General features: G+C 45.3%; 56 protein-coding genes and 1 pseudogene (1 of these 57 running past the window's edge). 28 read left to right on the forward strand and 29 right to left on the reverse strand.

Annotation, left to right across the window (positions count from 1 at the left end; translation table 11 throughout):
* Positions 1-110: 110 nt before the first annotated feature.
* Positions 111-833 carry a SapC family protein gene (locus H8B19_RS13660; RefSeq protein ID WP_186507457.1) on the reverse strand — a complete coding sequence of 241 codons (723 nt, stop codon included), beginning with the start codon at positions 831-833 and terminating at the stop codon, positions 111-113.
* A gap of 250 nt (positions 834-1083) precedes the next feature.
* Here H8B19_RS13660 and cobB point away from each other — a divergent pair, with 250 nt between their 5' ends.
* Together cobB and H8B19_RS13670 are read left to right on the forward strand one after the other, a co-directional pair.
* Positions 1084-1830, forward strand: a complete 747-nt coding sequence (cobB, locus tag H8B19_RS13665; protein WP_338401532.1) for a Sir2 family NAD+-dependent deacetylase — start codon at positions 1084-1086, stop codon at positions 1828-1830.
* A gap of 11 nt (positions 1831-1841) precedes the next feature.
* A complete protein-coding gene (locus tag H8B19_RS13670; RefSeq protein WP_186507536.1) occupies positions 1842-2480 on the forward strand; it encodes a LysE family translocator in 639 nt (212 codons plus the stop codon).
* Positions 2481-2533: 53 nt separating this feature from the next.
* Here the strand turns inward: H8B19_RS13670 and H8B19_RS13675 are convergent, their stop codons facing one another.
* Both H8B19_RS13675 and H8B19_RS13680 read right to left on the reverse strand, forming a co-directional pair.
* Positions 2534-3220: a PEP-CTERM sorting domain-containing protein gene (locus tag H8B19_RS13675; RefSeq protein WP_186507459.1), complete on the reverse strand. Its 687-nt coding sequence runs from the start codon at positions 3218-3220 to the stop codon at positions 2534-2536.
* A gap of 216 nt (positions 3221-3436) precedes the next feature.
* Positions 3437-4054 (reverse strand): hypothetical protein, encoded by a 618-nt coding sequence (locus H8B19_RS13680; protein ID WP_186507460.1) that lies wholly within the window; start codon positions 4052-4054, stop codon positions 3437-3439.
* Positions 4055-4341: 287 nt separating this feature from the next.
* Between H8B19_RS13680 and H8B19_RS13685 the strand changes: the two genes are divergently transcribed.
* From H8B19_RS13685 to H8B19_RS13695, 3 genes are read left to right on the forward strand one after another with little or no spacing between them, the layout of a single operon-like run.
* Entirely contained in the window at positions 4342-5097 is a 756-nt protein-coding gene (locus H8B19_RS13685; protein WP_186507461.1) for a DUF2189 domain-containing protein, read from the forward strand.
* Complete coding sequence (locus H8B19_RS13690; RefSeq protein ID WP_186507462.1) at positions 5075-5869, forward strand: glucosaminidase domain-containing protein; 795 nt, start codon at positions 5075-5077, stop codon at positions 5867-5869. Before H8B19_RS13685 ends, H8B19_RS13690 begins: the two co-directional genes overlap by 23 nt.
* The gene (locus H8B19_RS13695; RefSeq protein WP_186507463.1) at positions 5866-6516 is read left to right on the forward strand and encodes a DUF2987 domain-containing protein; all 651 of its coding nucleotides are present in this window, start codon (positions 5866-5868) and stop codon (positions 6514-6516) included. The genes H8B19_RS13690 and H8B19_RS13695 overlap by 4 nt, the downstream gene beginning before the upstream one ends.
* Here the strand turns inward: H8B19_RS13695 and ttcA are convergent.
* The 11 genes from ttcA to ccoN all read right to left on the reverse strand — a co-directional run bounded on the left by ttcA (position 6503) and on the right by ccoN (position 16214).
* Positions 6503-7408 (reverse strand): tRNA 2-thiocytidine(32) synthetase TtcA, encoded by a 906-nt coding sequence (ttcA, locus tag H8B19_RS13700; RefSeq protein WP_186507464.1) that lies wholly within the window; start codon positions 7406-7408, stop codon positions 6503-6505. The two genes, H8B19_RS13695 and ttcA, sit on opposite strands and share 14 nt — an antisense overlap.
* Before the next feature lie 91 nt (positions 7409-7499).
* Positions 7500-8429 carry a universal stress protein UspE gene (gene uspE / locus H8B19_RS13705; RefSeq protein ID WP_186507465.1) on the reverse strand — a complete coding sequence of 310 codons (930 nt, stop codon included), beginning with the start codon at positions 8427-8429 and terminating at the stop codon, positions 7500-7502.
* A 99-nt stretch (positions 8430-8528) separates the two neighbouring features.
* Positions 8529-9212, reverse strand: a complete 684-nt coding sequence (fnr, locus tag H8B19_RS13710) for a fumarate/nitrate reduction transcriptional regulator Fnr (protein WP_186507466.1) — start codon at positions 9210-9212, stop codon at positions 8529-8531.
* 29 nt (positions 9213-9241) lie between these two features.
* Entirely contained in the window at positions 9242-9898 is a 657-nt protein-coding gene (locus H8B19_RS13715; RefSeq protein ID WP_186507467.1) for a sulfite exporter TauE/SafE family protein, read from the reverse strand.
* Positions 9891-10061, reverse strand: a complete 171-nt coding sequence (gene ccoS, locus H8B19_RS13720; RefSeq protein WP_186507468.1) for a cbb3-type cytochrome oxidase assembly protein CcoS — start codon at positions 10059-10061, stop codon at positions 9891-9893. The genes H8B19_RS13715 and ccoS overlap by 8 nt, the downstream gene beginning before the upstream one ends.
* The gene (locus H8B19_RS13725) at positions 10061-12451 is read right to left on the reverse strand and encodes a heavy metal translocating P-type ATPase (protein ID WP_186507469.1); all 2391 of its coding nucleotides are present in this window, start codon (positions 12449-12451) and stop codon (positions 10061-10063) included. Before H8B19_RS13725 ends, ccoS begins: the two co-directional genes overlap by 1 nt.
* Positions 12452-12453: 2 nt before the next feature.
* On the reverse strand, positions 12454-12942 hold the full coding sequence (locus tag H8B19_RS13730; RefSeq protein ID WP_186507470.1) for a FixH family protein: 489 nt from the start codon (positions 12940-12942) through the stop codon (positions 12454-12456).
* 88 nt (positions 12943-13030) lie between these two features.
* On the reverse strand, positions 13031-13984 hold the full coding sequence (gene ccoP, locus H8B19_RS13735; RefSeq protein WP_186507471.1) for a cytochrome-c oxidase, cbb3-type subunit III: 954 nt from the start codon (positions 13982-13984) through the stop codon (positions 13031-13033).
* Positions 13977-14165, reverse strand: a complete 189-nt coding sequence (locus H8B19_RS13740) for a cbb3-type cytochrome oxidase subunit 3 (protein ID WP_186507472.1) — start codon at positions 14163-14165, stop codon at positions 13977-13979. The genes ccoP and H8B19_RS13740 overlap by 8 nt, the downstream gene beginning before the upstream one ends.
* 5 nt (positions 14166-14170) lie before the next feature.
* Entirely contained in the window at positions 14171-14776 is a 606-nt protein-coding gene (ccoO, locus tag H8B19_RS13745; protein WP_186507473.1) for a cytochrome-c oxidase, cbb3-type subunit II, read from the reverse strand.
* 10 nt (positions 14777-14786) lie between these two features.
* Positions 14787-16214, reverse strand: coding sequence for a cytochrome-c oxidase, cbb3-type subunit I (ccoN, locus tag H8B19_RS13750; RefSeq protein ID WP_186507474.1), 1428 nt, complete (start codon positions 16212-16214; stop codon positions 14787-14789).
* Positions 16215-16456: 242 nt separating this feature from the next.
* Here ccoN and H8B19_RS13755 point away from each other — a divergent pair, with 242 nt between their 5' ends.
* Positions 16457-16909 (forward strand): hypothetical protein, encoded by a 453-nt coding sequence (locus H8B19_RS13755; protein WP_186507475.1) that lies wholly within the window; start codon positions 16457-16459, stop codon positions 16907-16909.
* Here H8B19_RS13755 and H8B19_RS13760 read toward each other — a convergent pair.
* Positions 16906-18477, reverse strand: a complete 1572-nt coding sequence (locus H8B19_RS13760) for a cation:proton antiporter domain-containing protein (RefSeq protein WP_186507476.1) — start codon at positions 18475-18477, stop codon at positions 16906-16908. The two genes, H8B19_RS13755 and H8B19_RS13760, sit on opposite strands and share 4 nt — an antisense overlap.
* A 467-nt stretch (positions 18478-18944) precedes the next feature.
* Here H8B19_RS13760 and H8B19_RS13765 point away from each other — a divergent pair, with 467 nt between their 5' ends.
* The 7 genes from H8B19_RS13765 (at position 18945) to H8B19_RS13795 (ending at position 27473) form a co-directional block, all read left to right on the forward strand.
* Complete coding sequence (locus tag H8B19_RS13765; RefSeq protein WP_186507537.1) at positions 18945-19664, forward strand: glycosyltransferase family 2 protein; 720 nt, start codon at positions 18945-18947, stop codon at positions 19662-19664.
* 26 nt (positions 19665-19690) lie between these two features.
* Complete coding sequence (locus H8B19_RS13770) at positions 19691-20392, forward strand: TVP38/TMEM64 family protein (protein WP_186507477.1); 702 nt, start codon at positions 19691-19693, stop codon at positions 20390-20392.
* 21 nt (positions 20393-20413) lie between these two features.
* A complete protein-coding gene (locus H8B19_RS13775) occupies positions 20414-22132 on the forward strand; it encodes an ArnT family glycosyltransferase (protein WP_186507538.1) in 1719 nt (572 codons plus the stop codon).
* Between the two features lie 70 nt (positions 22133-22202).
* Positions 22203-22589 (forward strand): hypothetical protein, encoded by a 387-nt coding sequence (locus H8B19_RS13780; RefSeq protein WP_186507478.1) that lies wholly within the window; start codon positions 22203-22205, stop codon positions 22587-22589.
* A 15-nt stretch (positions 22590-22604) separates the two neighbouring features.
* On the forward strand, positions 22605-23027 hold the full coding sequence (locus H8B19_RS13785) for a DUF3293 domain-containing protein (RefSeq protein ID WP_186507479.1): 423 nt from the start codon (positions 22605-22607) through the stop codon (positions 23025-23027).
* A 120-nt stretch (positions 23028-23147) separates the two neighbouring features.
* A complete protein-coding gene (locus H8B19_RS13790; RefSeq protein WP_186507480.1) occupies positions 23148-26477 on the forward strand; it encodes an MHYT domain-containing protein in 3330 nt (1109 codons plus the stop codon).
* Between the two features lie 6 nt (positions 26478-26483).
* A complete protein-coding gene (locus tag H8B19_RS13795; protein WP_186507481.1) occupies positions 26484-27473 on the forward strand; it encodes a response regulator in 990 nt (329 codons plus the stop codon).
* 7 nt (positions 27474-27480) lie between these two features.
* Here H8B19_RS13795 and H8B19_RS19295 read toward each other — a convergent pair whose 3' ends face one another.
* From H8B19_RS19295 to H8B19_RS13810, 3 genes and pseudogenes are all read right to left on the reverse strand, one after another.
* Positions 27481-27681 carry a GGDEF domain-containing protein gene (locus H8B19_RS19295; RefSeq protein ID WP_186507482.1) on the reverse strand — a complete coding sequence of 67 codons (201 nt, stop codon included), beginning with the start codon at positions 27679-27681 and terminating at the stop codon, positions 27481-27483.
* Positions 27682-27750: 69 nt separating this feature from the next.
* Positions 27751-28272: pseudogene (locus tag H8B19_RS13805) on the reverse strand (Tn3 family transposase); the annotation flags it as partial.
* A 77-nt stretch (positions 28273-28349) separates the two neighbouring features.
* The gene (locus H8B19_RS13810; RefSeq protein ID WP_186507483.1) at positions 28350-31235 is read right to left on the reverse strand and encodes a Tn3 family transposase; all 2886 of its coding nucleotides are present in this window, start codon (positions 31233-31235) and stop codon (positions 28350-28352) included.
* A 181-nt stretch (positions 31236-31416) separates the two neighbouring features.
* On the opposite strand from H8B19_RS13810, the gene H8B19_RS13815 reads away from it, so the two are divergent.
* The 6 genes from H8B19_RS13815 (at position 31417) to H8B19_RS13835 (ending at position 36201) form a co-directional block, all read left to right on the forward strand.
* Positions 31417-32655, forward strand: a complete 1239-nt coding sequence (locus tag H8B19_RS13815) for an ATP-binding protein (RefSeq protein ID WP_186507484.1) — start codon at positions 31417-31419, stop codon at positions 32653-32655.
* A complete protein-coding gene (merR, locus tag H8B19_RS13820; protein WP_015485717.1) occupies positions 32652-33056 on the forward strand; it encodes an Hg(II)-responsive transcriptional regulator in 405 nt (134 codons plus the stop codon). Before H8B19_RS13815 ends, merR begins: the two co-directional genes overlap by 4 nt.
* A 76-nt stretch (positions 33057-33132) precedes the next feature.
* Complete coding sequence (locus tag H8B19_RS13825; RefSeq protein WP_050660088.1) at positions 33133-33492, forward strand: mercuric transporter MerT family protein; 360 nt, start codon at positions 33133-33135, stop codon at positions 33490-33492.
* A gap of 17 nt (positions 33493-33509) precedes the next feature.
* Positions 33510-33797 carry a mercury resistance system periplasmic binding protein MerP gene (merP, locus tag H8B19_RS13830; RefSeq protein ID WP_050660120.1) on the forward strand — a complete coding sequence of 96 codons (288 nt, stop codon included), beginning with the start codon at positions 33510-33512 and terminating at the stop codon, positions 33795-33797.
* Entirely contained in the window at positions 33797-34030 is a 234-nt protein-coding gene (locus H8B19_RS19055; protein WP_015485720.1) for a GDCCVxC domain-containing (seleno)protein, read from the forward strand. Before merP ends, H8B19_RS19055 begins: the two co-directional genes overlap by 1 nt.
* A gap of 230 nt (positions 34031-34260) precedes the next feature.
* Entirely contained in the window at positions 34261-36201 is a 1941-nt protein-coding gene (locus H8B19_RS13835; protein WP_186507485.1) for an FTR1 family protein, read from the forward strand.
* Between the two features lie 25 nt (positions 36202-36226).
* Here the strand turns inward: H8B19_RS13835 and cadR are convergent, their stop codons facing one another.
* A complete protein-coding gene (cadR, locus tag H8B19_RS13840; RefSeq protein ID WP_186507486.1) occupies positions 36227-36634 on the reverse strand; it encodes a Cd(II)/Pb(II)-responsive transcriptional regulator in 408 nt (135 codons plus the stop codon).
* A gap of 77 nt (positions 36635-36711) precedes the next feature.
* Here cadR and H8B19_RS13845 point away from each other — a divergent pair, with 77 nt between their 5' ends.
* From H8B19_RS13845 to lspA, 7 genes are all read left to right on the forward strand, one after another.
* Positions 36712-37611, forward strand: a complete 900-nt coding sequence (locus H8B19_RS13845) for a cation efflux transmembrane domain-containing protein (protein ID WP_186507487.1) — start codon at positions 36712-36714, stop codon at positions 37609-37611.
* Positions 37612-37802: 191 nt separating this feature from the next.
* Positions 37803-38150, forward strand: coding sequence for a hypothetical protein (locus H8B19_RS13850; RefSeq protein ID WP_083445960.1), 348 nt, complete (start codon positions 37803-37805; stop codon positions 38148-38150).
* Between the two features lie 83 nt (positions 38151-38233).
* On the forward strand, positions 38234-39574 hold the full coding sequence (locus tag H8B19_RS13855; RefSeq protein WP_186507488.1) for a TolC family protein: 1341 nt from the start codon (positions 38234-38236) through the stop codon (positions 39572-39574).
* Entirely contained in the window at positions 39571-40512 is a 942-nt protein-coding gene (locus H8B19_RS13860; protein ID WP_140907666.1) for an efflux RND transporter periplasmic adaptor subunit, read from the forward strand. Before H8B19_RS13855 ends, H8B19_RS13860 begins: the two co-directional genes overlap by 4 nt.
* Positions 40513-40586: 74 nt before the next feature.
* Positions 40587-43727, forward strand: coding sequence for an efflux RND transporter permease subunit (locus tag H8B19_RS13865; protein WP_186507489.1), 3141 nt, complete (start codon positions 40587-40589; stop codon positions 43725-43727).
* 77 nt (positions 43728-43804) lie between these two features.
* Entirely contained in the window at positions 43805-44125 is a 321-nt protein-coding gene (locus H8B19_RS13870) for a P-II family nitrogen regulator (RefSeq protein WP_105934546.1), read from the forward strand.
* Between the two features lie 4 nt (positions 44126-44129).
* Positions 44130-44666 (forward strand): signal peptidase II, encoded by a 537-nt coding sequence (gene lspA / locus H8B19_RS13875; protein ID WP_140907663.1) that lies wholly within the window; start codon positions 44130-44132, stop codon positions 44664-44666.
* Positions 44667-44732: 66 nt separating this feature from the next.
* Here the strand turns inward: lspA and H8B19_RS13880 are convergent, their stop codons facing one another.
* The 3 genes from H8B19_RS13880 to H8B19_RS13890 all read right to left on the reverse strand — a co-directional run bounded on the left by H8B19_RS13880 (position 44733) and on the right by H8B19_RS13890 (position 47463).
* On the reverse strand, positions 44733-45593 hold the full coding sequence (locus H8B19_RS13880; protein ID WP_186507490.1) for a sterol desaturase family protein: 861 nt from the start codon (positions 45591-45593) through the stop codon (positions 44733-44735).
* Between the two features lie 74 nt (positions 45594-45667).
* On the reverse strand, positions 45668-46423 hold the full coding sequence (locus tag H8B19_RS13885) for a helix-turn-helix transcriptional regulator (protein WP_186507491.1): 756 nt from the start codon (positions 46421-46423) through the stop codon (positions 45668-45670).
* Between the two features lie 26 nt (positions 46424-46449).
* Positions 46450-47463, reverse strand: coding sequence for a tyrosine-type recombinase/integrase (locus H8B19_RS13890; protein WP_037431571.1), 1014 nt, complete (start codon positions 47461-47463; stop codon positions 46450-46452).
* 204 nt (positions 47464-47667) lie between these two features.
* Here H8B19_RS13890 and H8B19_RS13895 point away from each other — a divergent pair, with 204 nt between their 5' ends.
* Both H8B19_RS13895 and H8B19_RS13900 read left to right on the forward strand, forming a co-directional pair.
* Entirely contained in the window at positions 47668-48717 is a 1050-nt protein-coding gene (locus tag H8B19_RS13895; protein ID WP_011711649.1) for a DNA-binding protein, read from the forward strand.
* 119 nt (positions 48718-48836) lie between these two features.
* On the forward strand, positions 48837-49169 hold the full coding sequence (locus H8B19_RS13900) for a YnfA family protein (protein WP_040133149.1): 333 nt from the start codon (positions 48837-48839) through the stop codon (positions 49167-49169).
* 78 nt (positions 49170-49247) lie between these two features.
* Here the strand turns inward: H8B19_RS13900 and H8B19_RS13905 are convergent, their stop codons facing one another.
* From H8B19_RS13905 to hsdR, 7 genes are all read right to left on the reverse strand, one after another.
* The gene (locus H8B19_RS13905; RefSeq protein WP_186507492.1) at positions 49248-49985 is read right to left on the reverse strand and encodes a sensor domain-containing diguanylate cyclase; all 738 of its coding nucleotides are present in this window, start codon (positions 49983-49985) and stop codon (positions 49248-49250) included.
* 557 nt (positions 49986-50542) lie between these two features.
* Entirely contained in the window at positions 50543-51403 is an 861-nt protein-coding gene (locus tag H8B19_RS13910) for a DUF3037 domain-containing protein (RefSeq protein ID WP_186507493.1), read from the reverse strand.
* Positions 51400-52131, reverse strand: coding sequence for a HipA family kinase (locus H8B19_RS13915; RefSeq protein WP_186507494.1), 732 nt, complete (start codon positions 52129-52131; stop codon positions 51400-51402). The genes H8B19_RS13910 and H8B19_RS13915 overlap by 4 nt, the downstream gene beginning before the upstream one ends.
* Positions 52132-52166: 35 nt before the next feature.
* Complete coding sequence (locus H8B19_RS13920; RefSeq protein WP_186507495.1) at positions 52167-53054, reverse strand: hypothetical protein; 888 nt, start codon at positions 53052-53054, stop codon at positions 52167-52169.
* Between the two features lie 42 nt (positions 53055-53096).
* Positions 53097-54866, reverse strand: coding sequence for a restriction endonuclease subunit S (locus H8B19_RS13925; protein WP_186507496.1), 1770 nt, complete (start codon positions 54864-54866; stop codon positions 53097-53099).
* Entirely contained in the window at positions 54866-56335 is a 1470-nt protein-coding gene (locus tag H8B19_RS13930; RefSeq protein ID WP_186507497.1) for an N-6 DNA methylase, read from the reverse strand. Before H8B19_RS13930 ends, H8B19_RS13925 begins: the two co-directional genes overlap by 1 nt.
* Positions 56336-56377: 42 nt before the next feature.
* Positions 56378-57671 carry the 3' portion of an EcoAI/FtnUII family type I restriction enzme subunit R gene (gene hsdR, locus H8B19_RS13935; RefSeq protein ID WP_338401531.1) on the reverse strand. Its footprint extends 1127 nt past the window's final position, so the window shows 1294 of its 2421 coding nt (coding positions 1128-2421); its start codon lies beyond the right edge, outside the window; its stop codon occupies positions 56378-56380.

Raw genomic sequence — 57671 nt, forward strand, 5'->3', positions numbered from 1 at the left:
AAAAATCCGATGACCTTACGATCATCGGATTTTGATCCTCTTATGCCGAATGTCAACTTCTTAACTGATCGGCATTAGCCATCAGGCTCCTTTTTTATTCTAACTTTAAATTAGTTAGCGGCTTTTAAAGACAACATTTTCTTACGTGCAACACGTTGAATTTGTTGTAAAGAGTTCAAGTGAGCATAGATAGCTGGAAGTACACCTTGTTTGCGAATTTCTTCAAACTCTTCTGCAGTCATTTTCGCCAGTTTTTCTTCATCGATACGGAAGATACCGTTAATATTGAAGTTCTGACCTGATTCCAGTTTGACAGATAAGTCATTGGATACTAATAAATCTTTATCTTGCAAAAATTTAACGAAGTTAGCAGTAATTTGCATGTTTTCGATAAAGCGACCGGTTTGCTCGGTACGGTTTTTGAGGAATTCTGTTTGTTCACCTTTTTCATCAAATAAAGCTTCACCTTCATCACCCACTAATTCAGAGGCTTCGTCGATACAAACCAGAAGCTCTTTACCTTCTTCATCCGCTTTAGCAATAGAAAAGGGGTAGTTACGTAAAGCCAGAGGTACATAAGGCTCATCCCAGTTACCTTCACCAACATACAGGTTCTCACCTGGTGTTAGTCCCATCAGAGTACAAGATACAAAACGCTCTGAATCCTGAGTTTCACGCACAAAGATAATTGGCAATTGAGCTGAAACAGGTACGTATTCATGGATCACTACTGGAACCAGATGCTGTCCAGCGACATGTGAAAAAGTAGAGGATTGTTTTACTTTGGTTTGAGCGTGCTTTTCTTTATTCAGCGGTGCGATTTGTTCAGACATGTGAGCATGTTCCCTAATTCGTTATTGTGGCGCTATCCACGTTTAAAATTTACGGCCGCTATGAATAACAGAACTGAGCCATAAAAAAAAGGCTAATTTGGCGATAACCCCAATTAATTAGGCTTAGGCGTAAAAAAGCGCAGGTTTTGTGCAAAAAATGATGTTTTTATATTCAGGACGAATTGTTAAAGATGCTTGTAAGTTAATAGTTGATTAGGATACAAGTTAGTTAAACAAAGAGTTCTACGGTATTAAAATTATGTCTTTTGCGCTCAAACAATCACAAAACATAGTTGTGCTAACCGGCGCAGGGATCTCTGCTGAATCGGGTATCGCCACATTTCGTGCTGCTGATGGATTATGGGAAAATAATCGTATAGAGGATGTTGCTTCTCCGGATGCTTTTAAGCGTAATCCAACTGTGGTTTATCAGTTTTACAACCTGCGTCGCCAGCAACTTTTATCGCAGGAGATTATGCCTAATATGGCGCATATTGCGCTTGCAAACTATCAGCGGCAAACTAAAAATAAACTGACAATAATTACGCAAAATATTGATAATCTTCATGAAAGAGCTGGAAGTGAAAATGTTTTGCATATGCATGGCGAGTTATTAAAATCGCGTTGTGTGTATAGCGATAAGATTTATCAATGTAATGCTGACCTCACCCTGGAGGACAGGTGTTCGTGTTGTCAGCCTCAGGCAGCTTTACGTCCCCACGTCGTATGGTTTGGCGAACAACCTTTATATTTACCTGAGATAGAATTGGCGCTGCAACAAGCTGATGTGTTTATAGCCATTGGCACCTCTGGCAATGTTTATCCTGCAGCTGGGTTTGTCAATTTAGCTAAACAAATGGGCATAACCACAGTCGAGGTCAATATTGAACCAGGTGATAATGCAGATTTGTTTGATGTCAGTTTAATAGGGAAGGCAAGTGAAGTTGTGCCACTACTTTTTCAACGGGACACAGTATCCCAACAATCAAGGAATTAAACGTGCTTGAGATGTTACAAGCCTATCAGGTTGAGTTTTTTACAATCGCATTAATCCATCTGCTGGCTGTTGCCAGTCCCGGCCCCGATTTTGCCATTGTGCTTCGTCACAGTGTGTTGTTTGGCCGCAGAGCCGCTTTAATTACCAGTGTGGGAATAGGCTTAGCCATATTGTTACATGTGGCATACTCATTGTTAGGAATTGGGTTATTGATTCAAACGACACCCTGGATCTTTCACACCTTAACTATAATGGCAGCGGGCTATCTCGCGTTTATAGGTTTTTCTGCGTTAAAAAGCAGTGCCTCAAAGCAAAGCGTACACCAATCGTCACAGCATCAGCATATAAGTGATAAAAAGGCGTTTCTGCGTGGATTTTTAACTAATGGTCTTAATCCAAAAGCGACCTTGTTTTTTCTTTCCTTATTTGCGGTAGTAATTTCAAAACAAACACCGCTGGAAGTTAAATTGTTCTATGGAGGGTACTTAGCAACGGCAACAGGCGTGTGGTTTTGTCTGTTATCCTGCTTTTTGAGTTACAGTAAAGTACGTAATTTTATCAGCGCAAAAGGTTATTGGTTTGATCGAATTATGGGTGTTTTGCTAGTTACCTTAGCGGCCAAACTGGTGTTTGATAGTCTGGTTAAGTAAATTAACCAGACTACTATTTTTAGTGGGATTACTCGTAAATTATACTTGAATATTTATGAACAATATTTGGTTCTTTTATTAAATGAGAATATCAACATGCCTAATAACATTAGCATCCAAACCGAAGGTTCAGGAACGGTGGCTATTGAACGGTAAAGTAAAAAACCAATATCTCTGGAACCTGAGCCTGAATGGGTGGTATCAATATCCAGTACATCTTTCCATTCCCTATTTATTCCATATGGTAAAACTGAATTTGTTGGGGTAGAAGGACTGCCACCATTGGCATATAACAAAGCAACTGAGTCGGTGTTTAATGGATCTATCACAACAGTGTATGTCCAATTGTTAGCGTTGTTAGCATTACCAAACAATGCTAAATTTTGTGCAATGGTTATTCCGGCAGTGTTACTGCATGTAACATTATTTAATTGAGGCAAACACGTGTTCACACTCGGGTAAAAGAGTGCGTTAAGTAACAGCCCAATGTCACCGATACCGGCTAGAGTAAAGCCTTCATAGGCACCACCTGCGGAGATTGCAGTGACTGTTTCGGCATAGGTAAGCGATGCCAATACATCCCATCTTAACCACTCTCTATTGTTTAATGTATCAACGATTATTTGTGTAGAACCGTCATCATTACTCGATAATGCTCCGATCGAAATAAGCGTTGCTTGCGTGTTTAGTGACACGGTTAATAACAAACATAATGAAAGAGCTAATTTTATTTTTTTCATTTTTCTTCCCTGCTAAAAATGGGCGGTCAAAAATTGAGCAGAAAAATAGTAGCAATTTCAGACGACATTTCAATGTTTTATTATTTTTAGCTTGACTGGGGTAAATAATAGTGGACGAATGCTTGTTGGCGTGTGACTACATCGATTTGTTATAAAAGTATTGATAAAAAAAGCTCCCCAAAAGGGGAGCAACCAGGGGAATACCTGCAGCATTCTTTACTGCTGGGTTACACTTACTTCTCCAACGCCAACTTCGGCCTCTATTGAGTACTTGCCTTCGCCATGCCAGTTAATCTCTTCTGATACAAATGAACGCGATGACTGCTGGCCTTTAAAACCACTTAAACGGGCTTCACCAACACCGGATTCGAGGTTGATTTTTCGGTAATCTGAATTAGCAGTTTCAATGTGCAGTTCACCTACACCTAACTCGGCTTCAACATCAGCTTCAACCCCTGTCAAATGCGCTTCACCAACGCCCATATCCAGTTCAATATTTGCATCGCGAGGCACACTAATGTGCCAGGTTTGCTTTATATCGTCGCCATCCACTTCAAGATGCAAAGTATTATTGATTAATTTTTGTTGCACTTTAATGTCATCCCAGTCGACGTGCCCAAACCATTTACTGTCTGCTTCTTCAACATTAATAGTGTAATTTACAAACTGGCCATCGTGAGTGCTTAGCTCAAACTCACCAACTCCTACTTCCAGTTTGATGGTGCTATTAGTATCAACGGTAATTTGCTCCTGAAATTGTTTATTTTCTTTGGCTAATGCGCCGCCTGTTACTAACATAATGCTTGCGGTTGCAACTAAGGTTAATGTTTTCATTTTGTGTTTTCCTTGTATCACCCGAATATTGTTTTAGCGGTGTTCAGTTTGTTTATGTTTCAATAATCTGCAAAGCCAATGCCAGCTTATAAAGTTAAATAAATACAATAGGTTACTTTATTTTCAATAGGGGATGACTTAGTTGTAATAAGTAAAAATGACTAACTTTTAGTTATTTAAACCATACACACCCGTTTAGCTGTAACCAATTGAAACGTAATTATCACTCTAATCTGCTAACGCATTTGATATACTAGTCGCGTGAAAAATTAAGATGGTTTAAAACGTTGTTAGAAAAATATCAGATTCACATTGGCGGCAGTGTAGAAAAGGCGCTCAAAGGTCAGTATGACCTGGATATAAAAAAGGTATTAACTGAAGCATGGCAGCATAACAAACAGGATAAGGGTATTTTGCTGTTAGGTATTTTCCTTACTGTAGCCATTAGTCTGGCGGCTATTTCGTTGTCGACTCCCTTTTCCAGCTTAGAACAGTTAATGTTGGCTCAGCGTCAGATGGACCCATTTTTAGCTTTATTAGTGACCCTGTTTATTACCCCAATCATGGCGGGGTTAAATATGATTGGAGTACGTAAAAGTTTGGGGGCACCTGTTCAGGTAAACGATTTATTTAAATACGTGCCATCAATTTTACTATTGGGGGTAACCGAACTGGCCGTTGGATTACTAGTTAATCTGGGGCTGAGTTTGTTGATTATTCCCGGTATCTATTTACTTATTACCACCGTATTTGCCATCCCTTTAGTCAGTGAAAAACGCGCAACACCTTTAAAAGCGATTTGGATATCGATAAGGGCTGTGAATCATAAATTACCTCAGTTTATTTTGCTGTTCCTTATTGTGATTGGTCTTATGTTGCTTTGTATATTGACGATGGGCATTGCCTATATTTGGGTAGGCCCCTTTTACTTTAATGTAAAAGGTGTGATTTATCGCAACCTGTTTGGTGCGGTGATTCGCTTTAATCAAAACAATGATAATAATAAGGGGCAGGGCAATAATGAATCCGTCTTTGAAGCCTAATTCGATGCGTAAACATGCTTTTTCGTTAGTCTCGATTTTAGTTGTGGTGGTCGCTGCAATTTATCCTTTTCTGCAGCCCGCCCCAGAACCTAAGGTTAAGCCTTCGCCACAAGCTCAGAATATTCCTGACTTTGCCAAGTTCAAAAATATCAAAAATAAGAAAAAAGCATTTTTTAACTACTTGCGCCCAGAGTTGGAACATCAAAATCAGGTTATTAAACAAGATCGTGAGTTTGTTTTAACAATGTATCAAAAGTGGCTAAGTGAGACTCCATTGGATGATGAGCAGCAAAGCCGTCTGGATGAAATCGCTGATACTTATCAACTGGAAAACTCTCCTCAGGAGGCATCGGAATGGAATATTCTGATGCGCCGTGTTGATACGATACCGGTCGAACTTACCTTGGTACAAGCCGCAAATGAATCCGCCTGGGGTACCTCACGTTTTGCCCAGAAAGGGTATAACTTTTTTGGGTTATGGTGTTATCGCAAGGGGTGTGGTTTTGTGCCGCGTCGTCGTGATGATGACGCAGAACACGAAGTGGCAAAATTTAGGGATTTAGAACACGCGGTTGGCGCTTATCTGCGAAATTTAAATACCTACTATGCCTACACTGAATTGAGGATTATTCGTGCGGAATTGCGTCGTTTAAAACAGCCAATCACTGCAGAGGCTATTGCGCAGGGGTTAATTAACTATTCTACGCGACGTGAAGAGTATGTAGATGAGTTAGTGGCAATGATCCGCCATAACCGGAAGTACATGAAATGAAGTTGTCTTTAGTTGGATTAATGTCACTGTTATTACCCTTTTTCGCCACTGCTGAAACTCTTAAACTGGAATATGCCACGTTTTATTCTCATCTTCGCAAAATAGACGATGAAGCACTGAATAAACTGCAGTTTGCCTTCGGATTTAAGCATGTGGGAGAAAATCGCTTATGCCAGATTGGTAAAGCACTTATTCATACTCAGAAGGTGGATTTGCCGGTTGACGTTTCATCTTCTCAGCGTTTTACCTTACCCACTGAGAAGGCTTTAAAACTGGCGCGAGCAGAAGTTCAACTGGATATAGTTGAGCCCGTTAACCAGTGTGATATGTCGGTTAAAATTGAAGCCAAAACGGGACTGCTAAAAGATTCACTGTCTAAAAGTGAAATAGTGATGTTAATGGCGCAGTTTGATGAATTTTATAGTGATATGGGCAGTTTTTTGTCGTTTTTAATGCCTAAACCTGATGGTTTGTTGTTCGAATTCAGTCAAAAGCAAGCCGTAACAGTTTATGGTTTAAGCCAACCGGAATTGAAGTGGAAAGGAGAGCAGTTATTTGTAGCCCGGGAAGCCATTGAAAAAATGAAAGGCAAGTTAAGTTTTAACCTGCCTCCACAAAGTATTACCGCACATATTAACCAAGATTAATGATTTGAACTGAATTATCCTTAGTTGTTTGCGACTGAGGAAATTCAGGCTGGTCAAAAGCCGTGTCACCGCCTTCAAAAGGGGTATCCTGCGTTTTAAGCGACTTAAAATCGAACAAATTGGCGTCGGCCAGATGTGATGGCGCAACATTTTGCAGACTCCTGGCCATGCTTTCTATGCGTCCCGGGAAACGTTTGTCCCAGTCCTGTAACATTAATTTAATTGCTTTACGTTGCAGGTTTTCCTGCGAGCCACATAAGTTACAAGGAATGATCGGGAATTCCACTAATTGAGAATATTGTTCGATATCTTTTTCGGTGCAGTATGCCAGTGGACGAATTACCATTTGCTTGCCGTCATCACTCACCAGTTTCGGTGGCATAGATTTCAATTTCCCACCATGAAACATATTTAAAAACAGGGTTTCCAGCATATCATCGCGGTGATGACCCAGAGCAATTTTGGTGGCGCCTAACTCAGTGGCGGTGCGATATAAAATGCCACGACGTAACCGGGAGCACAATGAGCAGGTGGTTTTACCTTCAGGAATTTTATCTTTAACAATAGAGTAGGTGTCTTCTTCGACGATTTTATATTCCACACCGAGTGTATTGAGATACTCCGGCAAAATATGCTCGGGAAAACCAGGTTGTTTTTGATCCAGATTTACCGCGACGATATCAAAGTGAATGGGTGCCAGCTTTTTTAAAAATAACAAAATATCCAGCAGGGTGTAACTGTCTTTTCCTCCGGACAGGCACACCATAACTTTGTCGCCATCTTCAATCATATTAAAGTCAGCAATCGCTTTTCCGACGCCACGACGCAATCGTTTCTGCAATTTATTGAAACTGTACTTTTGTTTTGCTAATAATTCGTCGATTTTGCTCATAGCTACCCCTAAATTTGCGGGGCGCATTATACCTGAACTGCCTGAAAAGGAAATGCGCAGCCACAGGTATGACAGCGCATGAACTATGCCGTTATTTTAGAGGGGACTCAAATCCTTCTGGTTTTACAGTAAGTACATCACAATCCAGAGAATCAATGACGTGTTCTGCTGTATTACCAATGAGAGCGGCTGAGATACCTGTTCTGCCCACGGTACCAATAATAACCAGCTCTGCATTAATGTCTTTGGCTACCATAGGGATAACGCTCTCTGGTAAGCCTTCATTTACATGATTGTTACTCAGATCAAACTGATGCTTTTCGGCAAATTCACGTAATGATTGTTTGTGATAATCACGCACCGTTTCATTGTAGTTTTGTGGATCAAACTCAGGAATTTCTATTGCAATATTTACCGGCGTGCCGGGATAAGCATTAACCAGATGAACATTTGCATTAAGTGTACTGGCGACACTTTTACTTATGCTGGCCAGTTTGTCATTTAATGCTCTGTGTTCGTCATCTTCGGTTCCGGCGCTAATTGCACACAAAATATTGCCTTTCTCTGGCCAATCCTGTTCTTTTACCAATAATACCGGACAGGGGCATTTTCGAATCAAATGCCAGTCTGTTGGGGTAAATACCACTGCCTTTAATACACTGTGTTCATGTGTACCCTTGACGACCAGATCATATGTGCCCTGAATAACTTCATGAATGATGCTTTCAAAGGGCCGATTGTGCCATACCACCTTAATATCGATGCTTAATGACGGATCGGGTTGGTAACTGGCGATGACAGACTCCAGCCACTGGGTTCTGTCTTCGACCACCGATTGACGCATTGCTTCGCGTTCGGTAACGGACAACATGGTTGTCATTTCATAAGAAAAGTCATAAATGGTGAGCAGTGCAGTAATGCTTGCGCCGGATTTTCCAGCAATGTGTAATGCACGTTTCAGCGATTTTTGCTGCTCTGTGGCGGGGTCTATTACTGCGAGTAGCTTTTGATATTTCATCATAGTAAAGCTCCTGATTGCATGAATTAATCTTGCTTTATCATCAGTCTAAGCTTTCGAAGGTGGATAATCCACCCCGAAACTATGATGTATATCAATAATTTAGTCAGCCAGAGTTGGAACCAGTAAATTAATCAGTTTGCCTTCAACTGAGATTTTGCCGTCTTTTTGTAGCTGGGTCAGAATACGGCTGACAGTTTCAATAGATAAACCAAGGTAGTTGCCAATTTCACTACGCGTCATACTTAATCGAAATGAAGTGGGTGAAAAGCCACGATCGCCAAAACGATGGCCTAAACTCGCTAGAAAGTGGCTCAGACGTTCATTGGCTGTATATTTATTTAGCACCATCAAAGCTTCCTGATTCTGGCAAAGCATACCACTCATGGTGCGACTTAACTGTTGACGTAATTTGGGAAACATTTCGCCTAGTTCATCCAACGAGCTGTAGGGTAACTCACACACCATTGAGGTTTCTAAAGCTTCGGCAAAACTTGGATGGGTTTTATTATGGATAGCGTCAAAACCAATGACATCACCAGGCAAATGAAATGCGGTAATCTGCTCTTGTCCGTCTTCTGACAGAATAAAGGACTTAAAAGAGCCTGAGCGAACAGCATATAGTGAATGTAAGGGCTGTCCTGCTTCAAACAAACGCTGACGTCTGTGATATGGATTTTTACGCACGATAATGTCATCGAGCTTTTCAATTTCTTTTAACTCAAAGGAATAGGGCAGACATAGCTGACTAAAATGGCATTGTTGGCAACAAAGTTGGTTTTGCATCCTGAATTCCTTTGGGTTTACCACACTGGTTAGTGGGATTTTAATACAACTCCCAGTGCAAATAAAACCAATAATCCAGCCATTGCCTGTTTAAACAATGGTTTATTTAATAAAGATTTAATTTGATTGCCAAGTGAGCCTAGTGTAATTAGTGCGGGCAGGGTGCCTAAACCAAAAAATAACATGTTTAAAGCACCATTAATTATAGAGCCTGATGCCAAGCTCCACACCAGAGTTGAGTATACCAGACCACAGGGCAACCAGCCCCAGATAAATCCATAGGGTAGTGCGTATATTGGATGTTTAAACGGGATTAATCTTTTACTTACAGGCGCAATATATTTCCATAACCGGCCGCCCAGTTGTTCGAATTTTTTTAACCAGTTCAACCAACCTCCGACATAACAGGCCATCAGTATTAAAAATAACGCGCTTAACCACTGTAGTATCTGAATGCCATGGCTGGCTTTATTTGCAAAAATGCTTCCGGCATAACCCGTTACTGCACCAGCAATAGTGTAGCTGATGATTCTTCCTAGGTTATAGCCGAGTAAATAGGGTAACACTGGCTTTTGTTCAGGTATGGCAAAACTCAACGCGCTCACCACGCCACCACACATTGCAACACAATGTACGCTGCCAGCAATACCAATTAGAAAAGCTGACAGCAGCGAAAACTCACTCATCCTTTTTCGACTCAGATGCTTCTATATCATCATCAAATAAAATACTGTGACCATGACGCTCCAGATCTTCAAACTGGTCAGATTTTACCGCCCAGAAAAAAGCGCCCAGTGCAACACAAACCAATAATATAGCCAGTGGTATTAGAATATACAGAATACTCATTAAGCTGCTCCAAAATGTTGTTTTAGCAATCTGGCTGAATTTCCCACGACAATTAACGAGCTTGCAGACATGCCAATTACAGCAATCCAGGGGGTCAATAATCCACATACCGCTAAGGGGAGAACGATCAGATTATATGCCAGAGCCCAGGCAATATTTTGTCTTATTTTAGATTTGCTTAATCTCGCTATTTTTATCAAATAAGGCAACAATGCCAATTGAGTATTGAGTAAAATAACATCGGCTGAGGATTTTGCTAAATCAGTACCGCTACCTACTGCTACGGAAACATCAGCCACTGCCATAACTGGTGAATCATTAATGCCATCGCCGACCATCAAAATGTGGTGACCTTGCTGCTGCTGACTTTTTATCGTGTCTAATTTTTGTTTAGGTGAACACTCTGCAATCCATGAATCGATATTAAGTTGTTTAGCAATCTGGCTTACATGGTCTTGTCTATCACCGCTTAGCAGCACACTTTCAATCGGTTTTAGCTGGTTAATACTGGTTTTTGCATCAACTCTAAGTTGATCTTCTATTTCGAAAGCCGCTATTAAGACATTGTCACATGTTAGAAATACCCGAGCCTTGTTTGCCTTTGCAGGTACGTTAATTTCACAAAATGCAGCAGAGCCCAGTCTATACAACTGTTGATCAATCATACCGCTTACACCCAGTCCGGAAAGAGTTTTAAACTGGTTAACCGTAAAATATTCATCACTCTCAAACGCACTGGCTATTGGATGCTCGGAATGTTGTTCCAGACTTGCAGCAATTTTTGTTACCTGATTTTCTGTGTAATTTGGACTAAAACAATAAACGGCCTGTATTGAAAAGCGGCCCTCAGTTAATGTTCCGGTTTTATCCCAGGCAATGGTGTCAATCTGGTTGAGTTTTTCCAGCACATCAGCGCGTTTAATTAACACACCTGCGCGATTAAGTGTCGCCATTGCTGATGTAAGGGCTGTGGGGGTTGCCAAACCAAGGGCACAAGGGCAGGTCGCAACTAACACTGCAATTGCAATAAATAACGCATGTTCCGCGTCATACTGCTGCCAGTACCAATAAGTTAATCCGGCAACAACCAATACAGCACTAACAAAATAACGGGATAAGCGGTCTGCCATTTGTGAAATTTGTGGTTTATCGGCTAAAGCTGACTCCTGCATCATCACAATCTGATTAATTAACGAAGTATTGAGTGTATTGGTTACCACGACGGTTAATACACCCTGATGATTGGTGCTACCGCCATAAACATTGTCATTTATTGTTTTAGTAACTGGCTCAAATTCACCGGTTAACATCGATTCGTCTATCTGGGTTGTGCCATCAATGATGACACCGTCAACCGGGATCATCTCGCCGGCTTTAATCAGGATACGATCACCATTATTTAACTTTTTGGCCAGTACTGTTGTGAACTGGCCTTGCTCATTTAACAAGGTTGCAGAGCTTGGCATATGCTTCATGATGCTTGCTGAAACCAGCGACGCTTTGTGTCTGGAACGGTGTTCCAGATAACGACTAATCAGCAATAAAAAGATAAACATGGATACCGATTCGAAATACACCTGATCTCGATTGACTATGGTGGCGTAACTGCTGGCAATAAAAGCCGCCCACACCGCAATGCTAATCGGTACATCCATATTGACTGTGCCTAAACGTAAGGCATTAAAAGCACTTTTATAAAAGCCGCTACCGGCATAGAGCACCACAGGAATACATAACAACATGCTAATTGCATGAAAATAAGATTTGATTTGCGGGTCGATATCACCAAACAAGCTGAAATACAAACCAAGCGCCAGCATCATAATTTGCATGGTCATCAAACCTGCCAGCCCCAGTTTTTTTAAATAGGTTTTATTTTCTTTTTGATAGGAGGCTTCATGTTGATCCGCCTGAAAAGGTTGAGCGTGATAGCCAATTTTTTCGAAGGTCGCTAATAGCTGGCTTAATTTAAGTTGATCTGCCTGCCAGTTAATTGTTGCACGTCTGGCGGCAACATTGACACCAACTTTATTAACACCGTTTAATCGACTCAGTTGTCGTTCAATTAACCACCCACACGCTGCACAGCTAATACCTTCAATCGTTAGCTGGATTTGATTTTCATTGCCTGAATGATGAATAAACTCCTGCTGAAAATCGCTGTCATCAAAAATATCGAGTTGCGACAGGGCATCTTCTAACTGCTCTGGCGCCGTTAGCGCAGCTTCCGTGCGAAAACGATAATAGTCTTGCATGCCACCATCAACGATTGCTCTGGCAACAGACTGACAACCGGGACAACACATACTGCGCTCTTCATTTAAAATGAATGCGCTGTAACGCATACCCTCATCATGAGATTGTTCACAGTGATAACAGATATCGCTCATTATTAAGGTATAAAATCTATCTGACTGTTACGTGGAAAACGGGTGACCTGGGTTAGTTTCCATTGCTGATTAAACGGGCGGATAGTCAGATGCCATTTACCACTGATGTCACCTGTGTGCTCGGTAACATATTCACCGGAAGGATTCATCACCAGCTTTAAATGGAAGTCTTTTTCACTTAAGGTGGCATGATGGAAATCCAGCGTAATCGCGCTGCCATCCAGAGGTTCAAACGAATCCAGTTTTATACGATAAAACCCATCTTTAATTGTAAGGTGTGCTTTTATACCAAGTTCGCGCGCCTTGCGTATCTCGTCCAGCTGTTCGTTTATTGCTTTACCTTTTTTGTAATAGTCACCTACTACCAGACTGTCTTCAGTATCCACCGCAATAATGACCAGATTAATACTAACGATAACCGTAATTACCGGAATTATGATCAATACCCATGGCCAGAATTGTTTGTACCAGGGAACAGCAGGATTAGTCATGATACTCCTTTGTGGACAATAAAAAGCCCCGTAAAAATACGAGGCTATTATATTGATTCACTTGCAAAATTGTTATTGAAATTTCAATTTATTCAGTATGTGACAGGCTATATACGTAAGCACTGATAACATGGATTTTTTCTTCACCCAGAATGTCTTTCCAAACTGGCATAACACCATGGCGACCATTCATTACTGTTTCAGTGACTGCACGCTCAGTGCCACCGTATAACCAGATGTTATCAGTTAGGTTAGGGGCACCCATCGCAATATTACCTTTACCGTCCTGACCATGACAGGCTGCACAGATTGCAAAACGCGCCTGACCTTTGTCGGCTAATGATTGGTCAACCTGACGGCCACTTAAGCTAAGTGCATAGGCAACCACTTCCTTAACGCCTTGCTCACCCAGAGTCGCGCCCCAGGCAGGCATTGTACCCTGACGACCTTCCATAATGGTTTTCTTAATGTCAGCAGGTGTGCCGCCATGTAACCAATCGTTATCGGTCAGGTTAGGGAAGCCTTTACCACCACGCGCATCAGAACCGTGGCACTGAGAACAGTTTTGAAGGAACAAACGTTGACCTACTTTATTTGCTTCAGGATCTTTTGCCAACGTTTCAATATCTTGTTGTGCGTATTTCGCGAAAATCGGACCATAGGTTTCCTTGGCGTGCTCCATTTCGCGATCGTATTGTACAACCAGACCTTGTTCCTTAGCTTCTGCTGTCGCTTTTTTACCTTCTTCGATGGTCAGAATGCCCTGATTAGAACTTTTCCAGCCCCATAGACCCTGCCAGCTACCCAGGCCAGGGTAGAGGATGAAATAAACCACACCCCACACCATGGTTAGAATAAACAGATAGGTCCACCATTGAGGTAACGGGTTGTTAATTTCAACGATGCCATCAAATTCATGGCTCATTTCTTTACCTTCTTCTACCCCTGTTTTGTTGCTTAAACACCAACGCAACAGAAGGTAGCAGCCCAGAATTGATCCCAGTGAAATCACTGAAATCCAGATAGTCCAGAAACTACTCATTTGTAGATGACTCCCGATTTTTTTGATCCGTTTTTGTTTGTTCTGACTCGTCAGCAAATACCAGATTGGCTGCTTCGTCGAATCCTTTTTTGGATTTCTTACTGTATGCCCAGAACACAATGCCGATAAAGATGACAAAGACGAGCACGGTATAAATACTGTTTAAAAGTGCTTTATCCATGGGACTTACTTCAATGCTGTGCCCAACGATTGCAAATATGCAACCAGAGCATCCATTTCGGTTTTACCTTTAACAGCGGCCTGTGCGCCTGCAATGTCTTCATCGGTATATGGCACACCAAACCCACGGAAAACTTCCATTTTCTTAGCTGTTAATTCGCCATCTAAGGTATTTTCATCTAACCAAGGGAAACCCGGCATATTTGACTCTGGCACTACTGCGCGTGGATTGTGTAAATGAACACGATGCCACTGATCACTGTAACGGCCACCAACACGAGCTAAGTCAGGCCCGGTACGTTTAGAGCCCCACAGAAACGGATGTTCCCACACGGTTTCACCTGCTACAGAGTAATGACCGTAACGTTCTGTTTCTGCACGGAAGGGGCGAATCATCTGAGAGTGACAACCCACACAACCTTCACGGATATATATATCGCGACCTTCCAGTTGAAGAGCAGTGTAAGGCTTAAGTCCTTCAACCGGTTCAGTGGTTTCTTTTTGGTACATCAGCGGCAGAATTTCCACTAATGCACCAAAGCTGATAACGATCATGATTAAGATGGCCAGAAGCCCGGCATTCTTTTCTACTTTTTCATGCATATTCTTCATGGTTTATTTCCTATGCCGCTTTAGGTTCAAGCTGAACGTTTTCTTCAGTGGAACGAATGGTTCTGTAGCAGTTATATGCCATCAGCAACATACCGCACACGATGAAACAACCGCCAAGGAAACGAACGAAGTAGAAGGGTTTAGATGCTTCAAGACTCTCAACGAAGCTGTAAGTCAATGTGCCATCAGAGTTAACTGCGCGCCACATCATGCCTTGCATAACACCGGAGATCCACATGGCAACAATGTATAGAACCACGCCGATAGTGGCTAACCAGAAATGCACATTAACTAACTTGTAGCTATACATACGGGTTTTGTTAAACAACACAGGGATTAGGTGGTACAAAGAGCCAATTGATACCATGGCTACCCAGCCTAACGCACCAGAGTGAACGTGACCAATAGTCCAGTCAGTATAGTGCGACAGGGCATTAACTGTTTTAATTGCCATCATTGGGCCTTCAAAGGTAGACATACCATAGAAAGACAATGACACAATCAGGAAGCGTAAAACGGGGTCGTGACGTAATTTATCCCAGGCACCTGAAAGCGTCATGATACCGTTGATCATGCCACCCCACGAAGGCAGGAACAAAATAACCGACATCACCATGCCCACAGACTGAACCCAGTCAGGCAGAGCGGTATAATGTAAGTGGTGAGGACCAGCCCAGATATACAGTGAAATCAGTGCCCAGAAGTGAACAACCGACAAACGGTATGAATATACCGGGCGGCCTGCCTGTTTAGGAATAAAATAATACATCATGCCAAGAAAACCCGCCGTCAGGAAAAATCCTACCGCGTTATGCCCGTACCACCATTGCATCATTGCATCGACGGCACCTGCATACATGGAATATGACTTGGTGAAAGACACTGGGATTGCCATACTATTGCCAATGTGCAGCACGGCAATGGTAATAATGAATGCACCATAGAACCAGTTTGCTACATAAATATGCGATACCTTGCGCACAATAATGGTACCAAAAAAGTTAATCAGGTAAGCAATCCAGACAATCGCAATCAGAATATCAATTGGCCATTCTAGTTCGGCATATTCTTTTGTTGACGTCATACCTTGAGGTAAAGTAATTACTGCTAAAACGATTACTGTTTGCCAACCCCAAAAAGTAAATGCAGCCAGTTTGTCACTAAACAAACGTACCTGACTGGTTCGCTGAACCACATAATAAGAGGTCGCAAATAACGCACAGCCACCGAAGGCAAAAATTACCGCATTGGTATGCAATGGTCTTAAACGCGAATAGGTTAACCATGGTGTGTTAAAGTTCAGTTCTGGCCATATTAACTGGGCTGCGATTAACACCCCGATTGACATGCCAATAATTCCCCAAACAACAGCCATGACTGAGAACTGTTTTACAACATTATAATTATATGTTGGATGTGCTTGACTGACTTCACTCATTTTGCTGGATCTTCCGTTGTATAAGTGTGTTGTTACAAACCCGTATTTAACCATAGGAAAATTTCTAAAAACTGCCAGCAACAATTGCCTAAGTAATTGAAAATTCACCTATTCATAATATGGATTTAGGCGCGAATGATACGTCTGTTAAGTGTAAAAGAAAAGTCAATATGTGGCTTGCTTGATCCTAATCAATAATTCAAACTCGCCAAATAAAAACAAATCTCATATTAGGTGATTGATTGATAAAGAAAAAACCAATTGCTGTTATTTTTACGATGATTTTACTGCTAAGTATTCTGTGGATAGCACAGCAGCAACTGATTGATAAAAATGCACAGTTTTCGAACAGTTGTGAGTTAAATAGTGACTCTTGTCATTTATTTATTAATGGTGACGCCATACAAATAACGGTGCAAAAATATCCAGTTGAGCTTGAAGAAGAGATACGTTTTGTATTTGTGCTTCCAGATGGATATCAGTGGCAAAACGGATATGTCACTGGCAGCAATATGTATATGGGGAAAATCCCTATGCTGCCTGAATCTGAAATAAAAGGGCCGCTACAGGTGGTAACGTTTTTAGGAAGTTGTAGCGAACCACATATGCGCTGGATGGCTACGGTTAACCTAAAAAATATCAAAACAGGTAAACAACAAATGTTATTTATCCGGTTTCAGACAAACAGGCGTTAGTTGTAATGCCCAATTAATTGCAAGCTCTCTTCAGCAAAACCGGTTCCGGCTTCAGTGTAAAAGTTAAATACGTTATCAACCCCTAATTTAAGCAATCGATGTCGCTCGTCTTCATAACGGGCTATCGCTGCCAGTTTGCCATGATAATTAGCGGCTTTTAGTTGCTGGTAAACATTGGTGACATCTCCAATTGACGGGAGAGCCAGCAAGATTAACTTAATATTGGATAGATCCATGTTTTCCCACAAATCAATATCTTCAGCATCACCTAACATGATCCTGCAACCTGCCTTTCTCTGAATTTTCACTCTTTCACGGTCGGCATCCATTGCCCAGACTTTTTCACCAATAACCGCATCCAGCGCATCGTAGGCGCCTTTTCCCACTCGTCCCATTCCTATTACTAACATATCTGCCTCACGGGGTTGAGGGAGAATATCTTCGCGTAAACGATCCGGGCGTTCAAACCAGCAAATAAGAGATTTACGTTTGTTATAAAAACGATGCGAATGTTGATAAACCATAGAGGTAAGGGCAAATGAGAAACATACAGATAATGCCAGAATTACCAGCCAGTCGGAGGCCAGCATATTCAGCTTAACGCAAAGGGCAACGACTATCAGTCCAAATTCACTGTAATTTCCCATTACCAGACCTGCCAGATAAGACGTGCGTCCACGCAGTTGCAGACGGGTTAGCACAGCAAAAAACAAAATAAATTTCAGTGGGATTAATAAGGCAATAAATAAACCAGCCATCACCATATTAATGTCAGGCAGGGTGGTGAAACCGATAGAAATAAAAAAGCCGATAAGAAACAAATCTTTAAAGCTCATCAGCACTTTACTTAACTCTACTGCTTTGGCATGTTTACTTAGAAGCATACCCATAATTAAAGCGCCTAAATCACCTTTAATGCCAACCAGATAAAACAATTCATAACTGCCCAGTGCCAGGAAAAAACCCGTTAACGTCAGTAACTCACCGTGACCAGCAAAGTTTAGTAATCGATTCAGATAAGGTTTGAGCCAGAATAAGCCAACCAAGCATACAGACCAGATGGACGGGACAACGCCGGTTGCCACCACCAGAAAACCAACAGCAATAACGTCCTGCATGACCAGAATACCAATCGCCACTTTGCCATGGCGGGTTTTCATTTCACCGCTTTCTTCCAGTACTTTAACTACACACACAGTACTGCTAAAACTGAGGGCAAACGCTAACAGTGCGGCACTTTGCCAGTCCAGAATATTGAAATACATCACACCAGCACTGGCTAAACCGGCAAATATCACACTGATTGCTAACAACCACAATCCCATATGTGATACCGCACCAAGCCATACTTCGCGTTTAAGTAAATCAGCAACGTTTAGTTTCAGGCCAATGGTAAACAGCATTAATGTTATGCCGATGTCGGCCAAAGCGTGAAGAGTATCGTTTGCGGTATAACCAAGGAAATTTAGCGCAAAACCAGCTAATAAAAAGCCAATCAGGGCAGGGAGTTTAAAAAAACGCACTCCCAAACCACAGACCATCGCAACTAAAATCCAGGCAAACTCCACGAACACTCCTTGCTAATGCGTACTCATTTATTGTTTAGCTTATATCAGGAACGGTCTGTAAATAAACTAAGCAATTGAAGTTAATTGATAATTTGTACTATATTTGCAGCAGTTTAGACCGACATTTTATTAGAGCGTGTTTATCTTTGCGGTATATTTTTGCAACGAGTTGCGCGGTATTTAAACCATGAAGCATGAATGTGGTGTAGTTGTTCTACATAAATGCGTGCTGAAGCAGTAGAAATGCCGCACAAACGTTGCCCGAAGGGTTCGTCCTAAACACTTTTTACTCATTGTTGCTTATTTTTGACTTAATCCATTAGGCCTGCAAATAAGCGTCGCGATTAAAAAGTGTTTAGTTAGAACAAAATTCATACAGAAAAGATCAACACGCTCTAGTTATCTTAATACTTTCTTAAGTTTCAACCGGTATAGTGTTGAGATTATTTTTATTGGATGGATTTATTTTGGATCTGAGCATTATCGTTCCGGCTAAAAACGAAAAAGAAAACATTGAGCCGCTGGTAGTAGAAATTGTTAACGCGCTACAACACACCAATTTTGAGATTATCTATGTTGATGATGGCAGTGATGACGGTACCTTTGAAGAAATAGTGAGATTACAACAGTCAGCTTACCCTATGTTAAAGGTGATTCAGCATCAGTATTCTGTTGGACAAAGTGGAGCCATATATACCGCAGTCAAAGCGGCTCAGGGTACGCTGGTTATTACACTCGATGCTGATGGTCAGAATGATCCTGCAGATATTCCTGCTATGTTGGAAAAAGCCCGCCATCAACCGGATAACAGTCATTTCTGTATTGCGGGGTATCGTAAAAACCGCAAAGACACAGCCTGGAAGCGTTTTCAGTCGAGAGTGGCGAATCGTATAAGAAGTAAAATCTTAAACGATGGTACACCTGATACGGGGTGTGGTTTAAAAATCCTTCCGCGGGCGACATTTTTATGCTTGCCTTATTTTGATCATATGCACCGTTTTATTCCTGCTCTGGTGACTCGTTTACAAGGCAATGTCGAAGTCGTCGTTATCAATCATCGTGACAGACAGGCTGGGGTTTCAAAATATAATATGTGGGGGCGTCTGAAAGTTGGGGTAGTGGATATGTTTGGGGTCATGTGGTTGCAAAAACGTTATAAAAAACCTGTTATTGCAAAACAACAATAAAATCATCCACGCTAATGCCTCCTGTTATGCATAAAATATTAAAAGGCTTGCTGTTTGTTAGCATCGTGCTGATATTTGGCTATTTGCTTACCACCAGCCAGTTGTTTGAAAATTTAAATAAAAACTGGATTGATTTGCACATCCGCAATAATGGCATTCAGGGCATAGGTTATTATGTGCTAATAACCGCCATTGCTGCATCGATAGGGGCACCCCGACAGTTGCTGGCCTTTTTGGGCGGTTATGCCTTTGGTTTCGTTAACGGCACCTTGTTATCAACTATTGCCACAACACTAGGGTGTGCGCTGACGTTTCATGTGGCGAGGTTTTTATTGCGCCCGGCTATTAAGCGAAAATATGGACATCGAACGCAAAAAGTCGATGTATTTTTAACCCAGCAACCCATGTTAAAAACCATTATTATTCGCTTGTTACCGGTAGGTAATAATATGGTTACCAATCTGGTTGCCGGCGTAACACATATTAAAGCGCGTTACTTCATTACAGGTTCAGCGATTGGTTATTTGCCCCAAATGGCTATTTTTGCACTAATGGGTAAAGGCATTGTGGTGTTATCTACCTGGAAAATAGCCTTAAGTGTTTTACTGTTTTTTGTATCCAGTTATCTAAGCTGGCATTTATACCGTCAGTATAAAGCAGCGCGTCAGCTGGATGAATTAACCTCCTCAACACAAAATCTGCCGGATACTCATCCGGGAGCCAACTAAAGAGAGTCTCTAGTGCAAGGATTGATTGCCCGTTACTTTAATTTTGAACAGATAAAAAGCGGGCAGTACCGCGATATCAATCTGTTTTGGCTGCTGATTACGTCTTTGACTCTTATTTTTATCGGATTAGGCTTACGTGACCCGTGGCCCGCCGACGAACCGAGGTTTGCGCATATAGCGCAGGCAATGGTGGAAAGTGGACAATGGTTTTTCCCTGTTAGGGGCGGTGAGCTTTATCCGGATAAACCTCCGATTTTTATGTGGTCTATCGCTTTTTTTTATTGGATTACCGGTTCACTTAATATTGCATTTCTGTTGCCTTCAGCATTATGTGGCTTGTTAACCGTTTACCTGGTTTATGATATTGGTCGCCGTTTGTGGGATGACAAAACCGCTTTTATTGCAGGTTTAATGCTGGTTTTCACTCTTCAGTTTACTCTACAAGCCAAAACGGCACAGATTGATGCCATGGTGTGCGCCTGGATCACTATTGGATGTTACGGGTTATTGCGTTTTCTGTTGATTAATAATGCACAATGGCGTTGGTATTGGCTGGCATTCTTTTTTATGGGAATAGGTGTTATTACCAAAGGCGTCGGTTTCTTACCTGTTTTAATGTTAGTGCCTTACGCCATCATCAGATACAAAAGCCCTCAACCACATGAAATACCGGGAGGAGTAAAGTGGCTATCAGGGCTGTTGGTCATGTTGGCGGCAATTGGCCTGTGGTTCGTTCCTATGCTGTTGCTGGTGGAATATCATCAAAACCCCTTATTCGAACTATATCGCGATAACATTTTGTTTAAACAAACCGTAACGCGTTACGCTAATTCGTGGCACCATATTAAACCATTCTGGTATTACGTTGTTTCGGTTATCCCAGTTTTCTGGCTGCCGTTAAGTTTTTGCATCCCCTGGTTAATTAAGCCATGGTGGAATGCGATTAAACAGGCCGACAGACGAATCATTTTGCCACTTGGCTGGATTGTCCTGCTTTTGCTGTTTTTCAGTATTAGTCCGGGTAAACGTGGTGTATATATTTTACCGGCGCTTCCCATGCTTTGTTTAATCAGCGCGCCTTATTTGGACCAGTTGTTAAAGGCTAAGTGGCCCGCACGGTTGCTATCAGGCTTTATCGTTGTCTTAAGTGTATTACTGGTTGCAGTCGCTATTGCCGGAATTTATGGGGTGCCAAAAGCCATAAAACTGGCAGAAAAGTATGATGCTGAGCCATGGTCAATGTTATTGGCCATCGGCGCGTGCGGGTTATGTGTTACTCTGCTCTGTTTAAGAAAATCTATTATTTACAAATGGATAGGATTCATTTCCATATTATGGGCTATTTACAGCACCTGGGGGTATCAACTATTAAACCCGGTCAAAACACCTAAAAATATTTATCAAAATATGGCTGTGGTTGTTCCTGAAGGCGCTGAAGTAGCATTAATAAAAACCGCAGAACAATTTTTATTATTTACCCCCTATAAAATCACCCATTTTGGTTATCATACCCCACAGGAACTGCAGCTGGCAGCAGCATGGCGTTGGCAACAAACGAACCAGCAATATATTTTAACTGACAGGGATGGCGCATCAGATTGTTATGATATGGAGCAAGGACTAGATGTTGGCTGGGCGCACAGAGTGCACTGGGTTGTATTGCCGCTTAGTGCTAAATTGGCAAGTTGCAAAACACAGGTTCCTGACGATGTTCACCAGTATTTTTATCAGCATCCATAAAAACAAGACACTACATTAAATTAACGATAGACTGGCTGTTGTTCGGTTATGTAACAGAAAATGATGGATTATGACAACGATAACCCACATCTATGATAAACAACGTAAGCTGGTTAGTGTAACCGCTGTTGGTGAAGGTACGCCGGAAACTATTGTGCCTATGTACCAGAAAGCCCGTGAATTAGCAGAGTTACATAACGCAAATAAAGTAATGGTGGATCTTGTGGGACTCTCACTAGATTACGATTCTGAACATATTATTGATATTATTTACAGATTAATTCCGGTCGTTAAAGGGCTGCAGGTTGCACGTATTGTTGATGATACAAATTTTCGTCAGGATTTGATTGAACAACTAGCAGATAGCCATCAAATACATTTAAAAAACTTTAATAATGTTGAGGATGCATTGAATTGGTTTAGTACAGAACCTCAGTTTAGTGAGGCTGTTGACTAACCTGTCCGGCATTTAATGCAGAACCAAGTCCTTCATTTTGCCTATTTGGCCACGCACTATACTGTACTACAAAACCCTCCCTGGCGTTTGCGGATAGATAATGCCAATCCGGAACTGATTAATTGCTATCAAAAATTCAGGTGTTCAAGCTGCGCTTTTATTAGCGCATTTAATCCTCAGAGCAAAATGCAGCCTTATTCAGTCAATCAATTGGCACAGCATCAGTTAATCAGGATGGTTGAGAGTAATGGATGGAATTGGCTATCTGGCTCAGCTAAAGCAATTGATGGAACATGGCCGGCGGAAGATAATCTGCTCATCATGGGAATAACGCTTGCTGAATCATATTGTCTTGCAAAAAAACTCAATCAAAAGGCCTTTATATTCTGTGATCAGAATACTATCGCCAGACTAATTTATACGGATGACCAGACTTAGTTCAGGAATGGGGCGAAATTCATTCAATTAAACATAAAATTATGTCAATCAACGGATAATCATAGATTGTGTGTGCGAGATATGGTGTAGTTGATAACGGTTTCATGAGTAGTGAATTTTATGATCAACTGGCTTCAGCAACAATTCAACATTTCCCCCGACAGCGTTCTTATTTACGGTGATTATAACTACTGGATGGTTGGTGTTTCAGTATTTATAGCGATGTTTTCATCCTTTATGGGATTGCAAATTGCGTCTGAAGCGGTAAATGCCCCAACACTAAAGCGTAAGCGCATTATGCTATTAACTGCCAGTACCGCCCTTGGGGGAGGGATCTGGTCGATGCACTTTATAGGCATGCTGGCATTTGATCTCTGCACACCGGTTGAATATGGCTGGCTCCTGACCTTGCTTTCCGCTTTACCGGGGATTGCAGCATCCTGGGTGGCGCTGAATCACATAACGTCTCATCAGCAAAATTTTAGGTCTTTATTAGTCGAAGGCACACTGGTCGGTGCGGGCATCGGCACTATGCATTATACCGGCATGGCTGCGATGGAGATGGCACCATTTTTACGATACGACCTGTTTACCTTTCTATTATCCATTGTCGTAGCGGTAACTTTGGCTATTTTAGCCTTATGGATACGTTTTGGTTTGAGCCGTATTAAATCCCATTTATCCGGCTGGAAAATAAATATTACTGCGGCTGTTGTTATGGGATGTGCTATTTCCGGTATGCATTACACAGGTATGGCTGCCGCAAGATTTGTAAAACCAGCGGGATTAGATTTATCAGATTCTTCTGCGGATATGTCTTTTTATCTGGCGCTGGCGGTTTCGGTTGCCACCATAGTGCTGATTAGCAGCGTTTTGGGTATAAACCTGTTGTATAAATATCGTGATATTACCAAAAGAGCCGTTCAGAGTGAGCACCGTAAACGAGCGTTAATGGACACATCAGTTGACGCAATTATCACTATAAATAGTGATGGCTCAATACTAAGCGCAAACCTGGCGACAAAAACACTATTAGGCTGGGAGCCCGAACTGCTAGTAGGGCAAAGTGTTAATGTTATTGCTCCTTCTGAAAAAAAGTGGAAGAGTGATGATAAAATACAGCGTTTTATTGAAACTAAAAATCCCGCAATAATTGGAAATGGGCGCGAACTTCAGGTTCAGCATAAAAATGGCGACTTAATTGATGTCAGACTTGGATTAGGCCATGTAAAACTGGAAGACGATGACTTTTTTGTCGCTTTTATTTCTGATATCCGCCAACGTTTAAAAATGGAAAATGCATTACGGGAAAATGAAGAAAAATTCCGTTCAATGATTTCCAATATTCCCTGTATTGCCTACCGGTGTTTACATCAAACAGACTGGCCAATGTTATTTATCAGTGACCTGGTTGAGCAAATTACCGGTTATGCCGCAAGTGAATTTACCTTACCTAAGCCCAAACGTAGTTTTGTTGATTTGATTCACCCGGAGGATCAACACCTTATTACATTTAATGACCAGATGGATGACAGTTTCAATTTTGAATACCGGATTGTGCGTAAAGATGGTGAAATTCGATGGTTAATGGAGCAGGGCAATAAGGTGCGTGACGACAATGGACGAGTTCTGTGGCTGGATGGATTTATACTGGATATAACTGAACGCCATAAAATGGAGCAACAATTACGAGAAGCAAAAGAGGCTGCTGAAAATGCAGCATCGGTGCGCGCAGCATTTATGGCTAATATGAGTCACGAAATACGTACTCCAATGAACGCCATTATCGGTTTTAGTGACATATTACTCGAATCCAGGTTAGAGGCAGATCAAGCCAAGCAGTTACGTACTATCAATAATTCGGCCAAGTCGTTGTTACATTTATTAAACGATATACTGGATAGTGCCAAACTTGAAAAAGGTAAACTTGAACTTGAGATACGGGATTTTTCACTCATTGAAGAAGTCGATACGGTGGTTTCGACTTTATGGTTACAAGCCCGTAATAATGGTCTGAAACTAACCACCAATATTTCCCCTAAATTAAAGGCCTGCTATCAAGGTTCTCCCGAGCGCATTCGTCAGGTACTAACCAATTTATTAAGCAATGCCGTTAAGTTTACACAACAAGGTTTTGTTGAATTAAATGTAGAACCCGAAACGGCTAATCAGGTGAAATTTAGCGTCATCGATAGTGGTATTGGCATGAGTGAGGAACAATTGGCTAATGTATTTGAGCCCTTCACTCAGGCGGACGCCTCCATGAGCCGCCGGTTTGGCGGAACCGGTTTAGGCACCACTATTTGTAAACAGTTAGTGGATTTAATGGGGGGGACCATTAGTGCTAAAAGTGAACTGGGCAAAGGAAGCGAGTTTACGGTGATTCTTCCACTGGAAGAAGGCCAACAGCAAACCAGCGAGTTGGCGATTGAATCTGTACAACTTCCACCATTAAAAATACTGATTGTTGATGATATTCAGCAGAATATTGATTTACTGACATTATTATTTAGCCGTCACGGTCATGAGGTTGTAACCGCCCGGGATGGTCAGCAAGCATTAATTCGTATGACTACGGAAGACAACCTGGATCTGGTCCTCATGGATGTGCAAATGCCGGTGATGGACGGATTAACGGCAGCACGGGAACGGCGTATACAAGAACAGCAAACGCAAAACTTAAAACCATTGCCGATTATTGCACTCACGGCCAGCGTGCTGGAGGATGATAAAGTAGCCGCGCAAAATGCGGGGATGGATGGTTTTGCCAACAAACCGGTAGATTTCGATATTCTTAGCGCTGAAATTGCACGTGTGTTAGGGATTGGTAAAAGAACATCCGGCACTTCCCAACAACGACAACCCTCCAAATTAATTGATGAATCAAAGGGTGTTGCATTATGGGGCAACAAAAGCGCCTATTTTTCTGAACTGCGAAACTTTACCTTGCAACATCAAACCGATTTTGAGCAGTTAATTGTCACCTGTGCTGCGCAAAACTGGCCATTGCTAAAAGCTGACGTCCATAAATTAAAAGGGTTGAGCGGAAATTTATCGTTAACACAATTAATGCGTCATCTGGAAAAAGTGGAATCTGTTATCCTTAGTCATCCTGAGCAATCCTGTAAGTTATTGCCGGATACATTAGAAATATTTACGAGGGTCAAAGAGCAGGTTGCTGCATACGTCAATTCAGCCGATACCACGGCAGTTACCTTATCTGAACAAAAAATCCCGAACCAGAATTTAGTTGAATTGCTCGAGGATATTTACCGGCAGGCAACAGAAAATGAAATTGATGAAGCAAACTTAGAGCGGTTGCTGTCAATACAACATTCTGAGTATTCCTCTGAATTTCAAAACATTTATCAGGCACTCAATGATTTCGAATTTGATTCAGCACAACAACAGTTACTGCAACTAATTAATAAAGTGAAGCATCAGGATTAAAGGGTTATGCACGACGAACATACAAAAAGTATTCTATTGGTTGATGATGAGCCAGCTAACCTGCGGGTCCTAAAACAAATACTTCAGGACGATTATCGGCTCATTTTTGCCAAAAGCGGAGCTGAAGCTTTACGTCTGGCTGAACAAAAAAAGCCGGCTTTGATTCTGCTCGATATTATGATGCCGGATATGACCGGATTTGATGTTTGTGAACAATTAAAATCCCACTCTGAAACAAAAAAAATTCCGGTTATTTTTGTTACCGCATTAAGTGATGAAACCGACGAGGCGAGGGGACTTGAACTTGGCGCTGTAGATTATATTACCAAGCCAGTGTCGGCTCCGGTTGTTAGAATAAGAGTCAAAACGCACTTGTCCTTAGTGCAAGCTGAAGAATTAAAACGCACGCGATTGCAGGTTATTCAGCGTTTAGGCCATGCTGCAGAATACAAAGATAATGAAACAGGTATGCATGTTATGCGTATGAGTCATTACTCTAAAATATTGGCGTTAGCATATGGCTTTTCTCCGGAACAAGCCGATAACCTGCTGCACGCTGCGCCAATGCACGATATAGGTAAAATAGGCATTCCTGACAGCATCATGCTTAAACCCGGCAAATTGACTGATGAAGAATTTGCTGTAATGAAATCCCATCCCAATATTGGTGCAGAAATATTAGGGGATGATGATTCAGAGCTAATTACTCTGGCTAAAGTGGTGGCCTTGACTCACCACGAAAAATGGAATGGTAGCGGCTACCCTAACGGCTTAAAAGGTGAAGATATTCCAATTGAAGGTCGAATTGTTGCAATCGCGGATGTGTTTGACGCCTTAACCAGTGTGCGTCCATATAAAGATGCTTGGTCCGTTGAAGAAACCATGGAATATATTAGCAGTCAGAGTGGCAAACATTTTGATCCCAAACTGGTTGAATTAATTAAACAGGAACTTCCTGCTATTTTAGACATTAAACAACGTTATCTGGATAACTAAGAAACTATTAAGTCTGTTTGTTGCTTGATTGTTCAAACGTGACTTTATTCCTTCCATTATGTTTAGACTGGTATAGCGCGCTATCAGCCTGCTCATAGAGCTTCTCAAAACTGGTTAAACAATCCTGCGTAGTCACGCCAATTGATACGGTGCAATTTATCGATTGCAATCCTGTCGTTATTGGGGCTCCAGCTATTTTATGGCGCAAACGTTGAGGTCCGGCCGGTAAAAGCGTTGAATTTAGCCACTTCTAACGTAACCGATTGAATATTATGAATTAATCAACCAGCAGTTCAAAAGTCATGGGCTTAACCTGCTTGGTTAGATCCAGCTCAAAACTTCCTAGCCGCCCCAAATGCTCGGTATGATACGGTGAGAATTCGGCCATAATGTCGCGGGTAATATTGTACCCTTCCGACTTCAATTGATTGAACACTTCGGTCATCGCGTTTACGTTGTATAAGATCGCGAAGTTGGCCAGCAAATGATTGTATTTAACGATTTTGCTTTGTTCGTGTCTCAAGTTTGCAGGAATTTTCCCGCCATTAGCAAAAAACAACCACCGGGCAAACTCATTGAACTCTTCGCTCTTACAGGTCGCTGCCTGGATTGTTTTGCGCAGATCAACGTCGGTAATGTATTCCAGCAAAAACATGGTTCTGACCACGCGCCCGAGTTCACGGAACGCAAAGTACAGCTTGTTTTTCCGGTTCTTGGTGCCGAACCGGCGCAGGATTGTCGAAGCGGTGATTTTCCCTGCTTTAACTGACATGGCCGTTCGCATCATATCCGCATAGTGGACCAGCGGGGGCATTTGAACGAAAACCTACGGTTTTGACTCCCAGGCCCTCCGCGTAAACGTAGGTTTCCGAATAATCACCCCTTCCCCTCATCTTCAATAAAGTACGTACCATTGGGCAACACATGCTTATAGGGCAATAACGAGATATGGGATAAGGTCTTGTCGTCGATATCCTCCCCCTGCTGCCGGAGCTGCTCAACCACGTCATTTATCTTGATCGTGTTCCAGTACAGAATGGCATTGGATACAAAGCTGAGGCTGCTGGCCTTGTTCATGATTTCCTCATAGTCCCCAGTGGTGAATTCACCCTGGTCCGCAAAGAATATCCAGCGCGGCAGTTTGTGCCGGTATTCCCCTTTGTTCAGTTGCCGCTGGACGGTTTGGCGCAGTTCTTTGTCAGTCAGGTACCGCAGAATGTATTCGGTCTTGATGATCCGGCCCAGGTTGGTAAAGGCCTTGGTGAGGCGATCGGAGGGTGAACTGTTGGTCAACCGTTGAACGATGACGTGTGCTGGCGCAGTTTTCTGCTTCAGAGAAATAACCACCCGCATCATGTATTCCCATTGCTCCTCAATGATCGACAGATCAGCTGTTTTCGTGAGTAAATGGTTGAGGTCACCATAATCGACGGATTTGTCGATACGGTATAGCTGCTGATCCTTCAGATCCCGAATAAGTGCCATAAAGTAGAAGCCAAGCAAATGACAGAGGGCGAAGACGATTTCAGTGTACCCGTGCGTATCGGTGGTGTGCTCTCGGATTTTCAGAATCGTGTTGTTTTCCAGCAGACCGTCCAGAACATACAGGGCTTCACGAGGGCTACAGGAAATGATCTTGGTGCTGAACACGGAATATTGATCGGATACGTGGGTGTAGATCCCGATGGCTTTTTCATAATAGCCGTAATAGCGGGGATAGTATGAAGCCAACAGGCTGTCGGCGCGGATTTTAAAGCGTTGCGCATCTGAAGAGGACAATGTACCGGAACCATACACCGCACTCAACGGCAGCTCATGGTGTTGATTCACAATTTCAGCACTGGCGTTGATCAGGGTTTCTTCGCGAATATAGTATTGCAGGATATGCCTTAGCATATCGACAGTAACGCCATTGACGCTGTTACTCATGGACACGACGCCCAGGTTTGTGGCTTGTGAAATAATGGCAGCCATCAGGCTTTTGTAAAAGTTTTTGGGCCGTGACTGGTGATGCTGGATAGGGACAAAGTGACGACTGTAATGCGTCATTTGATCCACCTCCATCAGCAGTTGGTTGACTTTATCCGGTACGTCCAGTTTGTCGTCACGCTTGAGTTTCAGCCGGCCATTGTGTATCTCGGCGAAATTATCCAGTCCAAAACGCTTTTGCGCTGCTGACACCGCTTCGTGGAACTGGGATGAAATGGCGGAACGCACTTCGTGTGGCAAAGGCTGCTGTAGCTCGGTATAGACGGTGTGTTTGGTTTCATCCCAGTTGGGCTCGTTCAAGGTCAGATCCCAGAACGACACATGCTGTTTGCTCTGTGGTAAATACAAATCGCCGGAACGCAACGCATCTTTCATCGCGAGAGCAAGGCCCATTTCCCAAACATTGCGATTGATGTTGCCGGTTTGATCTTTAAGGCTGCGACGCAGCTCGCGGGGAATGAACGCAGTCGGTGTATTCTCCGGCAGTTTTTTCAGATCGCCGTCATCCAACTGCCGGACGAACTGGATGGCTTTTATCAGTGGCCCAGAACCTTTCGCCACTTCAAACGGTAACCGTATAAAGTCGGAAAAATACTTTCGTAAACTGGGGTAACGGGTCAGCAACAAATCGCAATAGCCGCGTTCTTCCAGGCGTTTAAAAATGTGCAGATCCTCAATGGAGGCCAGCAAGTGCTTCTCGTCAATACGCTGCCATAAGTCATTCTTGTACAACGGCTGTTCCTCCGGCCATTCCAGCAAAACATGCGTGGTATCGAGCACAGCATCGATGGCTTTCTTCTGGCGTTTACGGAATTCCTTGTGCTTTTTGTCGTGACTGTTTCTGGTTTGTCGGCACAGTTCCGTCATGTACTGATCGTGCATTTTGACCAGGTTATCCAGCAGAATCTTGCGGGATTCTAACAGGAAGCACACCATCAGGGCATAGCGCTTGTGGTCTTTGAAGCGTTTCATGTCCTTGGCGCTGTAGCGCTTGGTCAGTCGATACAGGTAGTGAAGAAAAGCGGTATCAATGACCTTTTCCTCGAATTCATTAATGCCGGTGGCCACCAGATTGTCATAGCGCTCCAAATAGCGTTTCAGCGATGAGATTTTGGCGGCCGGTGGATACTCTTTGAGTTGGTTGAAGTAGGTTCGTTGATTACCGTCCGTGGTTTGCAACAGATCGTCGATGGCACCGCGCAGTTCAGGGGACATCTGATCAAACACCTGCTCGAAAAGCTGAGTGTGGACCTGGTTACAAATACGGATGATCTGCCGTTCGATGGTCGAGGGTCCTGGCAACATAATACGGTTCAACAACAGGTAACGTTCTGCCCGGTGAAAAAGTTCATCCGGCAGCAGCCCCTGACGGGCGTGTTCCTCTATCCAGCGATCCAGGTCGGCTTCCACTTTGTCATCAAACCGTTGAAAGCCCAGATACTTGAGGATGTTATTCCGATGCTCCAATAGTGTCGCTTCCCGCTCGGGCACGTCCACGGTTAGCGTGGGCGGGTGGTCGAGTTGACTGCTTAGGTAGCTGATTACCCGGGGGGATAGATCATGGAGCTGGTTAAGAAACCGGCCATAGAGACGCATGGCGCACAGTTGGATGGCAAATCCCAGACGGTATTGCTTACGGTACTTGTTGACCACCTGGCAATCGCGTCGGCTCAGCGTCCAATCGCGAACCATTTCTTCGTCGGAAAATCGTTGTGGCAGCATTAACGGTTGGTATCGCTGCTGGTTGGTTAAGAACTGCTCTTTGGCTGTCATGGGCTCTCACTTGGGCTCAGTCACGCCAACTACTCCTATAGCGTTGTTTTTATTGATGTTTTTATATTCGTAAGTCGCCATTGTCGTATCTAACAATCAGACGGCATTGTAATAACGAATAGACGATAATAAAATAACGAATAGACGAATTTCAACCATCAATTAGCCGAGCGCTTATTTTATGTACCCACGTTACTCTGAATACAATGTCAAAGAAGCGCTGAGCGACACCCCGGTGGTCTTTGTGATGGGGCCTCGCCAAGTCGGTAAAACCACTCTGGTGAAGGCGTTGATTGGTGAGATGGGCGCTGAAAACTGGGAATACATTACCCTGGACGATCAGGCCCAATTCGAAATTGCACAAGCTGATCCCGTCGGGTTCATCCGTAATCTGCCACCGAAACGAATTGCGCTCGATGAGGTTCAGCGCCTGCCTGAACTGTTCGTCTCCATTAAGCAGGCTGTGGATGAACAACGCACGGCAGGTCGCTTTCTCCTGACGGGTTCCGCCAATGCCTTGTTATTGCCCCGGCTATCGGATTCCCTGGCCGGCCGGATGGAGTCGGTTCGCCTGACAACGCTTTCCGAATGTGAGATCCATGGACGACCCCCCAGCTTTTTAAGCAAACTACTGAACCAGGAAGCGCCTTCGGCTCAGGACATTCGTGTGCGGGATCATCTACTGCAACGGTTGATTACGGGGTGTTTCCCCGAGCCTCTGCAACGTGCCAATGAGCGGCGAAGCACCGCTTGGTATCAACAGTACGTCAGTACATTGATCCAGCGGGATATCCGCGATCTGACCCATATCGATCACCCCGATCTGATGGCCAAGTTACTCAAACTCACCGCCTTTTATGCGGGGAAACTGGTTAACCTGACCGAACTGGGCGCTAAACTTGGGCTGGATCGACTGACCATCAAAAAATACATGGCGTTGTTGGAGCAGTTGTTTTTGGTGGAACAGCTGCCGGCCTGGCATTCCAACGAATATAAGCGCCTGGTGAAAACACCCAAACTGCACTCGGTCGATACCGGCATGATGTGCGCCGTGCGGGGCCTCAATCGGGAGCGCCTGCTGAAACAGCCAGGTGATTTTGGGTTGGTGCTGGAATCCTTCGTCTACAACGAATTGCGCAAACAGGCGGTGTGGATCGAGGAGCCCTTGAACTTCTACCACTACCGTGACAAGGACAAGGTGGAGGTCGATGTGATCATTGAAAACGCCATGGGCGATTGTTTTGCCATTGAAGTCAAAGCGGCGGCAACCTTGAGCACGAAAGATTTTACCGGCTTGAAACGCTTTCAAAGTGTGGCCGGCAAGCGCTTTAAAATCGGTGTCCTGCTCTACGATGGCGATCATACGACGGCTTTTGGTGACAATCTCTTTGCTGTCCCGCTGGGAGCGCTCTGGTCATGAACGAAAACCACACCATTGGCCAGCTGGCCAAGACAGCAGGTGTCAACGTCGAAACCATCCGCTACTACGAACGCCGTGGTTTGATCCGTCAACCACCCAAACCCGCAGAGGGATACCGTACCTACCCAAACGCAACCTTGGCTCGGATTTTATTCATCAAACGCGCCCAGGAACTGGGTTTTACGCTGGAGGAGATCAACAACCTGCTGTCATTGGGCGAGTCGCATTGCTCGGAAGTCCAGGAGCTGGCCGAAGCAAAGCTGGCCAGCGTGCGTGAAAAAATTAACGATCTACACCGCCTGCAACAGGTGTTGGAAGAGCTCGTCACACAGTGCCGGACCAATCCTGACAATGCGGCATGTCCTATTGTTGAATCCCTCCAACCTGCTCCTCGTCAATAAAAGGCATTGGACTTGACTCCGTACCTTGGTACGGGACTTACACTGATTTCACTAGGTCAATAAAGTGGAGTCGGCGATGGCAGGAAAAGAGTCATTCACCAACACAAGGCTACCTATCATCGGTGGCATTACCGCTGCCACCGTCGCCAGCCTGTGTTGTGTTGGGCCTTTTGTGCTCCTGTCACTGGGTATCAGCGGGGCCTGGATCGGTAACCTGACTGTATTGAAGCCCTACCGTCCCGTATTCATCATGCTTGTTATGTTGTTGCTCGGTTGGGCTGGCTGGCAGGTTTATCGACCGGTCGATACCTGTGAACCGGGAACCGTCTGCGCTGTGCCGCAAACTCGGAAACGGCGGCAAATGGTTTTCTGGATCGCTGCAATCGTGGCGCTGGTGCTCGTCACCAGCACCTACTGGATTCCTCTGTTCGCATGAACACTCTGGAGCTAACCATGCAGAAAATCATTCTCGGTCTCGTATTCACCATCGCCAGCTTCTCGGCCTGGGCCAAGCCACAAACCATCACGCTGGATCTGCCAACCATGAACTGTGCCATGTGCCCGATCACGGTCAAAAAGGCACTCACCAAGGTCCAAGGCGTGACAAAAGCCGAGGTCAGTTATGAGCATAAGCAAGCCGTAGTAACCTTTGAGGATTCCCTGACCAACGCTGACAGATTGGTCGAAGCGACCACCCATGCCGGTTATCCATCGACCATCGTGAAAACGGAAACACCATGATGCCAGAGGTGATTTTGCAGTCAGTGCTGACTTGTCCCGAATGCGGCCATAAAAAAACAGAATCCATGCCCACCGACGCGTGTCAGTGGTTCTACGAGTGTGAGCAGTGCCATGTTTTATTGAAGCCGAAGCTCGGTGACTGCTGTGTCTACTGTTCCTATGGCTCGGTACCATGCCCGCCGATACAGTTGTCACAGGGCAATAAAGACACAGGAACCTGTTGCGGCGGTTAAGTGGACCTCGCAAATCTGCATGTCACTCACCCGGTTAAGTCGATGATTTTCCAGTATCAATCCACCTTCAATGATCTCTGTAAGATTAAGGAGCGAGCCTTGGTAAGGCCTCTCTATCAAAACGGTTTCCAACCGACTGTAATTTTTACTTCTCTTGACTCTATAGCGGCTATAGAGTTTACAATTGCGATCAATAATCATTAGCGATTCATGAATAAGAGAACACCGAGATGTTTGATTGCAGATTGCAACGCCTGAAACGAGCCACCCTTCATGCCATCATATTTCTGATGCTGCCACTTTCTCTATCTGCCGGGGCGAATGAAGCTGAGATCCCAGACAACGTTACTCAACTCCGGCAACTGGCACAGCTCGCTGAATACATAGGCGTTGATTATGCCGAAGCGGTGAAAAACGGTCAGGTAATTAATGACAATGAATATCAGGAGATGGTGGAGTTTTCACAACTGATTGTTAGCAAGAGCTCGCTGGCCGCCACTGCTGATGCAGAGTCACTCGCAGTGCAAGCAATGGCATTGCAGAGGGCCATCCATGATAAGAAAGGTGTTGATGAGATCCGTCAAATGAGTGCCAGCCTACGCGGCACATTGTTGGGATTGATGCCACATTTATCCCTGCCGGAACGGATATTACCTCAAGAAAAAATCCGGCCGGTATTTGAGACTAACTGCGGATCTTGCCATGGAGTATCTGGTCAAGGTGACGGAGTGCTGGCAGCACAACTCGATCCCGCACCCACGGACTTTACCGATAAAGAGCGGGCATTAAATCGATCAATTTTGGGTTTATACGACGCCATTACCAATGGCATTGACGACACCGCCATGCCATCTTTTCAACAACTAACGGAGCAAGAGCGTTGGTCAATGGCATTCTATGTCGGTGGACTCGCTTTTCAATCCAGCGAACCTACTCACAATGATTTGAATATTACCAAACTGCAGCTGATTAATCACAACCCACTGCAACTGGCAGCAGCACGCCCTGATATACCCCTACAAGCTTTGGAGAGTTTACGCGCTAACCCCTCGGCATTATTCAAGGCATCCCAAGATCCCTTGGCAATCACATGGAATCGACTTCAAGCCGCCCAAAAAGCGCATCAGAAGGGAGATTTTTCAACCGCAAGTGAACTCGCCGTCAGTGCCTATCTGGACGGTTTTGAACTGATTGAAAATAGCCTCGATGCGCATGACAAAGCACTGCGCCAATCCATCGAGTCCAACATGATGGCACTACGACAATTGACCAGCCGCCCCGACGTAAACGGAGAATTGGATTCGCTAATGGCGGAGACGCGGCATTTGTTGGATGACGCACAACGTTTGCTATCAGAGTCCACCTTGTCCAAAGAAACCTTATTCACTGCTAGTCTGGTCATATTGTTGCGCGAAGGCCTGGAGGCATTGCTGGTTATCATTGCATTAACGACGGTTTTAATAAGAACCGGGCGTCGGGATGCGCTTAAATATGTCCACATAGGCTGGATTGCGGCATTACTTGCCGGTGGTGCCACCTGGATCGCCGCTCAATCGTTGATCACGATCAGTGGTGCCAATCGTGAAATCATGGAGGGAATTGCCGCTTTATTGGCCGCGTTGGTACTGCTCTACGTTGGGATCTGGATGCATAGCAAAACCCAGGCTGCACAATGGCAAGCCTACATTCAGCAACATGTCGATACCCAACTTAAGTCTGGCACCTTGTGGGGTCTGGTGGCGTTGGCATTTGTGGCTGTTTACCGGGAGGTGTTTGAAACCGTATTATTTTATCAATCACTCTTAACGCAGGCGGTATCAACCCAATATTCTTCTGTTGGTGGTGGCTTTGTGCTCGGTTTGTTGCTGTTAGCCATATTGGCATGGGCGTTGATCCGCTTTTCCGTCAAACTGCCGATCGCCAAATTCTTTTCAGCCACCACCTACTTGCTGCTAGCGCTGGCATTTGTCCTGATGGGCAAAGCTGTGTCGGCATTACAGGAGGCGGCCATCATCGGTATGACGTCATTACCTGTGAGTTTTGAGATTGACTGGATTGGTGTCAAATCCACCTGGCAAGGCGTGCTTGCGCAACTTTCAGTACTTCTGGTTTACCTGGTATTTTTAGTACTGTCCAAATCAAAACACGTAAAATCACAGCCGACACCATAGGCGTCCGATTTCATGTGCGTAAGTGTTACCGCTTCTGATGCTGATTAGTGGTTAACGTTTGCAAGATGCCGCACTGTTCGATCGTCCTTTCACTGGAGCAGCTGCGGCGAAGTGATTTCAAATGCTCGCGCAGCTGAACCAGCTCCTGAATGCGTGTTTCCACTTGTTGAATGTGCGTATCCATCATGCGATTGACTTGATCACATTGCGCACCCGGTGAGCGTTTTAACGTGAGTAACTGACGGATCTCGGACAAACTGAGATCCAGGTTACGGCAGAGCTTGATAAATAGCAGCTGTTCGACAGCAGCTTCATCGTAAAGTCGAAAATTGCCGTCACTACGCTGGGTCGTGCACAGCAACTGTTCTTTTTCATAGTAACGGATAGTTTGCACCGAGCAATCCGTCTTTTTTGCCAGCTCGCCAATCTTCATTTATTTAATCTCTGTGCTTGACTCTATAGTGACTATAGAGTTTAAACTGCCCGCCTTGGATACAACAAGGGCTATTTATGACAACCACATGCGGTGGCAATTGCCAAAGTGACGCGACGCAGAATACTTCCCAGACTGCCGAGGTACATGATGCTTCTCATGGCGGCTTTGTGAGTGAGTACCATGTCCCCAAGATGGACTGTCCTTCAGAGGAAGGCATGATCCGTATGGCATTGGACAGTGTGGAACCTAAAGTTACATTGGAATTCGATACCCCCAAACGCAAGGTGCATGTCTACCATGATGATAACGCTGACCTTATTGAAAAAAGAATGCAATCAGTCGGTCTGGGCGCGAGGCTTGAAAGCACAACGCCCGTCGCCAGCGAGTCCATCGTCCGTGCACAGGCGTCCGCAAAGCAGGAGGCAGAAAGAGAAGCTGGCATTCTCAAGTGGCTACTGGCAATCAATGGCATCATGTTTGCCATTGAAATCACCGTTGGCTGGTGGGCACAATCCACTGGTTTGATTGCGGACTCCTTAGATATGTTCGCTGATGCCGCCGTCTACGGCGTGGCGCTGTATGCCGTAGGGCACAGTGTGCGGATGAAGTTGCGTGCAGCCCATTTTTCCGGTTGGCTTCAGATCATTCTCGCCTTAGGCGCTTTGGGCGAGGTGGTAAGGCGATTGGTATTGGGTAGTGAACCGCTTTCCACTTTGATGATGAGCTTCGGGCTTGTTGCCTTGGTGGCCAATGTGACCTGTCTGCTGTTGATTGCCAAAAGCCGGGATAGCGGCGCCCATATGAAAGCCAGCTGGATTTTCTCCGCCAATGACGTGATTGCCAATCTAGGGGTGATCCTTGCCGGTGGATTGGTGGCCTGGACGGGCTCACGTTATCCAGACTTGGTGATTGGCCTTATCATCGGCTTGATTGTGTTGAATGGCGCGCGCCGCATCTTGCAACTTAAGTCCTGAGACACCGGGCACAATATGAACAACAAGCAATCGTCTTATGATACACCGCCAATAAAGATCCTCGACCTGGCTCGCTTTGACAGGCGGATAACAGGTAAACGAAAGGCGCTGGGACAATCGGTGATTGACTCCGCAATCAAAGGCGGTATGCTTTGCAGCCTATTCCATTTCATTGGGGTTATGTTCGGTTTATGAGTCGAAAAGCACTGTCTTATCTGCTGTTAGTCTTGATTGCACTGCAATCAGTGACAGCTATGGCTGACGTGCATCCCATTAATTATTCGGATACAGCTCCTTATTCCTCCGATGGCTCATCATCGGCAATGCTGGATAGCTCGACCGTTATTGATCCGGCAGATCAAAATACCGCGCCTGACGATCTGTTTCATTGCCATCACCATGGCTGCCATTGTCATGTCTATTTATCCGGTAACCTGACTCACTCAAACTTTTTGCATAAACATTCGTTGCATAACAACTATCAAGCCCTCATTCCCGAGGCCCCATCCTCGTCGCTGTACCGCCCTCCAATCGCCTGATTTTACCGATTAAGTTTTTTCTGTGTTGCCGTTATCGCTGCAACGCGCGGTTTGAATTATCTTAAATAAGTAGGATCTACCATATGCTATCAATACGTACTGCGCCGGGTTCTGGCGCTACGGGTCGGCGGAATATCAAAAGCCGCTGCATTCTGTTCAGTTTATTATTTTTTATTTCTTCGTCGGGGCTTAACGCCGCACCTGGGGACTCAACGATCACGCTGACCAATGCAGTGCAGCGCGCCTTGTCACAAAACCCGTCTTTAAAAGTTTTTCCCTACCGCTACGCAGCCCTTCAAGGGCAGGCCGAAACAGCCGGGTTAAGACCGGCGTATGAGCTGGGATTTGACGCTGAAAATGTCGGGGGCACTGGGGACTTCAGCGGCGCAGGTGGTGCTGAGCTGACCATTGCGCTGTCTTCGGTCATCGAAATGGGCGGTAAGCGCATGGCTCGGCGAGGTGTTGTTTCCCACAGCCGGTCGGTTCTCGATGCCAACCGTCAGGTGGAGTCCATGGACTTATTGGGCGAAGTCACCCGTCGCTATGTCGATGTGCTGGCGGCACAGGAGCAGGTGAACCTAGCTGGCGAGGCCGCCCAATTGGCGAGCGAGAGCTTACGCATTGTGAAAAAGCGGGCTACGGCGGGAGCGACACCCGAGGCGGAAGTCAAACGGGCACAGGCCGCTGCCGAGCAAGCGAAGCTCGCTTTGCTTTCGGAGCAGCAACGGCTTGCTTATTTGAAAGTGTCGTTGTCTGCCCTGTGGGGGGTAACCTCACCGGACTTTGACAAAGTGGAAGGCTCTCTTTTCCAATTCGGTGAGGACGTGGCATTTGAAACTTTGTACGCCAAAGTGAAAAAGAATCCGGCGATAGAAATATTCGCGACACAGTCCCGTCTCAAGGATGCGGAAATACGCCTTGCCGAAACCCAGTCCAGCGCCGATATCAGCTGGTCGGTGGGGGTTCGTCGCTTGCAGGAGACCGATGACACCGCGTTGGTAGCGGGTTTCAGCATGCCGTTGTTTTCCGGCAAGCGAAATGTCGGCGCCGTTTCGACCGCGTTGGCCGAAAAGAATCAGGTGTTGGCAGAGCGCGATGTAATGCTGCTGGATCTTCACACGCAACTGTTCCGGGCTTTTCACAACCGCAAACAAGCCATTGTCGCGGTAGAGGCACTGCGCACCGCCATCATTCCCGCCCTTGAGCAGGCCCTGGTAGAAACTCAGGCGGCCTATCAACGCGGTCGCTACGGGTATCTCGACTATGTCAGCGCGCGGCAGGAATTATTGAGCGCCAGGCGCACCCAGATCGAAGCGGCCGCAGCCGCCTTAACCTATGGTGCAGAAATTGAGCAGCTAACAGCAGAGCCCTTGGCCTTGACACAGTATGGCGAAGACAACACATTTTCAGGAACCCCACAATGAAATCAAATACCCAGTTAAAAAAATCATTTATCCGTCTAATTACGTGTTGCTTTGCGATCACCCTGTTGTCTGGACAAACTTTCGCCGAGACGGGTCACGGAGAAGAGGAAGAGCACGGTGAAGAAGGCCACGTCGAGCTGACCCAGGAGCAGATAAAACATGCCGGCATTACGCTGGCAACCGTTACCTCGGGCACCATCCGCGATGTTTTGCCAGTATATGGCGTCGTCGCCACCAACGCAGAGCGTGTACAGTCGGTAACGGCACGCTTCGACGGCGTTATTCGGGAAGTTAAAAAAAGTGTTGGTGATCCGGTTCGCAAAGGCGAACCCCTGGTGACTGTGGAAGCGAATGAAAGTCTGAAAACCTATTCGATAGTATCCGCACTCAATGGTGCCGTTACCCAGCGGAATGCAAACGCTGGCGAGCACACTACGGATATCCCGTTGTTGGTAGTACAGGATTTCTCAACGGTTTGGGTGGAGCTGTCGGTTTTTCCCAAGGATGTTGCTCAGGTTGAATTAGGCCAGCGGGTTCGCATTCTCAGTCTCGATTCGACCCATATCGCAGAGGGAAAAATCATCTATATTGCGCCGCTTGGCCAAACTGGTAATCAGGCCATTATGGCGCGCGCTTTGATCGACAACCCGAATGGCATTTGGAAACCCGGTCTCTTTGTCAACGCGCAAATCACCCGCGCCGAAATAGCCGCTCCAATGGTGATCCGCAACGAAGCCTTGCAAATCGTCGAGGATAACCCTGTCGTTTTTGTTCGGGGTGAGGAAGGTTTTGAAGCACGTACAGTGACTTTGGGGCGAACCGACGGTGAGCTAACCGAAGTGGTGGCAGGTCTGTCCGCAGATGAAGTGTATGTCAGCAAAAACAGTTTTATTTTGAAAGCGGAATTGGGTAAAGGGGAGGTTGGCGATGATGATTAATAGCTCCCTGAAAGACATTCTGGATTCCATCGGCCGGAGCAGCATTCTATCGCCGCTCAACGAAGGAGTGTGTGATGATCGATAAACTCATTCAATTTTCCATCGCACGCCGTTGGCTGGTGATGTTTCTGGTGCTGGTAACTGGTGCCCTGGGTGTCTGGAACTATCAGCACCTACCCATCGACGCGGTACCCGATATCACCAATGTCCAGGTGCAAATCAATACCGAAGCTCCCGGCTACTCACCGCTGGAAGTGGAGCAACGCATTACGTACTTGGTGGAACTGGCGATCACAGGGCTGCCCCACGTGGAGAGTACACGTTCGGTATCACGCTATGCTCTGTCCCAAGTGACCGTGGTGTTTGAAAAAGGCACGGACATTTACTTTGCCCGCAATCTTATCAACGAGCGCTTGCAGCAGGCAAAAAGCGAGATGCCTTCAGGAATCGGTCCGGTGATGGGGCCCGTTGCCACAGGACTCGGTGAAATCTTTCACTATGCAGTGCATGCGAAACCGGGCGCCTTGCAAGAAAATGGTGAGCCCTATGATGCGACGGCCTTACGTACCTTGCAGGATTGGGTGATCCGTCCGCAGTTACGCCTGGTTCCCGGCGTCACCGAAGTCAATACCATTGGCGGCTTCGAGAAGCAGTTCCACATCACGCCGGAACCTTCAAGACTGCTGGCCTACCAGCTCAGCTTTGATGATTTAGTAGCGGCACTGGAGAAAAACAACGCTAATATCGGTGCTGGCTATATTGAAAAAAATGGTGAGCAATATTTAATCCGCGCCCCCGGACAGGTGGCTGACATCCCTGCGATCGAAAAAATCATCGTCGCTCGTCGAGCCGGGTTACCCATTACCGTGGCTGATGTGGCCGAGGTCGGATTCGGCAAAGAGTTGCGCACAGGTGCCGCTACTCGCGATGGTGAGGAGACTGTATTGGGTACCGCCGTCATGCTGCTGGGAGGTAATAGTCGGACGGTTTCCCAGGATGTGTCGGCCAAGTTGTTGGAGATCAATAAGACGCTGCCCGAGGGCGTGATTGCCGAACCGGTTTATAACCGTACGGTACTGGTCGATAAAACCATTGCCACGGTGCAGGCCAACCTGGCCGAAGGTGCGGTATTGGTTGTCGTCGTGCTCCTGATCATGCTCGGCAACGTCCGGGCGGCCTTACTCACCGCAATGGTGATTCCATTGTCGATGTTGATGTTGATGACGGGCATGGTGCAAACCAAGGTCAGCGCCAATCTGATGAGTTTGGGCGCACTCGATTTTGGCTTGATTGTGGATGGTGCGGTGATCATTGTCGAAAACTGTATCATGCGCTTGGCTGGGCGACAGCATCATCTTGGGCGCACCTTAAAACTGGATGAGCGTTTTCAAACGGTGTTTGCGGCCACCCGCGAGGTTTTTGAGCCGAGTTTGATCAGCGTGTTAGTGGTGATTCTGGTGAACTTACCCATCCTGGCTTTGACGGGCGTGGAAGGCAAAATGTTTACGCCCATGGCTATGGCGGTGATCATGGCCTTGCTGTCTGCGTTGGTGCTGTCACTCACCTTCGTCCCTGCCGCCGTGGCGCTGTTTATGACGGGGCATATCGAGGAGAAGGACAATTTTATTGTTCGCCACTCCAAACGGTTTTACGCCCCGGTTTTGGCGTGGGCGCTAAAGTTTCGCGTTCTCGTATTGTCTGCGGCCCTGATCTTTGTGGTTTTGGTCGGCGCACTGGCCACGCGGATGGGGACGGAATTTATCCCTAATCTGGATGAGGGCGATATTGCCGTCCAGGCACTGCGAATACCCGGCACCAGTCTCACTCAATCCCTGGATATGCAGTTTCAACTGGAAAAAGCGGTTCTGGAAATCCCTGAAGTCAAAACCTACTTCGCGCGCGTCGGCACGGCCGAAGTTGCCAGTGACCCCATGGGGCCCAACATTTCCGATGGCTATGTCATGCTCAGGGATCGCAGTGAATGGCCCGATCCTGATAAAACCAAAGCGCAGCTGTTGGAAGAAATTGGTGAGAAACTGACGTTGTTGCCGGGAAATGCCTATGAGATCAGCCAGCCGATCCAACTGCGCTTCAATGAATTGATTTCTGGTGTGCGATCAGACCTCGGGATCAAGGTGTTCGGCGATGATTTGGACCAGCTGCTTAAATCGGGCAGCGAAATCGCGGCGGTATTGACTGGCATCGAGGGCGCCGAAGGGGTTAAGGTCGAGCAGGTGTCTGGGTTACCTATTCTGTCCATTAATGCGGATCGTTCAGCCCTGTATCGTTATGGTTTGAATGTCGCCGATGTACAGGACGTGGTCGCCGCCGCCACGGGTGGTGAGGAAGCCGGCCTGATCTTTGAGGGCGACCAGCGGTTTTCGATAGTGGTGCGAGTGGCCGAGGGCATAAGGGGCGACTTGCGCGCGTTGGAACGTTTGCCGATACCGCTGCCAGAGGGCGGCTACGTACCGCTGCGGGAAGTGGCCAGTCTCACGCTGGCCCCTGGACCTAATCAGATCTCTCGCGAAAACGGCAAGCGGCGACTGGTTGTCAGCGCGAACGTTCGCGGTCGTGATTTGGGTGGTTTTGTGGCTGAAGTTCAGGGCAAAGTTGCGCAGCAGGTGAAATTGCCGCCCGGCTATTGGCTGGAGTATGGAGGCACCTTTGAGCAACTGCAATCGGCCTCGCAGCGGTTAAGCCTGCTTGTCCCCGTCACTTTGGTGATGATTTTTGCACTGTTGATGATGACCTTTGGTTCGGCAAAAGATGCGGCATTGGTCTTCAGTGGCGTACCGCTGGCGCTGACCGGTGGCGTTATCGCCTTGTGGTTAAGAGATATTCCCCTCTCGATCACAGCCGGCGTTGGGTTTATTACCTTATGCGGGGTTTCTGTACTGACGGGGGTCATGATGGTGTCGGCCTTTCGAGATGAGCTCAATCGGGGTGAATCCGTCGAGCAGGCGATTCAGGGCGGCGCCATGTTGAGATTGCGGCCGATTTTGATGGTCGCTCTGGTGGCTGCATTAGGCTTCTTGCCGATGGCACTCAACACCAGCACTGGAGCAGAAGTCCAAAGACCACTGGCCACGGTAGTCATCGGCGGCATTATCTCATCCACGTTACTCACTCTATTGGTACTTCCCGGCCTTTATCGACTGGCTTGGCGAAAGCCAAAAGAGATTGATGACAACGGCGATCCGATCGCTCAGTGACACCCTCAGGATCGCGGCAAGTATCCTCTTGCCGCGATCCATCTAACAGTAATAGCGAATTTTTTTGGAGTATTTACATGAAACAAATTACCGCCTTTATCCACCACGTTCGATCCGCCGATGTCATCGACGCACTGCGTGACGCAGGTTACAAAAACCTATCGCTACTCGACATCAAGGGTACTTTGAAGCCCCTCGGAGAGCGGGAATTGGCCTATTCTGCCGAAGCTGGCGTGGTTATCTCAGAAGTACAATTATCTCTGGTCTGTGATGACAATCAGGTGGATGAGGTGACGGCTATCATACGCAAAACCGGGAAAATCGGACCCAACATATCCGGTTGGGTATACGTCACCCCTGTCGAGCAAGCGCTACCGATTGGAGGAAAAGAAAATTAACTTCATGGCGAACTCTAACCCGACAAACACCTTTTGTGGTTGGCTGTGTCTTTCCGGTTTGATATTACTGATGGACCAGGCGAGTAAGTATGCCGTTGAGCGTACGATAGAGTACGGTGAGCGCGTGGAGATTAACTCAATTCTTAATATCGTACACATGATGAATCCTGGGGCTGCATTCAGCTTGCTAGCTGATGCTGGTGGCTGGCAACGCTATTTCTTTATTGCATTAGCCTCTGGCGTATCGGTTTGGTTGGTTTGGACAATGCGGCGGCGTCCAACCCGGCTTGAAGCGGCGAGCTATTCGATGCTGCTTGGTGGTGCATTGGGCAACCTGGTTGATCGTGTATGGCGTGGATCGGTAGTGGACTTTCTTGATTTTCACTGGAGCTATTCTCATTGGCCAGCATTCAATCTGGCTGATACAGCGATATTCATAGGGGTATGTATTTTTATTGTGAGTACCATAGGTAGTAGGAATCATCAAGTTCATGATGAAGGCGATAACAGCGACCATGAAAACAACAAAGGAATGAGGTAAGTGGAGAACACGCTCCCGCTGTGGCATGTGGAGCGTGTTCTCGGATTTATCAATTACTAAATAACCTCATGTCTTGTCCCGTCGAAAAGGCTGCATCAACTGTTGCCAATAGTCAGCTGGATAATTCGGCGTTGAAGCGATACCAAGATCTTTAGTACCGATCGTTCGTTCAGAGTCAAAATAAGCCGTTCCCAACAAGCGATCCGTCAAGGTGGTAAAAAGCCCGAAGTTCACATCGCCTTCTTCTGCCGTATTTAAGTGGTGGAAACGATGCACCGCGTTGATTGCGAGAACCCTCCTCAGCGGTCCAGTAAAATACGCCACGTTCGAGTGCTGCAATAGTAACTGAAGCACTACTGCAACCACCAACAACATCAGGACATTTTGTGGCACTCCTACAAAGAGCAATGGTGTCGTTCCTGCGACGGTTTCTATCAATTGATGCAATGGATGTTTCATAAGACCATTAAAACCGTATAGCCGTTTTACGCTGTGATGAACGGCATGAAGGCGCCACAGTGAAGAGAGGCGATGACTGGCAAAATGCGCCAGGGTGATGCCAACATCAGAAATGAGGATCGCCAAAAGTAACTGGAAAGCCAGCGGCCACCCGGAAGGCCATATCGGTGCCAAGACCAGCAAGCCACCAAATAACGGGAGTACAGCAACGCCAATAACATTAAGTGACTCGTTCATAAAGGCGTGAAGCAGATCGCGTCGCTGATCTTGTTGCGGTTCATTAAACGCACGATCATAGGGTGTCAGTTTTTCGGTGGCGAAGGAAATTCCTATAAATACCAAGATCAAAAATACCAGCCAACCTTGGTTGTAACCCTCGGCAACAAGATAGATAGCGACGCCATTTCCGACGAGCAAAAACAACGGCAAATACAGGAGCCTAACCAACCACGTTATGCTACGAATCATTTTAACACTCCTCGCTGATTGAGAGTGTTCAGCATCTCATGTTTACACGTAGCCACATTGAACGAAAGTGCTGTTTATTCTGACAAAAGCCGTTGAATAACTGCCGGGGAAACACCAAAAGCCTCGGTAACAGACCGGCAGAAATGGGCCTGATCGGAAAATCCCGATGCAATTGCCGCATCAGTGAGTGACATTTGGCGTGATAACTCAAACCCCGTTAATAGTTTTAACCACTTTTTATAGCTGCGTAAAGGTAAGCCGGTGCTTTCGGAAAACCAGTGGGAAAAACGACTTGGGGAAAGACGAACTTTCTTTGCCAACTCGGCTCTAGAGATTGATCGCCCATCCATGGCTTCGGCATGTAATGCTTTTAAAATGTGGCTCAATCTGCTCTTTGGATCAGATGTTTGATCGTGCCGGTAGTGACGCTCGAAAGCCTCCAGTTCGAATGAAAGGTTTTCCGTGGCAGTAAAGCGAGATAAACACGCCGTATTGAATTCCTCACGGAGTGTCCCAATGGGTTGCATCAACGGATTTTTTATGTGAGGCAGCAAGGCTTTGCAAATATCATGGGTTGGATCGATATAAATACACAGTACCTCGGCCATTATCAATTGATGAGTAACTCTAGCCGGTATCCATAACCCCTTTTCTTTGTGCCGTGTTTCGCTGGAAATGACTTCAACGTTTGCATCTAAACCGATCGCGATTTGATGCGCCCAATGTTTATGGGGCTTATTGTCTCCTGACTCGCCGAGGAACGCACCGATACCTGGTGTTATCGCTACTGAGCCGCGCCATGGGTTCACTAAAGTATTTGTTGTGATCATTACCCTATCTCTACAAAGGCAGCTTTTCATTGTAGTTGACTGTCTATAAGCGCTTGCAACTTTTCTAGGAGGATAAATGAGGCATTATTGGTGAATTGCTGTCCTTCTTCGATGTACTCCCATACGGTAGCGTCGCTCTTCCAGCCGCCTTGTTTCTTAATAAACTCAAAGTCGATTTTTTCCCTCGCTGCCGATGTAGAGAGGCCACGCCGAAAGCTATGGCTGCTCAAGTCCGGCACGAAATCGAACTGACAGGCGTTGCCCAGAGTCTTGAGTAATTGATTAATGCCACCGGGATTCAGTGCTTTGGGTTGAACCTTATCCCAACGGTTAACGGGACGAAAAACCGGACCTTCATTGATATCAGCCAATTCTATCCAGTTCTTCATGGCCATAGCAGGACAGCAGCCTGGTGCACCGAAAGGTAATGCTCGCACTAAGCCCATGGCTTGTTGATCGGTCTTGGAACGAGACAGCCGGATGAGAAGTCCTTCTGGTTCCCACACCAGATCACCGATTTGAATGGCCACCAATTCGCTACGACGAAAGGCGCCAAAAAAGCCGGTCAACACCAGCGCGATATCCCGCTGTTTCTTTTTGGTGTCAGGCAGTTGCCGCAAGTGATTCACCATCTGGGCAATGTGCTCCAAACGTAATGCCTTGGCTTTGCGTTTGGGTTGGCCTTGAGTACGACGAACGCCTTCCATGGTTTTGCGGACCAACGGATCGCTTACCGGATCGATGAGCCCTTGGTAATGGTGCCATTGGCTAATGGCGGTCAGGTGCAGATCCAGGGTCCGGGGGTTGAGCGATTCGGCTCTGGCCAGCAGGTAACGCACGACAGTATCCCGATCCGAGGGCAGGCGACCACCCCATTTTTCAAATTGGCGAATGGCCGAGCGGTAGGCTTTGCGCGTGTTGTCGGACGTCGCTGCCTGGAGGTAGTGCCGCAATGATTCGGCTTCCTGACGTTCAATCAGGGTCGATTCCTCATTACGTAATGGCAAGTTGCTAGCCGGTTTTGGCGGTTTGTTGTTCATGAATAGGATTTCCTTCGATGTCGCTCAAAAGGCGGCTATGTACCGGCGTTACAAGTCGAAAATTTACGTCAAGATCCATTAACCTACGATAAGGATGATTATCAGTGGTTAGTATCATGAATTCAAGCGATCTTGAAACGAACCAATATAATGTTATATTACGTGTTATGTAATATGTTACTAAATAATCCGAGAGGAATCACCATGGCCCGTGCCGGAGTCACTTATCACGATATCGCTAAAGCCGCTGAAGCCATTAAAACGCAAGGCCAGGAACCCACGGTGGATCGGGTGCGCGAACACCTGGGCACCGGCAGCAAAAGCACCATCGCGCCATTGCTCAAGCGTTGGCGGTCAGACAATGGGGAGGCGGCCGATGTCAGTGGGCTGCCGAACGACCTCGTCGAGGTGGTAAAGTCCCTGCATGAGCGGGTACAGCAGATGGCCGACCACCGTATCGAACAAGCTCGCCAGGAATTCGAGACTTTAAAGGAAGAACTCCGCAAAGAGTTGACCCATGCCGACAACACCATGGCGCAACTAACTGCCCGACAACGGGACCTGGAGAACCAGACCGAACGGCTGAGCAAAGAAAAAAGCGAGCAAAGTCGGTCCCTGGAAGACGCGCGTGTCAGCCTGGCCAAGGCCGAGTCCCAGCGGGACGAAGCTGCTGCACGGATTGTTGAATTGAAGGAGAGCGTTGCGGAACTCAAACAAGAAAATAAGGATATCCGCGATCATTTCGAACATTACCAGCAGCGTACTGCCGAAGACCGCCAGCAGGAGCGCGAACAATTCCGTTCAGTTAACCAGGGGCTGAACGATCAGATCCAGGATCTGCAACACCGGCTCGCCCAGGCTGAGTCGAGAGCGTCAGAGCTGTTTGACGCCAATGTGCAGTTACAACGACATGCCGATGAATTAAAACGGGCCAATGGGGCGCTAAATAGCGACGTGAAGGGAAAGATAGAAGATGTCCAGAACCTGAAACACGAGCTTGAAGAAGCCGTGGCAAAGTGCCGGGAATACCAGCATCAAAATGATCATTTGGCGCAAAACATGGCCGTGCTCACCACTCAGAAAGCTGATGTTGATAAGCAAGTGGCCGTCTTATCCCAAACACTGGAGACCACAAAAACCGAATTGAAAACCACCCAGGATAAAGCGGCGCTTCTGATCGACGAGAATAAAGTCATTCTTCAGGAAAAAGCCGTGATCCAAGGTCAATTTAAACAGCTCCAAAGTTCGCTGTAGCCGGATGGATGTATTTTGAGCGCCCGGCAGCTTAATGGTGGAATCGTCGTAGCTCATCAAATTTGTCGGTTCTTCCACTTGAAGCTTCTGTGCTTCTTCACATCAAGGATCTTTTGCCAATGAATCTGCTGTCAATTTTCACAATATTTGTAATTACTGCGGTTGCCGAAATTGTAGGTTGTTATCTGCCGTGGCTGGTACTGAAACAGAACAAGTCGGTATGGTTGTTAATTCCTGCTGCGCTTTCGCTGGCGTTATTTGCGTGGCTGTTGACGCTTCACCCAACGGCGGCAGGTCGCACTTATGCTGCCTATGCGGGCATATATCTGGGCGTTGCTCTCCTCTGGTTGCGTATTGTTGACGGAGTGGCGCTCACCCGTTGGGACATCGCGGGGGCTTTGGTCGCATTGGTAGGGGTTACCATCATCGTTATACAGCCAACGGCCGGTTAGGCAAGGCGCCATAATGTTGAATAATATCAGCCGCTTATGCTCAAAGTGGCTAAATCCAACGCTTTTACCGGCCGGACCTCAACGTTCCGCTATCCGAATGGCCATATCACTTGTGGTATTAGACAAGAAAATGGCAAATTCCTCGCCACCAATCCGACCAATAGTATCAAAGGGTCTTATTTCCTGTTGGAGTGATTGGGCTAGCTTTTTAAGTACCAGATCGCCAATTTGATGACCAAAGTTATCATTAATTGATTTAAAAAAATCCACATCAATAATCATTAACGACATAGGTACAGACGCATTTTCGCAATTATTAAGGCTGGTTTTAACGGTTTCAACAAAGCTTCGCCGATTCGCCACCTGGGTTAATTCATCGGTAAGTGCCATATATTTATATGAAGAGAGGGAAGACTGCAGTGTTTGTTGGGTTACTTTCTGTTTGGTAATGTCTTTTATATGCACTAACAAGTAACCGTTTTGGTTGAGTTGTTCGGAAAAGATAAACCAGCGGCCGTCAACAAAATCCACTTCAAATAATCGGTATTCTCGTGAACGCCTGACGCTGCGAACATATTTTAGAAATGCATCAATATTACCTGAATCAACTTTTATACCACGGCCAGTGGCTTGATTAATTTTTAAAATATCCTCAAAGCAAAGCTTGCCAACATCGGAACGATTGATGGACATAATGTCCAGATAAGCATCATTACAATAAACCAACTGATCCCGGTCATTAAATAATCCATATCCATCATTTTTAGAATGGATAAACGACATCAGAACATCGACGTAATCGTTTGTGTTGTTCATACAAAACCAGTAAATCGCTAATCTCAAAATTAATTTTAGTCTAAAAGATTCAATCAGCTATTTTTTGAAAATCAACCGGATACGGTCAGCTACTCAATGTTCGAAATTATTATTTAATTAAATTTAATTCTAAAGAGTAGAGCACCAATGTAAGTGCAAACAAGGACTAACTATTAAATAAAGCAATATAATTAATTTAACATAATATACATTATGAGAATATGCATAAAATTATCAGAATGGCAGAATCACTATATACGTGTATATAGGTCGCACGTCTCACTGTCATTTTGCGCACAGCGTGTTTGTTATTAAATGGTTTGAGTTCGAAAATTGTCGCTGGGACATTATTAGGATGTGCAGCTACGTGAAATCTGAATCAGTCTTCTTGGAGCTAGCTCAAATATTTCACGTAGCGCAGTTTTCGAAATGGAGAATTTAGATTCGCTTACTCAGTTCAAGTAGACGTTGTTATCCCGGCCGGGATATTTTTCGAAAATATCGCAGGATTTCACAGGCTAAGATAAGTTAATGGAAATGCTTCAGAGTTAAGAGGCTTAGTGTCTTTGCTCTGGAGTTTCAGTTACAAGATCTGCTTTTGCAAATCTCAGAATGCCCTCCATATTATCGAACTGATCAACATTGACACCTAAATGTTTTATCTCGCCCACAATATGGTCATACACCTGAACAAAGTTGGCTCTATCGAGAGTTGGGCGTTCAACGGCAAATAATGCTCTATCTGGCATGACAACATTATTATTTATTAATTTTTGAATTCGATTAACCCACAGCTCGCCGTGTTCAGCAGCCTTCAAGGGAGTAAGTTGATCGAAAGCCAATGGTTTGATCACACGAATACCCTGCTCTGTTTTTCGAACAAATGGTACAGTGATGTCGAAAATACCGGCCTTTAAAGTCTTCTCAACATATTTAACAGGTAATTTAGTTTTGAAAGTTTGCCTCAACACCCTAACCATTTGCTTTTCGCGATAATCATCATTAACGAAATTGCGAGCAACAAAACGCTGATACAGGTTTTCAAGTTCTACTATGTCGTTTTCTTCACCCATCTTCCGCCCAACATTGCCGAAATGAACTACAGATTCGCGATGACGCGTTAATTCACCAAAGTAATCAACCAGTTGTTTACCGCGTATACCATGGTCAATGCAGTATTGTTGGATACGGTCTAATTCAGCGGTAAAGGTATCAATCGCATTCTTGTATAGTTTCCCATCCAAGTCTTCGAAAAACTGAGTTACACGGCCAAAGCGCTTGGGAGCGAGTTTAAATAAAAATCTTCCTGTCTTGGGTGCGATCAACACTACACCTACATTGGCAAACTCTCTGGTTTCAATAAAGGGCATAAAGCGCACGACTGCGTATTGATAAACAGTATTGAAATTGCTTTTCATCGTAGAGCCCTCCAGAAGTCAACATGTTTGAATGCGTCCAATACTACCCTTATTCGTTCTATTTCGCCAAGCGCATTAGGTATCTCGTCTAGCCACTCCCTCGGAATGGAGCCAATAATTGCATCCAAATCGTTTAGAGTTTGTGCAAATTTTGCCGTGTAATAGTCCCGATCGATTTCAGGCTCAAACATATCGGCTTGGCCTTTAAACATAAAGTTAGCGACATGAAAGTCCTTGTGATTTTGTACACTAAAGTTAGGTTCAAATGCCAAATTATGATCAAATATTACAAGTGATGCAGAGACAAGATTGAAATACAAGTTGGGGTTTCCACCACTTTCAGTAAGTGTTCTATCGCCATTATGAATCCAGTAATCGAACATGAACAAATCCCTTAGAACTTGACGGTCAGAGCGATATAACAATTCGACATTAACTTCAATCAAACAAGGTTTTAAAACTGAACCGAATGCGACACCGCTACCAAGACTCATCAATAAGTCTGCGTCATATTCAACTAAAAAGTCATCAATATTAACCAATGCAAAATCAGGGATAGCTAAACCAAAACGCTGTCCTAAATTTGCGGCTATCCATTCATACAAACAACCTTTGAATGTTGCATTGAGGCGTTTAACTACGTATTGATTATTATCATCACCCAAGCAAAGCCAAGGTTCAGTTTTGCCTTGTGTCATTTTTTGTTGGATTTCGATGATGTTAATCATTGGCTGTTTACCTAAAAGCAATTGATTTCAAATCTTTAGCCACGGGCCCAACCCAGTTCGACTAATACAAACCAAAGGCAGTTTAGTGCCAGATTGGCGTCTTCCTGAGAGACAGGTCGAGTTTTATGCTTTTCCTTCTCATTACTTTTACCACGTGGATGCAGCCTGCGAACAATCTCTGCACTGTGGATAATCAAGTCTTGTCCGTTTGCATTGGAGTTTTTAGCATTAGCTTGATTCTTTTTAATCCGATGGTTAATTCCCTGGCCCAATTCTAATTCTAAGTTATCTGCCAGTGTACCCAACACAATAGACAATGCGTTTCTGCAAGCATCGACAGTTTCGATTGCGCCAATTCTGTTAGCGGCTATTTCAACATTCTCAAGTGCATCTTGTATTAGCGTTTGGGCAATTTCAGGCACCTGGTTTAACATAAGTTCCGGAACCGCCCCAAAGCTGGTCATGGCTTTCAGGGTCAATAATGGTTTGCCATCAAATTGCGTTTCAATGGATAAGATTTTCCAATAGGTATGATGAGGCGATTTGCCTAAAATAACTTTGGGTAATGGTGATAATTGACGCAGTGAAGTAAGAGAGTCTGCGTTATAACTGGTAGCTTCGAGTTCTTGTGCTTCACCTTGATCCCACCCTACTCGCTTTAAATCAGTTCGTCCAAAATCATGGACATGCCAAGGGTCATTGCGGCCTAAAACCTCAGTGTAGACTCTGCCTCGACGAATTTTGGTAATGGGATCAAAGCTATCTTCGCGAAAAATCATACTTGTTGAAGTACGACCCTGTTGCATCTCAACACCGACAAGTTCTATCGGCATAAGTGGCACATGGTAATTTATCGCTATGCCCGCGCTACTATTGCCTTCATACAGTCGGCCGGAGCGCTTGCATATTCCTAGTTCATTCATAAATTTCGCCTGTGACAATATTTTTCAACTCATTAATAGTGTTCATAACACCTGTTCCACAATGGCGTCGGTGAGGTGCAGTTGGGTGGTTTGGGCTTGGTTTAAATGGGCTTTCAGTGAGTCACATAAGGCCATTAACTTATCAACTTTAGCGACTATGCGTTTTTGTTCTTCGAGCGGAGGAACTGGAGATACTTTCTTTTTTAAATCCCCTAGTAGTAAGTTATTTATCGCACTACCGCCTGACTTATTTAGAAAATTGTGAGTTTCTGACTGAATAAATAAAGCCGCAAACCTGTTATAAATATAACCTTTGGCAACTTTTATAACTGCCACGCTTTTTTGAAAAGTAGTTTTCCTAGTGAAGTCATTATTTTCAACTAGCGCCATTTTCCCAATCGTAGCACCTGTATTTACCATACATATATCACCAGGTTCTAAGTTAGTCCTTTGATGAACCTCAGAAAATTCAGAAAACTCTATTTGTCTGGCTTTTTCGTAAACCAACTTTCCATTTTGAATATCTTTTGCAGATAAAAAGTAATAGCCAGAACCTTCCAAATTTACACAATCTCCGTGTTTCCCATCCGTAATTAACAACGTAATTTCCTGTAAACGACTCCAACTCCACCCCGATGGCAGGGCATATGGCTTTTCTTCCTCTGTGATGGGGGGCAGTGGCTTTTGCTTTTTGATTTTACCGGCTTTGATTAGGGCCTGTTTTTCTGCAGCGATGCACTCCAGTAGTTTGGAAGCGGGTTCGTCGTTGGGGTCTTGTTTGACGAGTTTGCCCATAACGGCCAGTTGCAGGATGGTTTGCTTTAGCTGGTCGATGCTGTCGTCATTTGTAAACAGTACGTCAAAGTGGGCGCTGATGCGCAGCCAGCTGTCGTTGAGTTCATCGGCGCATTTGGCGTTGGTCAGGGTAGCTAGCAGGGTTTCAACTAAGGTCTGATGCGCCTGAATACTGGCCTCGGTCTCCGTCTCTAACTGATCACATAGGGCCATTAATTCATCTACTTTAGAAACAATGCGATATTGTTCGGACAAAGGCGGTAAATTGATAATCAGCTCGCTGAACCTGTTAGAAGAGATTCCTCCTATTATCCCTGTCATTGCTTCACTAAATTGACAAAAAAACGTAGGTGACAAGTATGTATATAAAATAAATTTAGAACTTACATCTCCAAATAATTCATTAGCAAAAAGTTTATTCCCGAAACAAATATCTTGGTTGGCAATGCCGCATTTCTTACCAGCACTCCCTCCTTCTGCACAGATTAAAACAGAGTTACTGTGCGCTATTTTGAATTTAGGTTCATCGAAAGGTATTAGGACACCATTGTTGTAATCGAGAGACTTATATCCATAATCAACATCTTTTGTGGCAATAAATGGTAAGCCACTATCTAATCCAGTATATTTTTGTTCCTTTAAACGAGAATTTACGCTATTACCGTTAAAAATATTACCTATATTTCCTAACCTAATAAAAGCCGATCCATCGGGTAACTCAAACGGTTTTTCATCTTCAGTAACTGGCGGCAATTGCTTTTGCTTTTTTATTTTGCCTTCTTTTACTAATCTGGATTTTTCCGCTTCTATCTTTTTAAGCAACTCACTAGCTGGTTCATCATTGGGGTTTTGTGGGACCAATTTACCGCGCACCGCCAGCTCCAGAATCAGTTCCCGCATCTTTTTAATACCATAAATATCCAGCTTGCTGGTGCGTCCTCGTCCGGCGGCGGATTTGGTTTTGACCGCCGAGGTCCAGATATCCAGATTTTCGGTAATTATCGACTCCACAGACATCAGGCATTGCCCTCTTTGGACAGGACTTCGGCTAGTATGCCATTAAGCTGGTCACGCAGGATTTGGATTTGTTGCTGCTGGTCGGCGTATTGGGCGAGCAACTCTTCCGGGTCGTGGTTTTCCACTTCGCCTACATGGGGGTTTTTAATGTCCAGATTAAAGTTACGGGTAATGACCTCTTCGATAGAGACTTTCCAGGCCTGCTCGTTTTCGACCCGGCTGGCAAAGCCGTCTGCCTCACTGCCCCACCAGTCGATTTCGGTCTGAAATTCTTCAAACTTCATGGGTTTGGTTTTGGAATAGTTTTTAACGCCTTCCGGGTAAGGGTGCTCGTAAAACCAGATGTCTTTGGTGGGTGTGCCTTTGGCAAAGAACAGGATATTGGTTTTAATGCCGGTATAGGGGTTAAAAACACCATTGGGCAGGCGCACTATGGTGTGCAGGTTACATTCTTCGGTCAGCAGCTTTTTGATTTTGGTCTTTACGCCCTCACCAAACAGGGTGCCGTCGGGCAATACCACGGCGGCACGTCCACCGTCTTTGAGCACTTCGATAATCAGTTGCAGAAACAGATCGGCGGTTTCGCGGGTTTGCATCTCAGAGGGGAAATTTTTCTCGATGCCGTCTTCTTCTGTGCCGCCAAAAGGCGGGTTGGTGACAATTACATCGTAAATGGCATCCCAACTGGAAAGGGGCTTATTTAAGGTGTTGTCGTGGCGGATTTGCACCGGTACTTCAATGCCGTGCAGCATCATATTGGTGGTGGCTAAAAGGTGCGGTAACTGCTTTTTCTCGACCCCATGAATTTGCTTTTGCAGGGTTTGATGGCCACTGCCGGTATTGACGTAATTATTGCGAACATGGTCTACCGAACAGGCCAGAAAGCCCCCCGTACCGCAGGCCGGGTCAAATATTTGTTCGCCTAATTGGGGATCCAAACGATTGACCATAAAACGGGTCACCGCTCGCGGCGTATAGAACTCCCCGGCATTACCTGCGGCTTGCAGGTCACGCAAAATTTGCTCGTAAATGTCACCGAACACGTGACGCTCTCTGGAATCGGTAAAATCCACCTCATTAAGCTTGTTGATCACCTGGCGCAGCAGCGTGCCGTTTTTCATGTAGTTGAACGCATCACTAAAGGCTTCGCGCACTACAAAGCCACGCGGATTCTTATCAATGGGAGCAACCAGGTTTTTCAGATCCGGGAACAGGTCGTCATTGACGAATTCCATCAGTTCGTCACCGGTAATACCCTGCCCGTCTGCGGCCCAGTTTCGCCACAGGTATCTATCCGGAATTGGGGGACGGTAGTCATCCAATTCAAGTTCCAGTTCTTCTTCCTGGGCATCAAAGATTTTTAAAAACAACAGCCAGGAAAGCTGGCCTAAGCGCTGGGCGTCGCCGTCTACACCTGCGTCTTTACGCATAATGTCCTGGATGGATTTAATGACAGTACTGATAGACATGTTACTACTCGTTATTGTTATGGTTGTAAGGCCGGAAAAATGCTACGCCGATTTATCGGGAAAAGCGTAAATGGCCTGTTCTAATTCGGTTATTGCCAAGTCGTATTCGTTACGCCCACCAAAACCATCTTTGACAATTTCCTTAACCGAACCAATGTCGGTAAAGGGATGCACCTTGATGGTTTGCAGGTTCTCTACTTCCAGCACGCCAGCATCGGCATATTTATCCAGCAGTTTTTCCAGCACGGTCTGGGCTTTGTCTGTGTATTTGGTGAAATAATTGCGCTTTTTAACGTTATTGGCGCGTTCTTTTCTGGTTAAAGGTGGCTGGTCGAATACAACGTGGCAGATCATATCAAATGGATCGAGATCCTTCCCGACTTCCTGCTCCAGTGCATCCCAAATAATGCCTTCATTGGCCAGTTCATTGATAATGGTTTGTTTGCGTTCCGACTGGTTCCATTTACGCACAAATTCATCCAGCGTGGCGAACTGTTTGGTCAGGGTTTTACGGGTGTAATCTTTAAAGGATTCAGTCACCAGTTTGCCGTCGGTGTCGTAATACTGCACACGCTCGGCGACTTTATGTACCTTTACGCCATTAACATGGTACTTGTAGACCTTTTCTTCATCCTGCCAGTCATCACCGCCGATTTCACCATCGGGATAGTTGCTTGAGGTAATTTTATTGTCACCACTCTCTTCCTGATTAGTATCTTCGGCTTCTTTGCTTTCAATAACATCGTTAAAGTCTGAATCCGGGTCGTTAATATCCTTGGCCTTAGTCACAATTATTTTTTCTGGAATACCGTCGAAACGTTCATCGGCAAACAGTTCTGTAGCCTTTTTGAAATCCAAAATGGTAAACCAGAGCTTATTGTATTCCTCGTCGATGCGCGTACCGCGACCAATGATTTGTTTGAACTTGGTCATGGACTGGATAGATTGATCCAGCACCACCAGCTTGCAGGTTTTGGCATCCACCCCTGTAGTCAATAACTCTGATGTGGTGGCGATGACCGGATAGGATTTTTTACGATTTAAGAAGTTATCCAGCTGAGCCTTGCCAACATCATCATCACCGGTGATTTTCATCACGTATTTTTCATTTTTGGCCACCAGCTCCGGATTAAGATTAACCAGTGCACGGCGCATGCGATCCGCGTGGTCAATGTCGTTGCAAAACACGATGGTTTTGTCCATCGGATTGGTGCGCTTTAAGTAGTTGGTAATGGTTTCAGCCACCAGTTGTGTGCGCTCGTCAATAACCATGGTGCGATCAAAGTCTTTTTGGTTGTAGATCCTGTCCTCTATTGCATGGCCCCGTTTATCTACC

Source organism: Neptunicella marina (assembly GCF_014270035.1).
Classification (GTDB): domain Bacteria; phylum Pseudomonadota; class Gammaproteobacteria; order Enterobacterales; family Alteromonadaceae; genus Neptunicella; species Neptunicella marina.

Excerpts from the sequence above, each read along its gene's own strand:
- H8B19_RS13835 (WP_186507485.1), top strand. The coding sequence starts at position 34,261 with ATGTTTGATTGCAGATTGCAACGCCTGAAACGAGCCACCCTTCATGCC.
- H8B19_RS13915 (WP_186507494.1), bottom strand. The coding sequence starts at position 52,131 with ATGATTAACATCATCGAAATCCAACAAAAAATGACACAAGGCAAAACT.
- cadR (WP_186507486.1), bottom strand. The coding sequence starts at position 36,634 with ATGAAGATTGGCGAGCTGGCAAAAAAGACGGATTGCTCGGTGCAAACT.
- H8B19_RS13845 (WP_186507487.1), top strand. The coding sequence starts at position 36,712 with ATGACAACCACATGCGGTGGCAATTGCCAAAGTGACGCGACGCAGAAT.
- H8B19_RS13810 (WP_186507483.1), bottom strand. The coding sequence starts at position 31,235 with ATGACAGCCAAAGAGCAGTTCTTAACCAACCAGCAGCGATACCAACCG.
- H8B19_RS13780 (WP_186507478.1), top strand. The coding sequence starts at position 22,203 with ATGACAACGATAACCCACATCTATGATAAACAACGTAAGCTGGTTAGT.
- H8B19_RS13815 (WP_186507484.1), top strand. The coding sequence starts at position 31,417 with ATGTACCCACGTTACTCTGAATACAATGTCAAAGAAGCGCTGAGCGAC.
- fnr (WP_186507466.1), bottom strand. The coding sequence starts at position 9,212 with ATGCAAAACCAACTTTGTTGCCAACAATGCCATTTTAGTCAGCTATGT.
- H8B19_RS13895 (WP_011711649.1), top strand. The coding sequence starts at position 47,668 with ATGGCCCGTGCCGGAGTCACTTATCACGATATCGCTAAAGCCGCTGAA.
- H8B19_RS13885 (WP_186507491.1), bottom strand. The coding sequence starts at position 46,423 with ATGATCACAACAAATACTTTAGTGAACCCATGGCGCGGCTCAGTAGCG.
- uspE (WP_186507465.1), bottom strand. The coding sequence starts at position 8,429 with ATGATGAAATATCAAAAGCTACTCGCAGTAATAGACCCCGCCACAGAG.
- H8B19_RS13795 (WP_186507481.1), top strand. The coding sequence starts at position 26,484 with ATGCACGACGAACATACAAAAAGTATTCTATTGGTTGATGATGAGCCA.
- H8B19_RS19055 (WP_015485720.1), top strand. The coding sequence starts at position 33,797 with ATGCCAGAGGTGATTTTGCAGTCAGTGCTGACTTGTCCCGAATGCGGC.
- H8B19_RS13675 (WP_186507459.1), bottom strand. The coding sequence starts at position 3,220 with ATGAAAAAAATAAAATTAGCTCTTTCATTATGTTTGTTATTAACCGTG.
- H8B19_RS13880 (WP_186507490.1), bottom strand. The coding sequence starts at position 45,593 with ATGATTCGTAGCATAACGTGGTTGGTTAGGCTCCTGTATTTGCCGTTG.
- H8B19_RS13680 (WP_186507460.1), bottom strand. The coding sequence starts at position 4,054 with ATGAAAACATTAACCTTAGTTGCAACCGCAAGCATTATGTTAGTAACA.
- H8B19_RS13715 (WP_186507467.1), bottom strand. The coding sequence starts at position 9,898 with ATGAGTGAGTTTTCGCTGCTGTCAGCTTTTCTAATTGGTATTGCTGGC.
- H8B19_RS13725 (WP_186507469.1), bottom strand. The coding sequence starts at position 12,451 with ATGAGCGATATCTGTTATCACTGTGAACAATCTCATGATGAGGGTATG.
- lspA (WP_140907663.1), top strand. The coding sequence starts at position 44,130 with ATGGCGAACTCTAACCCGACAAACACCTTTTGTGGTTGGCTGTGTCTT.
- H8B19_RS13860 (WP_140907666.1), top strand. The coding sequence starts at position 39,571 with ATGAAATCAAATACCCAGTTAAAAAAATCATTTATCCGTCTAATTACG.
- H8B19_RS13785 (WP_186507479.1), top strand. The coding sequence starts at position 22,605 with ATGCAGAACCAAGTCCTTCATTTTGCCTATTTGGCCACGCACTATACT.
- H8B19_RS13740 (WP_186507472.1), bottom strand. The coding sequence starts at position 14,165 with ATGGATAAAGCACTTTTAAACAGTATTTATACCGTGCTCGTCTTTGTC.
- H8B19_RS13730 (WP_186507470.1), bottom strand. The coding sequence starts at position 12,942 with ATGACTAATCCTGCTGTTCCCTGGTACAAACAATTCTGGCCATGGGTA.
- H8B19_RS13825 (WP_050660088.1), top strand. The coding sequence starts at position 33,133 with ATGGCAGGAAAAGAGTCATTCACCAACACAAGGCTACCTATCATCGGT.
- H8B19_RS13920 (WP_186507495.1), bottom strand. The coding sequence starts at position 53,054 with ATGAATGAACTAGGAATATGCAAGCGCTCCGGCCGACTGTATGAAGGC.
- ccoO (WP_186507473.1), bottom strand. The coding sequence starts at position 14,776 with ATGAAGAATATGCATGAAAAAGTAGAAAAGAATGCCGGGCTTCTGGCC.
- H8B19_RS13850 (WP_083445960.1), top strand. The coding sequence starts at position 37,803 with ATGAGTCGAAAAGCACTGTCTTATCTGCTGTTAGTCTTGATTGCACTG.
- H8B19_RS13905 (WP_186507492.1), bottom strand. The coding sequence starts at position 49,985 with ATGAACAACACAAACGATTACGTCGATGTTCTGATGTCGTTTATCCAT.
- merP (WP_050660120.1), top strand. The coding sequence starts at position 33,510 with ATGCAGAAAATCATTCTCGGTCTCGTATTCACCATCGCCAGCTTCTCG.
- H8B19_RS13910 (WP_186507493.1), bottom strand. The coding sequence starts at position 51,403 with ATGAAAAGCAATTTCAATACTGTTTATCAATACGCAGTCGTGCGCTTT.
- H8B19_RS13865 (WP_186507489.1), top strand. The coding sequence starts at position 40,587 with ATGATCGATAAACTCATTCAATTTTCCATCGCACGCCGTTGGCTGGTG.
- H8B19_RS13855 (WP_186507488.1), top strand. The coding sequence starts at position 38,234 with ATGCTATCAATACGTACTGCGCCGGGTTCTGGCGCTACGGGTCGGCGG.
- merR (WP_015485717.1), top strand. The coding sequence starts at position 32,652 with ATGAACGAAAACCACACCATTGGCCAGCTGGCCAAGACAGCAGGTGTC.
- H8B19_RS13670 (WP_186507536.1), top strand. The coding sequence starts at position 1,842 with ATGTTACAAGCCTATCAGGTTGAGTTTTTTACAATCGCATTAATCCAT.
- H8B19_RS13925 (WP_186507496.1), bottom strand. The coding sequence starts at position 54,866 with ATGTCTGTGGAGTCGATAATTACCGAAAATCTGGATATCTGGACCTCG.
- ttcA (WP_186507464.1), bottom strand. The coding sequence starts at position 7,408 with ATGAGCAAAATCGACGAATTATTAGCAAAACAAAAGTACAGTTTCAAT.
- H8B19_RS13870 (WP_105934546.1), top strand. The coding sequence starts at position 43,805 with ATGAAACAAATTACCGCCTTTATCCACCACGTTCGATCCGCCGATGTC.
- H8B19_RS13890 (WP_037431571.1), bottom strand. The coding sequence starts at position 47,463 with ATGAACAACAAACCGCCAAAACCGGCTAGCAACTTGCCATTACGTAAT.
- H8B19_RS13790 (WP_186507480.1), top strand. The coding sequence starts at position 23,148 with ATGATCAACTGGCTTCAGCAACAATTCAACATTTCCCCCGACAGCGTT.
- H8B19_RS13660 (WP_186507457.1), bottom strand. The coding sequence starts at position 833 with ATGTCTGAACAAATCGCACCGCTGAATAAAGAAAAGCACGCTCAAACC.
- ccoN (WP_186507474.1), bottom strand. The coding sequence starts at position 16,214 with ATGAGTGAAGTCAGTCAAGCACATCCAACATATAATTATAATGTTGTA.
- H8B19_RS13930 (WP_186507497.1), bottom strand. The coding sequence starts at position 56,335 with ATGTCTATCAGTACTGTCATTAAATCCATCCAGGACATTATGCGTAAA.
- H8B19_RS13770 (WP_186507477.1), top strand. The coding sequence starts at position 19,691 with ATGCATAAAATATTAAAAGGCTTGCTGTTTGTTAGCATCGTGCTGATA.
- H8B19_RS13900 (WP_040133149.1), top strand. The coding sequence starts at position 48,837 with ATGAATCTGCTGTCAATTTTCACAATATTTGTAATTACTGCGGTTGCC.
- ccoS (WP_186507468.1), bottom strand. The coding sequence starts at position 10,061 with ATGAGTATTCTGTATATTCTAATACCACTGGCTATATTATTGGTTTGT.
- H8B19_RS13695 (WP_186507463.1), top strand. The coding sequence starts at position 5,866 with ATGAAGTTGTCTTTAGTTGGATTAATGTCACTGTTATTACCCTTTTTC.
- ccoP (WP_186507471.1), bottom strand. The coding sequence starts at position 13,984 with ATGAGTAGTTTCTGGACTATCTGGATTTCAGTGATTTCACTGGGATCA.
- H8B19_RS13690 (WP_186507462.1), top strand. The coding sequence starts at position 5,075 with ATGAATCCGTCTTTGAAGCCTAATTCGATGCGTAAACATGCTTTTTCG.